The organism is Streptomyces sp. NPDC002104, assembly GCF_053593795.1.
On sequence record NZ_JBSFDF010000010.1, the window covers coordinates 112,469 to 168,708 of the forward strand.

The 56,240-nt window shown below is 73.0% G+C and carries 48 protein-coding genes and 1 pseudogene (2 of these 49 running past the window's edge); 24 read left to right on the forward strand and 25 right to left on the reverse strand.

From position 1 onward, the window contains the following. On the reverse strand, positions 1 to 389 hold the beginning of the coding sequence (locus ACWCP2_RS12015) for an SGNH/GDSL hydrolase family protein (protein WP_450908520.1). 412 nt of this gene lie to the left of the window's left edge; only the first 389 of its 801 coding nucleotides appear in the window; its start codon is at positions 387 to 389; its stop codon lies beyond the left edge, outside the window. Positions 390 to 607: 218 nt separating this feature from the next. Between ACWCP2_RS12015 and ACWCP2_RS12020 the strand changes: the two genes are divergently transcribed. After that, positions 608 to 1,708, forward strand: coding sequence for a DUF5925 domain-containing protein (locus ACWCP2_RS12020; RefSeq protein ID WP_450908455.1), 1,101 nt, complete (start codon positions 608 to 610; stop codon positions 1,706 to 1,708). 98 nt (positions 1,709 to 1,806) lie between these two features. Next, positions 1,807 to 2,349, forward strand: a complete 543-nt coding sequence (locus ACWCP2_RS12025) for an FABP family protein (protein ID WP_450908456.1) — start codon at positions 1,807 to 1,809, stop codon at positions 2,347 to 2,349. Positions 2,350 to 2,458: 109 nt separating this feature from the next. Here the strand turns inward: ACWCP2_RS12025 and ACWCP2_RS12030 are convergent, their stop codons facing one another. Further along, complete coding sequence (locus ACWCP2_RS12030; protein WP_450908457.1) at positions 2,459 to 2,851, reverse strand: GntR family transcriptional regulator; 393 nt, start codon at positions 2,849 to 2,851, stop codon at positions 2,459 to 2,461. A 71-nt stretch (positions 2,852 to 2,922) separates the two neighbouring features. Between ACWCP2_RS12030 and ACWCP2_RS12035 the strand changes: the two genes are divergently transcribed. Both ACWCP2_RS12035 and ACWCP2_RS12040 read left to right on the forward strand, forming a co-directional pair. Next, complete coding sequence (locus tag ACWCP2_RS12035) at positions 2,923 to 3,855, forward strand: N-acetyltransferase family protein (RefSeq protein WP_450908458.1); 933 nt, start codon at positions 2,923 to 2,925, stop codon at positions 3,853 to 3,855. Between the two features lie 17 nt (positions 3,856 to 3,872). Then, positions 3,873 to 4,355 (forward strand): DUF402 domain-containing protein, encoded by a 483-nt coding sequence (locus ACWCP2_RS12040; RefSeq protein ID WP_450908459.1) that lies wholly within the window; start codon positions 3,873 to 3,875, stop codon positions 4,353 to 4,355. A 31-nt stretch (positions 4,356 to 4,386) separates the two neighbouring features. Here ACWCP2_RS12040 and ACWCP2_RS12045 read toward each other — a convergent pair whose 3' ends face one another. Continuing rightward, a complete protein-coding gene (locus ACWCP2_RS12045) occupies positions 4,387 to 4,989 on the reverse strand; it encodes a hypothetical protein (RefSeq protein ID WP_450908460.1) in 603 nt (200 codons plus the stop codon). Between the two features lie 306 nt (positions 4,990 to 5,295). Between ACWCP2_RS12045 and ACWCP2_RS12050 the strand changes: the two genes are divergently transcribed. Continuing rightward, complete coding sequence (locus ACWCP2_RS12050) at positions 5,296 to 6,336, forward strand: lytic polysaccharide monooxygenase auxiliary activity family 9 protein (RefSeq protein ID WP_450908461.1); 1,041 nt, start codon at positions 5,296 to 5,298, stop codon at positions 6,334 to 6,336. A 94-nt stretch (positions 6,337 to 6,430) separates the two neighbouring features. On the opposite strand, the gene ACWCP2_RS12055 is transcribed toward ACWCP2_RS12050, so the two are convergent. Continuing rightward, positions 6,431 to 7,291 carry an esterase/lipase family protein gene (locus ACWCP2_RS12055; protein WP_450908462.1) on the reverse strand — a complete coding sequence of 287 codons (861 nt, stop codon included), beginning with the start codon at positions 7,289 to 7,291 and terminating at the stop codon, positions 6,431 to 6,433. Positions 7,292 to 7,536: 245 nt separating this feature from the next. Between ACWCP2_RS12055 and ACWCP2_RS12060 the strand changes: the two genes are divergently transcribed. From ACWCP2_RS12060 to ACWCP2_RS12070, 3 genes are all read left to right on the forward strand, one after another. Then, positions 7,537 to 8,643 (forward strand): DUF3533 domain-containing protein, encoded by a 1,107-nt coding sequence (locus tag ACWCP2_RS12060; RefSeq protein WP_450908463.1) that lies wholly within the window; start codon positions 7,537 to 7,539, stop codon positions 8,641 to 8,643. Further along, the gene (locus ACWCP2_RS12065) at positions 8,640 to 9,305 is read left to right on the forward strand and encodes an acetate uptake transporter (RefSeq protein WP_450908464.1); all 666 of its coding nucleotides are present in this window, start codon (positions 8,640 to 8,642) and stop codon (positions 9,303 to 9,305) included. Before ACWCP2_RS12060 ends, ACWCP2_RS12065 begins: the two co-directional genes overlap by 4 nt. Positions 9,306 to 9,398: 93 nt before the next feature. Further along, on the forward strand, positions 9,399 to 10,583 hold the full coding sequence (locus ACWCP2_RS12070) for an AAA family ATPase (RefSeq protein ID WP_450908465.1): 1,185 nt from the start codon (positions 9,399 to 9,401) through the stop codon (positions 10,581 to 10,583). A 33-nt stretch (positions 10,584 to 10,616) separates the two neighbouring features. Here the strand turns inward: ACWCP2_RS12070 and ACWCP2_RS12075 are convergent, their stop codons facing one another. The 5 genes from ACWCP2_RS12075 to ACWCP2_RS12095 form a co-directional block, all read right to left on the reverse strand. After that, positions 10,617 to 11,846: a vWA domain-containing protein gene (locus tag ACWCP2_RS12075; RefSeq protein WP_450908521.1), complete on the reverse strand. Its 1,230-nt coding sequence runs from the start codon at positions 11,844 to 11,846 to the stop codon at positions 10,617 to 10,619. Positions 11,847 to 11,932: 86 nt separating this feature from the next. Then, positions 11,933 to 13,210, reverse strand: a complete 1,278-nt coding sequence (locus ACWCP2_RS12080; RefSeq protein ID WP_450908466.1) for an AAA family ATPase — start codon at positions 13,208 to 13,210, stop codon at positions 11,933 to 11,935. A 53-nt stretch (positions 13,211 to 13,263) separates the two neighbouring features. After that, positions 13,264 to 14,697 (reverse strand): hypothetical protein, encoded by a 1,434-nt coding sequence (locus ACWCP2_RS12085; protein ID WP_450908467.1) that lies wholly within the window; start codon positions 14,695 to 14,697, stop codon positions 13,264 to 13,266. 66 nt (positions 14,698 to 14,763) lie between these two features. Further along, complete coding sequence (locus tag ACWCP2_RS12090; protein ID WP_450908468.1) at positions 14,764 to 16,449, reverse strand: amidohydrolase; 1,686 nt, start codon at positions 16,447 to 16,449, stop codon at positions 14,764 to 14,766. Between the two features lie 67 nt (positions 16,450 to 16,516). Next, positions 16,517 to 17,914 carry a purine-cytosine permease family protein gene (locus ACWCP2_RS12095; RefSeq protein WP_450908469.1) on the reverse strand — a complete coding sequence of 466 codons (1,398 nt, stop codon included), beginning with the start codon at positions 17,912 to 17,914 and terminating at the stop codon, positions 16,517 to 16,519. Positions 17,915 to 18,130: 216 nt separating this feature from the next. Between ACWCP2_RS12095 and ACWCP2_RS12100 the strand changes: the two genes are divergently transcribed. Then, the gene (locus tag ACWCP2_RS12100) at positions 18,131 to 18,688 is read left to right on the forward strand and encodes a TetR/AcrR family transcriptional regulator (protein WP_450908522.1); all 558 of its coding nucleotides are present in this window, start codon (positions 18,131 to 18,133) and stop codon (positions 18,686 to 18,688) included. Between the two features lie 147 nt (positions 18,689 to 18,835). Here the strand turns inward: ACWCP2_RS12100 and adhE are convergent, their stop codons facing one another. Next, the gene (adhE, locus tag ACWCP2_RS12105) at positions 18,836 to 21,472 is read right to left on the reverse strand and encodes a bifunctional acetaldehyde-CoA/alcohol dehydrogenase (RefSeq protein ID WP_450908470.1); all 2,637 of its coding nucleotides are present in this window, start codon (positions 21,470 to 21,472) and stop codon (positions 18,836 to 18,838) included. A gap of 300 nt (positions 21,473 to 21,772) precedes the next feature. On the opposite strand from adhE, the gene ACWCP2_RS12110 reads away from it, so the two are divergent. The 7 genes from ACWCP2_RS12110 (at position 21,773) to ACWCP2_RS12140 (ending at position 33,020) form a co-directional block, all read left to right on the forward strand. Continuing rightward, positions 21,773 to 22,675 (forward strand): alpha/beta fold hydrolase, encoded by a 903-nt coding sequence (locus ACWCP2_RS12110; RefSeq protein WP_450908471.1) that lies wholly within the window; start codon positions 21,773 to 21,775, stop codon positions 22,673 to 22,675. Between the two features lie 552 nt (positions 22,676 to 23,227). After that, complete coding sequence (fxsA, locus tag ACWCP2_RS12115) at positions 23,228 to 23,392, forward strand: FxSxx-COOH cyclophane-containing RiPP peptide (protein ID WP_254384685.1); 165 nt, start codon at positions 23,228 to 23,230, stop codon at positions 23,390 to 23,392. A gap of 29 nt (positions 23,393 to 23,421) precedes the next feature. Next, positions 23,422 to 25,746: a radical SAM/SPASM protein FxsBH, inactivated beta-hydroxylase extension form gene (gene fxsBH, locus ACWCP2_RS12120; RefSeq protein ID WP_450908472.1), complete on the forward strand. Its 2,325-nt coding sequence runs from the start codon at positions 23,422 to 23,424 to the stop codon at positions 25,744 to 25,746. A 62-nt stretch (positions 25,747 to 25,808) separates the two neighbouring features. Beyond that, positions 25,809 to 26,567 carry an aminoglycoside N(3)-acetyltransferase gene (locus tag ACWCP2_RS12125; RefSeq protein WP_450908473.1) on the forward strand — a complete coding sequence of 253 codons (759 nt, stop codon included), beginning with the start codon at positions 25,809 to 25,811 and terminating at the stop codon, positions 26,565 to 26,567. A 43-nt stretch (positions 26,568 to 26,610) separates the two neighbouring features. Further along, on the forward strand, positions 26,611 to 28,047 hold the full coding sequence (locus ACWCP2_RS12130) for a TIR-like protein FxsC (RefSeq protein WP_450908523.1): 1,437 nt from the start codon (positions 26,611 to 26,613) through the stop codon (positions 28,045 to 28,047). Continuing rightward, positions 28,031 to 32,032 carry an FxSxx-COOH system tetratricopeptide repeat protein gene (gene fxsT / locus ACWCP2_RS12135; protein WP_450908474.1) on the forward strand — a complete coding sequence of 1,334 codons (4,002 nt, stop codon included), beginning with the start codon at positions 28,031 to 28,033 and terminating at the stop codon, positions 32,030 to 32,032. The genes ACWCP2_RS12130 and fxsT overlap by 17 nt, the downstream gene beginning before the upstream one ends. A 91-nt stretch (positions 32,033 to 32,123) precedes the next feature. After that, complete coding sequence (locus tag ACWCP2_RS12140; protein ID WP_450908475.1) at positions 32,124 to 33,020, forward strand: DUF4231 domain-containing protein; 897 nt, start codon at positions 32,124 to 32,126, stop codon at positions 33,018 to 33,020. 21 nt (positions 33,021 to 33,041) lie between these two features. Here ACWCP2_RS12140 and ACWCP2_RS12145 read toward each other — a convergent pair whose 3' ends face one another. From ACWCP2_RS12145 to ACWCP2_RS12165, 5 genes are all read right to left on the reverse strand, one after another. Next, positions 33,042 to 33,521 (reverse strand): hypothetical protein, encoded by a 480-nt coding sequence (locus ACWCP2_RS12145; protein WP_450908476.1) that lies wholly within the window; start codon positions 33,519 to 33,521, stop codon positions 33,042 to 33,044. A gap of 116 nt (positions 33,522 to 33,637) precedes the next feature. Beyond that, the gene (locus ACWCP2_RS12150) at positions 33,638 to 34,462 is read right to left on the reverse strand and encodes a S1 family peptidase (protein ID WP_450908524.1); all 825 of its coding nucleotides are present in this window, start codon (positions 34,460 to 34,462) and stop codon (positions 33,638 to 33,640) included. A gap of 198 nt (positions 34,463 to 34,660) precedes the next feature. Then, positions 34,661 to 35,521 carry a DUF1684 domain-containing protein gene (locus tag ACWCP2_RS12155; RefSeq protein ID WP_450908477.1) on the reverse strand — a complete coding sequence of 287 codons (861 nt, stop codon included), beginning with the start codon at positions 35,519 to 35,521 and terminating at the stop codon, positions 34,661 to 34,663. 239 nt (positions 35,522 to 35,760) lie between these two features. Then, positions 35,761 to 36,645: a S1 family peptidase gene (locus ACWCP2_RS12160; RefSeq protein ID WP_450908478.1), complete on the reverse strand. Its 885-nt coding sequence runs from the start codon at positions 36,643 to 36,645 to the stop codon at positions 35,761 to 35,763. Between the two features lie 386 nt (positions 36,646 to 37,031). Then, the gene (locus ACWCP2_RS12165; protein ID WP_450908479.1) at positions 37,032 to 38,207 is read right to left on the reverse strand and encodes a DUF5685 family protein; all 1,176 of its coding nucleotides are present in this window, start codon (positions 38,205 to 38,207) and stop codon (positions 37,032 to 37,034) included. A 282-nt stretch (positions 38,208 to 38,489) separates the two neighbouring features. Between ACWCP2_RS12165 and ACWCP2_RS12170 the strand changes: the two genes are divergently transcribed. After that, positions 38,490 to 38,942, forward strand: a complete 453-nt coding sequence (locus ACWCP2_RS12170; protein WP_214947996.1) for a cell division protein SepF — start codon at positions 38,490 to 38,492, stop codon at positions 38,940 to 38,942. A gap of 68 nt (positions 38,943 to 39,010) precedes the next feature. Here the strand turns inward: ACWCP2_RS12170 and ACWCP2_RS12175 are convergent, their stop codons facing one another. Beyond that, positions 39,011 to 40,180 carry an acyl-CoA dehydrogenase family protein gene (locus ACWCP2_RS12175; RefSeq protein ID WP_450908480.1) on the reverse strand — a complete coding sequence of 390 codons (1,170 nt, stop codon included), beginning with the start codon at positions 40,178 to 40,180 and terminating at the stop codon, positions 39,011 to 39,013. 196 nt (positions 40,181 to 40,376) lie between these two features. Here ACWCP2_RS12175 and ACWCP2_RS12180 point away from each other — a divergent pair, with 196 nt between their 5' ends. Further along, positions 40,377 to 41,369: a helix-turn-helix transcriptional regulator gene (locus tag ACWCP2_RS12180; RefSeq protein ID WP_450908481.1), complete on the forward strand. Its 993-nt coding sequence runs from the start codon at positions 40,377 to 40,379 to the stop codon at positions 41,367 to 41,369. A 337-nt stretch (positions 41,370 to 41,706) separates the two neighbouring features. Here the strand turns inward: ACWCP2_RS12180 and ACWCP2_RS12185 are convergent, their stop codons facing one another. Both ACWCP2_RS12185 and ACWCP2_RS12190 read right to left on the reverse strand, forming a co-directional pair. Next, entirely contained in the window at positions 41,707 to 42,942 is a 1,236-nt protein-coding gene (locus ACWCP2_RS12185) for a phosphatase PAP2 family protein (protein ID WP_450908482.1), read from the reverse strand. Between the two features lie 273 nt (positions 42,943 to 43,215). Next, complete coding sequence (locus tag ACWCP2_RS12190; protein WP_450908483.1) at positions 43,216 to 44,340, reverse strand: hypothetical protein; 1,125 nt, start codon at positions 44,338 to 44,340, stop codon at positions 43,216 to 43,218. Between the two features lie 244 nt (positions 44,341 to 44,584). On the opposite strand from ACWCP2_RS12190, the gene ACWCP2_RS12195 reads away from it, so the two are divergent. Continuing rightward, positions 44,585 to 46,267, forward strand: coding sequence for an MFS transporter (locus ACWCP2_RS12195; protein WP_450908484.1), 1,683 nt, complete (start codon positions 44,585 to 44,587; stop codon positions 46,265 to 46,267). 525 nt (positions 46,268 to 46,792) lie between these two features. On the opposite strand, the pseudogene ACWCP2_RS12200 reads toward ACWCP2_RS12195, so the two are convergent. Next, a pseudogene (locus ACWCP2_RS12200) lies at positions 46,793 to 47,143 on the reverse strand (transglycosylase family protein); the annotation flags it as partial. A 286-nt stretch (positions 47,144 to 47,429) separates the two neighbouring features. Here ACWCP2_RS12200 and ACWCP2_RS12205 point away from each other — a divergent pair. Together ACWCP2_RS12205 and ACWCP2_RS12210 are read left to right on the forward strand one after the other, a co-directional pair. Beyond that, entirely contained in the window at positions 47,430 to 48,224 is a 795-nt protein-coding gene (locus tag ACWCP2_RS12205) for a hypothetical protein (RefSeq protein WP_327307486.1), read from the forward strand. A 252-nt stretch (positions 48,225 to 48,476) separates the two neighbouring features. Further along, entirely contained in the window at positions 48,477 to 48,923 is a 447-nt protein-coding gene (locus tag ACWCP2_RS12210; protein ID WP_450908485.1) for a hypothetical protein, read from the forward strand. 36 nt (positions 48,924 to 48,959) lie between these two features. On the opposite strand, the gene der is transcribed toward ACWCP2_RS12210, so the two are convergent. The 5 genes from der to ACWCP2_RS12235 form a co-directional block, all read right to left on the reverse strand. Then, positions 48,960 to 50,420, reverse strand: coding sequence for a ribosome biogenesis GTPase Der (der, locus tag ACWCP2_RS12215; RefSeq protein ID WP_450908486.1), 1,461 nt, complete (start codon positions 50,418 to 50,420; stop codon positions 48,960 to 48,962). A 75-nt stretch (positions 50,421 to 50,495) separates the two neighbouring features. Further along, a complete protein-coding gene (locus ACWCP2_RS12220) occupies positions 50,496 to 51,185 on the reverse strand; it encodes a lysophospholipid acyltransferase family protein (protein WP_450908487.1) in 690 nt (229 codons plus the stop codon). Continuing rightward, positions 51,140 to 51,847, reverse strand: a complete 708-nt coding sequence (gene cmk / locus ACWCP2_RS12225; protein WP_450908488.1) for a (d)CMP kinase — start codon at positions 51,845 to 51,847, stop codon at positions 51,140 to 51,142. Before cmk ends, ACWCP2_RS12220 begins: the two co-directional genes overlap by 46 nt. Positions 51,848 to 52,006: 159 nt before the next feature. After that, the gene (locus tag ACWCP2_RS12230) at positions 52,007 to 53,095 is read right to left on the reverse strand and encodes a prephenate dehydrogenase (RefSeq protein WP_450908489.1); all 1,089 of its coding nucleotides are present in this window, start codon (positions 53,093 to 53,095) and stop codon (positions 52,007 to 52,009) included. A gap of 224 nt (positions 53,096 to 53,319) precedes the next feature. After that, positions 53,320 to 53,763, reverse strand: coding sequence for a YidB family protein (locus ACWCP2_RS12235; RefSeq protein WP_450908490.1), 444 nt, complete (start codon positions 53,761 to 53,763; stop codon positions 53,320 to 53,322). Between the two features lie 136 nt (positions 53,764 to 53,899). On the opposite strand from ACWCP2_RS12235, the gene ACWCP2_RS12240 reads away from it, so the two are divergent. The 3 genes from ACWCP2_RS12240 (at position 53,900) to ACWCP2_RS12250 (ending at position 55,555) form a co-directional block, all read left to right on the forward strand. Further along, the gene (locus tag ACWCP2_RS12240) at positions 53,900 to 54,241 is read left to right on the forward strand and encodes a DUF952 domain-containing protein (protein ID WP_450908491.1); all 342 of its coding nucleotides are present in this window, start codon (positions 53,900 to 53,902) and stop codon (positions 54,239 to 54,241) included. An 83-nt stretch (positions 54,242 to 54,324) separates the two neighbouring features. Continuing rightward, the gene (locus ACWCP2_RS12245) at positions 54,325 to 54,789 is read left to right on the forward strand and encodes a Rieske (2Fe-2S) protein (RefSeq protein WP_450908492.1); all 465 of its coding nucleotides are present in this window, start codon (positions 54,325 to 54,327) and stop codon (positions 54,787 to 54,789) included. 28 nt (positions 54,790 to 54,817) lie between these two features. Then, the gene (locus tag ACWCP2_RS12250) at positions 54,818 to 55,555 is read left to right on the forward strand and encodes a nucleotidyltransferase domain-containing protein (protein ID WP_450908493.1); all 738 of its coding nucleotides are present in this window, start codon (positions 54,818 to 54,820) and stop codon (positions 55,553 to 55,555) included. On the opposite strand, the gene ACWCP2_RS12255 is transcribed toward ACWCP2_RS12250, so the two are convergent. Beyond that, positions 55,552 to 56,240, reverse strand: the 3' portion of a protein-coding gene (locus tag ACWCP2_RS12255; protein ID WP_450908525.1) for a nucleotidyltransferase domain-containing protein. Its footprint extends 52 nt past the window's final position; 689 of the gene's 741 nt are visible here — the last part of the coding sequence; its start codon lies beyond the right edge, outside the window — the gene reads right to left on this strand; it ends in the stop codon at positions 55,552 to 55,554. The genes ACWCP2_RS12250 and ACWCP2_RS12255 overlap by 4 nt on opposite strands.

The window sequence follows — 56,240 nt, forward strand, 5'->3', positions numbered from 1 at the left end:
GCTTCGGACTGGAGCACACAGGTGGTCATGACGTCGGAGAATCCGGCGTCGTTGCCGCCGATGGTGATGCTGACGAGGTCGGTGCCCGCGTTGAGCGGTGCGAGCTGGCCGCTCATCACATCACCCGTACGAGCGCCCGAGCAGGCGGCGAAGGAGAAGGTCTGGGGGGCGTGGGCGGCGGCCCAGAGGGCCGGGTAGGCGCGGGGGGTGCGCTTGCAGTTCCCGCTGGAGCTGTCGTAGTTGCCGGCGCCGACGCCGGAGGAGTAGGAGTCGCCGAGGGCGACGTAGCCGAAGTCGGCGGCGGCGGTCGCCTGGCCGGCTCCGAACAGGGCCGCGCCCGCGGCGAGTAACAGGGCCGAGGCCAAAGCGGCGAACCGGGGCATTCTCATGCTCATGTGTGCGGCTCCTCGTGGGGGGTTACTCCGGAGTTACTCCTGACTCCGTGGTACAAGCAGCCGAGGTCCGCTGGAAGTGTCCATGCCAAGAATGTTCGGGGCAGACATGCGGGGCGAATCTTCACCCGCACGGCGTTTGAAGAGGGGATCGCGCCACCCGATCCAGCGAAACACGGGTGCAGGAGGGCAGTTCGTGCCGGATCATGGGCGCCATGCCAGCCAACCCTCAGGACGCGCTGCCGATCCGGCTCAACGTCGACGACAGCGACTCCCCGTCGGACGTCGTCGACGCGCTGTTCCTCGGCCGCTTCGCGTCCGGCGAGCAGCCCCACTCGCACAGCGTGTCGATCGACCGGGTCAAGCCGGGCGCGACCCTGCTGCCGTCCGGGGCGACGGTGCTGCGCTCGGCCCGCGACAGCGACCGCAGCGCGACGCTCGCCGAGGGCGAGGGCTGGACCATGCTCGTCTCGCGCTGGAGCCGGGGCGCGGACGTGACGGTGACGGCGGTCAGCGAGGAACTCGCCGCCGGTGTGCTCGGCGAGGCCACCGAGGACGCCCAGGACGAGCCCGCACCGCAGCCCGAGAACGTCGCGATGGGGTTCTGGTACGTCTCCCCACGCCGCGGCCCCTACCGCACGACCCGGCAGATCGCGGCCGGCACCTGGGACGAGGTGCGGCCCAACTACACGGCTCCGGTGGCCGGTGCGATGGACCGGCTGATGAAGGTCACCCCGGACGACATCGCGGGCCGGCTGCTCCTGCTGCACGGCCCCCCGGGCACCGGGAAGACCTCCGCCCTGCGCACGCTCGCCCGGTCCTGGCGGGACTGGTGCCAGGTGGACTGCGTACTGGACCCGGAGCGGCTGTTCAACGACATCGGCTACCTGATGGACATCGCGATCGGCGAGGACGAGGGCACCGCGAAGAGCCGCTGGCGGCTGCTGCTGCTGGAGGACTGCGACGAGTTGATCCGCGGCGAGGCCCGGCACACCGCCGGTCAGGCGCTGTCACGGCTGCTGAACCTCACCGACGGGCTCCTCGGCCAGGGCCGCAACGTCCTGGTGGGCGTCACGACCAACGAGGACCTGGAGCGGCTCCACCCCGCGGTGGTCCGGCCCGGACGCTGCCTCGCCCGCATCGAGATCGGCCGGCTGACGCACCGTGAGGCCGTGGACTGGCTCGGCACCGACGAGGGCATCTCCCGCGAGGGGGCCACGCTGGCCGAGCTCTACGCCCTGCGCCGCGGCGCGTCGGGCCCCGCGGCCCTGCTGCCGCCGCAGGGCCAGGACACGGAGGCGGGCATGTACCTGTAGCGGTGCGGCGCGCGCACGCCGGGGACAATGGGGCCGCGGCCGAAGGCCCCCACCGGCCGTGCGCACTTCCGGGGGACCCACGAACAGGAGAACCCACCGTGCTCGAACCGGCGCAGGAGAACCCCTTCCCCGACAGCCACGTCCTCGGCGAGGGCCCCGAGCCGCACCCGCAGCTCCAGCCGGTGCTCGGCCTCATCGGACGCTGGCACGGCCGGGGCAGCGGCGAGTACCCGACCCTGGAGCACGGGTTCCGGTACGAGCAGGAGATCAGCTTCGGCCACGACGGCCGGCCCTTCCTCGTCTACGAGTCCCGCGCGTGGCTGATCGACGACTCCGGCAAGGTCGTGCGCCCCGCGGGCCGCGAGACCGGGTGGTGGCGCATCCTGCCGGACTCCTCGGTCGAGGTGACGCTCGCCCACCCGACGGGCATCGTCGAGACGTACGTCGGCCAGGTCTCCGGCACCGAGATCGAACTGGCCACCGACACCGTGGGGCTGACCCCGCGGGCCAAGGAGGTCACCGGCATGCGGCGCCGGTACGCGCTCCGGGACGGCGGGCTGACGATCGTGCAGGAGATGGCCGCGGTGGGCCAGCCCATGCAGCACCACCTCGAGGCCCGGCTCTTCCCGCGCAAGGGCTGACCCCGGCCGGCTGACCCCAACCGGCTGCCCCCGGCCGGCGGGGGTCGCCAGCAGGGCGGCCGGGCGGCCCGAGCGGGCCCGGCGCGCAAGCGGCCCCGGCCGCCGGGTGTCAGTCCGCGTACCGCGCGCGCAGCGCGTCCAGCGCCGCCGCGGTCGCCTCGTCGAAGGTCAGGCCCAGCCGCCGCGCCCGCTCCGCGTAGGCCTGGGCGGCGGTGGCCGCCTCCCGGGCGGGCCCGTCGCCGGCCGCCGCCACGAAGCTGCCCGCCCGGCCGCGCGTCTCGATCACGCCGTCCGACTCCAGCGCCCGGTAGGCCTTGGCGACCGTGTTCGCCGCCAGCCCCAGGTCTTCCGCGAGCCCGCGGACCGTCGGCAGTTTGAACCCGGCGGGCAGCCGGCCCGCCCGCGCCCCGGCGGCGATCTGGGAGCGCAGCTGCTCGTACGGGGCGGCGGCGCCCGCCGCGCCGTCGATGCGGATCTTCAGGTGCGGAGAAGTCGAGGTCACGCGGCCGATTGTCCCCCATCCGGCGGGAAATTCGCAGGCGCGGGGCCCGGCTGCCGCCTACCGTCGCAGAGGTGATCACGACCATTCGCGAGGTGCGCCCCACCGACCCGCTGGACGCGCGGTCCGTCGTACGGGTCCGCCGCGCCGCCCTCCCCTTCATGATCGCCACGCCCCTCGGCGTGGCCCACGAACTGGCCTCGGCCCACCCCGCCAAGCGCTACCGCCTCCTCGTCGCCGAGAACGCCGAAGGCCTGGTCATCGGGACCGCCCAGGTCGGCATCGCCCACGAGAGCCCCGAGCCCGGACAGGGCTTCGTCAACGCCTACGTGGACCCCGCCCACCGCGGGCGGGGCGCCGGGAGCGCACTGCTCGGCGCGGCCGAGGAGCATCTGCGGGCCGAGCGCGCACGCACCTCGTACGCCTGGGTCCTCGACGAGCCCGCGCACCGCGCGTTCGCCGGGCACCACGGCTACCGGCCCTCCCGCTCCGCGCACTTCCTGCGCCTCGACCTGGCCGCGGCCGGCCTTCCCGCGCCGCCCGGGAAACTCCCGGACGGGGTGGAACTGCGCGCCGGCTCGGCCTTCGCGGCCGATCCGCGCCCGCTCTTCGAGGCCGACGCGGCGGCGACCCGGGACGAACCGGGAGACATCCAGGTGGAGTTCGACGACTACGAGGACTGGCTGCGGGGCACCTGGGAGCACCCGTACCTCGACCGGGAACTCACCACCGTGGTCCTGGTGGACGGCGAGGTGGCGGCCTTCACCGCCGCGCACACCGACGGGGCCGGGCGCTACTCCTCCGCCATGACCGCGACCCTGCGCCCGTTCCGCGGCCGGGGACTGGCCCGGCTGGCCAAGACCGATTCGCTGCTGCGGGCCCGCGCGGCCGGCTGCACCGAGGCCTTCACCGGCAACGACACCGGCAACGCTCCGATGCTCGCCGTCAACGCCCGGTTCGGGTACGAGGTCTGCGCCACGGAGACGCGCCACACCAAGCAGCTGTGAGAACGGGAGACACCACCATGACCGAGCGATTCACCGTCACCCTCACCAAGGCGGGCCGTACGAAGATCCGCTACCCGGCCGAGCTGGTGGCCGACACCGGTACCCGGATCACCGTACGGGCCCCCTGGGCGGCCCCCGGGGTACGGGACTTCGGCTTCGTCCGCTTCGAGCCGGGCGACGTGTTCACCGAGCACTTCTGGCGCGACCGCTGGTACGCGGTCAAGGAGGTGCGCACGGGCGGGGGCGTCCTCAAGGGCTGGTACTGCGACGTGACCCGGCCCGCCACGGTACAGGACGGGGTGATCCTGGTCGAGGACCTGGACCTCGACCTGTGGGTGTCCGCCGACGGCAGCTCCGTACTGCGCCTGGACGAGGACGAGTTCGCCGGGAGCGGGCTCGCCGGCGCCGATCCCGGGGCGGCCGCCCAGGCGGTACGGGCCCTCGACGCCCTGGAGGCCCAGGCCCGCTCGGCCGCCGGCCTGGCGGCGCTCCTCACCTGAACCGGGTCTCCACGGGTCTCCCCCGGCGGCTTCAGCAGCCGGCGTCTCGATCCGCTTCGTGCCCGGCGAGCCGGCAGGTCCCGCCGTCGCGGTGCGCGGCACCGGGACGGACCGGGACGCGGTGGGCCGCGGACGAGCCGTCGGTGGGGACGGAGCCGCGCGTCGCCAGGATCTCGCCCGTGTCGGCGAACTCCCAGTGGGTCGCCTGCCTCCCGTCCTTGAACGGCCATGCGACGCGGACGACGGGGCGGCTCAACAGGCTCTCGAACCAGCCGGCGCACTGGTCCGCGAGCTCCTCAACCGTGCCGGAGGCCCGGAAGAAGCCGCGCTCGGGCGACTCGTGAAGGGTGAAGAGCTGGTCGCGGACCTTCCCGGCCCGCACGTGTGTGCCGTAGAAGTGCACGGCCCACTCGCCGAGCACCAGTCGGCGCGCCTCATCGTGAAGGCTGACATGGACGAGGAGCGACGACTCGTCCTCGGGCCGTCCGACCTGACTGGGGGCCGAAGGCACCCGCCACTCCGCGGCCCGGGCTCGCAGGACTGCCAGGAAGGCGAGTTCGGCCGCGCCGAAGTCCCAGGGCTCCTCGCCGCACTCCTCCGGGTCCTCGGCTTCGAACCAGCTGGTGACGTCCACGGGGAGACTCTAGAACCACGGGGAGGGGATGCCGCCCCTCGCCCTCCCGGCGGGGATCCCCGGGGCCTCGGGGCTCCGCGGGCCCGCTACCTGAGCCCCCGCTTTCCTCGTCCTTAACTGCGCCCTAAGGATGGGCTCCAGGGGCCCGAACCCCGTGGAAGCGGGCTTGCGGGCGGTTAGTTTGGCTGGGCCAGGGAGGGCCGGAGGCGGCGCCGCGAACCCGTGAGGGGCGGCGCCGCACAGCCCCGGTCCTCCGGCGCACCCACGACCCGCGCAGCCCTGTGCCGTGCCCAGAGGAGATCCACCATGCCCGCACGCCGCCGTACCGCCGCCCGCATCGCCGCCGGACTCGCCCCGCTCGCGGTGGCCGCGTACGCCGTCGCCCCGGCGGCCGCCCACGGTTCGATGACGGACCCGGTCAGCCGGGTGGCGGCGTGCTACGCGGAGGGCCCGGAGTCCCCGAAGTCGGCGGCCTGCAAGGCGGCGGTCGCGGCGAGCGGGGCGCAGGCGTTCTACGACTGGAACGCGGTGAACATCGCCAACGCGGCCGGGCAGAGCAGGGCGCTGATCCCGGACGGGAAACTGTGCTCGGCGGGCAACGACAAGTACCGGGGCCTGGACCTGGCCCGCGCCGACTGGCCGGCGAGCCCCATGGCCTCGGGGGCGCACACCTTCCGCTACAAGGGGACCGCCCCGCACAAGGGATCCTTCGAGCTGTACGTGACGAAGGACGGCTACGACCCGTCGAAGCCGCTCAAGTGGTCCGACCTGGAGCCGGCGCCCTTCGTGAAGGTCACCGACCCGGGGATGCGGGACGGCGACTACGTCTTCTCCGGCACCGTCCCGAAGAAGAGCGGCCGGCACCTGATCTACAGCGTCTGGCAGCGCTCGGACAGCCCGGAGGCCTTCTACACCTGCTCCGACGTGGTCTTCGGGAAGGACAACGGCGGGGGCGGGCCCACGGCCGAACCGACCCCGCGGCCCACCTCGAAGCCGACCTCGCGGCCGACCTCGCGGCCGAGCACGAGGCCGACGTCCGTGCCCTCGGGGCGGCCGTCGACGCTCCCCGCGGAGATCCCCTCGGCCCCCACCGACGAGCAGATCTCCCAGGGCGCGGGGAAGTCCACGGTGGAGCACAACGGCCACGGGGACAACGACCCGAAGACGAACGGCGGCAGCGCCCCGTCCCCGGTCCCCTCGCAGAGCGGGACCCACCTCGCGGAGACGGGCGGCAGCAGCGCCACGCCGGTGATCGCGATCGGCGGGGCCGGCGTGCTGGCCGCCGGCGCGGCCGTGCTGTTCGGGCTGGCCCGCCGCCGTGCGACCCCGGGCCGCCACGGCCGCTGACCGGGGCGGACGGACGGACCGCAGGACCGAAGCAGAGACGGACCGAAGGAGAGACGGACGGACGGCCCGCGGTGCGGGCCGTCCGCCGGCGGCGTCAGGAGAAGACCGACGCGCAGGTGGTCCGGTCGGCGTGCGCCGGGTCGAGGGCGTTGGCCGCCTCGTGCCAGGCGATCCGGTCGGTGAGCCCGATGGCCACGTGCTCCGAGAGGTCCACCCCGCACAGGTCCTGGAGCAGCACGTTGCGGACGTTCGGACCGGTCAGGAACTGGCTCCGGTACGGGGTGACCACCTCGTCGTAGCGGGTGGCGATCACCGTGTACGCGACTCCGGGGACGGTGTCCCCGCCCGCGTTCAGCTTGTTCTGGAAGGGCGATCCGGCGATCTGGTCGGCGAGGCCCGGGGTGGCCTCGGTGATCAGGTCCCCGGCCCCGGGGAAGTACGGGAGGAGCTTGGTGAGGCCGAGCAGGGTCGTCCCGTGGTTGTCGGGGGCGAGCCCGACGAGGGCGTTGACCTTGGCGGCGCCGCCGAGGAACTTCAGGTAGTAGCGCGGCATCATGCCGCCCTGGGAGTGGCCGACGATGTCCGTCTCGGCCGCTCCGGTGGAGGCGAGCACCTTGTCGACGAAGACGTCGAGCTGTCCGGCGGACTGCTCGATGGGGCCGAGCCCGTTGAAGAGGGGGACGCCGGGCAGTTGCCCGTAGTCGAGGGAGTAGACGCAGTAGCCCCGGTGGACGAGGTACGGGGCGAAGCCGAGCCAGTTGTCGACGGAGTTCCCGAAGGTTCCGTGCACCAGGACGACGGGCCGGGGGTGGGCGGCGGACGGTTTGCAGGACCAGTTGTTCCAGCCGCTGCTCGGCGCCGCGGCGGCCTGGGCCGCCTGGGTGGGGGCGACGAGCGCGGCGGCGGTCAGGGTGAGGACGGCCAGGGGGCGGAGCAGGCGTCTCCAGGGCAGCATCGTGTGATCTCCTTGCGGCTCAAGGGGAGTAACGAGGGATGGCGCGGGAAGTACGTGGGGGTGCATCCCGTGATCCGGATCACAAGGTGGTGCTGCAGCCGCTAAATTACGGGCGAGTAGCAAAACTGGGAAGTTACGCGTCGGTAAAAACTCCGCGCTCCGTCCTGGCGGACCGCTCCGACGGCCGTCATCCGTTCGGCCCTCCCCTGCTGCGCCGGGGGCCCGGTACGCCGAGCGTGTGAGACATGACCCAGCCCACCCACGCAGACCCAGGGCAGCAGTCCGGCGGGTTCCTCGCCGAGATCAAGGACGCCGTCACCACCCGGGCCGCTCTCCTGGTCCTGGGCGTACTGGCGCTCCAGCTCGCCTTCATCACCTCGTACATCGGGGCCTTCCATCACCCCAAGCCCAGCGAGATCCCGATCGCCGTGGCCGCCCCCGCGGCGCCGATCGCCGAGCAGACGTCCAAGCAGCTCTCCGCGCTGCCCGGCAAGCCGCTCGATCCCCGTGCGGTACAGGACGAGGCGACGGCGCTGCGGCAGATCCGGAACCGGGACGTGGACGGCGCGCTGATCGTCGACCCGGCCGGCACGACCGACAAGCTGCTGGTCGCGAGCGGGGCCGGGGCCTCCCTGTCGCAGGCCCTGGAGGAGGTCGTCGGCCTGGTCGAGAAGACCCAGGGACGTACCGTGCGGGTCGTGGACGTGGCCCCGGTGGCCGCCGGCGACGGACGCGGCCTGAGCGCCTTCTACCTGGTCGTGGGCTGGTGCGTGGGCGGCTACCTGTGCGCCGCGATCCTCGCGATCAGCGCGGGCGCCCGGCCCGCGAACGTGCACCGCGCCGTCATCCGGCTCGGCGCCCTGTTCGGGTACGCCGTCGCGGCCGGACTCCTGGGCGCGGTCATCGCGGACCCGGTCCTGGGTGCGCTGCCCGGCAGCGTCTGGGGCCTGTGGGGGCTCGGATCCCTCGTGGTCTTCGCCGTCGGAGCGATCACCCTGGCCTTCCAGGGCCTCGCGGGCGTGGTCGGCATCGGCCTGGCGATCCTGCTCGTGGTGGTGCTCGGCAACCCGAGTGCCGGCGGCGCCTATCCGTACCCGCTGCTGCCGCCGTTCTGGAAGGCCATCGGCCCGTGGCTGCCGCCGGGCGCGGGCACGTACGCCGCGCGCTCGATCGCGTACTTCAGGGGCAATGACATCACCGGCCCGCTGCTGGTCCTGAGCGGCTGGGCGGTGCTGGGCTCGGCGGTCACGCTGGCCTGCGCGGCGGGCCGCAGGGGCAGGGCGGGGGCGGCGGTGGGCAGCGGGCTCCCCGAGGGGCCGGACGCCCTGCCGGAGCGGGAAGCCGTGCGATGAACAATCCCATCCACGTCCGCAACCGCATGGGACCGGCCGAACAGGCCGTCTCCGTCAAGCGGATGGAGCCCAGCGCGCAGGCGCAGCTGGGGCCCCTGGGCCTGACCGGCTTCATCGTGGTCACCACGCTCGCCACCGGCATCGACGCGGGCATCTTCCCCGAGCACCTCAGCCACTCGGTGCTGCCGCTGGTCGGCTTCTTCATCGGCGGGCTGGCCCAACTGCTGGCCGGGCTCTTCCAGGCGCAGCGCGGAGACACCTGGCACGCGACGGTCTTCGGCGGCTTCGGGCTGTTCTGGATGTCGAAGGCCCTGCTGATCCAGTGGGTGCTGCCCGCCACGGATCCGGCGCTGCGCGGCGATGTGAGCGCGCTGTTCACGCTGCCCTGGGTGTTCGTGGTGTTCGTGCTGTGGATCGGCAGCTGGCGGATCCACCTGGTGCTGCTGTCGACCTTCACGTGCGTGCTGGTGGTCTTCGTGGCCATGACGGTCAGCGGGTTCACCGGCTCGGTGATCTGGAACCGGATCACCGGCTGGAGCGGCCTGCTGGCCGCGCTCGGAGCCACGTACCTGCTCGCCGGGCAGATCATGGCGAGCACCTGGGGCCGCCAGGTGCTGCCGATGGGCCGCTTCCTCGCCCCCGAGGAGCACCCGGAGGCATGACCCCGGCATGAACGCGAGCACAAACGCGACCACGAACGCGACCCCGAAGGCGACCCCGAAGGCGACCCCGAACGCGCGCCGGAAGACCACCGCATGATCACGACGCTCGCGGTGGAGAACTACCGCTCCCTGCGCAGGCTCATCGTCCCCCTCGGCCGGCTCACCGTCGTGACCGGCGCCAACGGCACGGGCAAGTCCAGCCTGTACCGGTCGCTGCGGCTGCTGGCCGACTCCGCGCGGGGCGGCGCCGTCGCGGCGCTGGCCCGGGAGGGCGGACTGCCCTCCACGCTGTGGGCCGGCCCGGAGAAGACCGGGCGGGCGGTGCGCGAGGGGCGGTACGCCGTCCAGCCGACGGTCCGCTCCGAACCGGTGAGCCTGCGGCTCGGCTTCGCCGGGGACGAGTTCGGCTACGCGGTGGACTTCGGGCATCCGCAGCCGGTCGCGGGCTCGCTCTTCGCACTGGACCCGGAGATCAAGCGGGAGTGCACCTGGGCCGGGCCGGTGCTGCGCCCCGCCGCCCTGCTCTCGGACCGCGCCGGACCCGCCGTGCGCACCCGTACCGCGGACGGCGGCTGGCACCGCACCCAGGGCGCCCTGCGCCCGTACGACTCCATGCTCAGCGAGCTCGCGGACCCGCAACTGGCCCCCGACCTGCTGGCCCTGCGCGAGCTGATCCGCTCCTGGCGGTTCTACGACCACGTCCGCACGGACGCCGACGCCCCGGCCCGCACCCCGCGCGTCGGAACCCGTACGCCGGTCCTCGCCGCGGACGGCTCCGACCTGCCGGCCGCGCTCCAGACGATCCGGGAGACCGGCGACCACGCGGCGCTCGACGCGGCCGTCGAGGCGGCCTTCCCGGGCAGCGCCGTGGCGGTCGCGGAACGCGACGGCCGCTTCGAACTGGAGCTGCACCAGCACGGGCTGCTGCGCCCGCTGGGCGCGGCGGAGCTCTCCGACGGCACGCTGCGCTACCTGCTGTGGACGGCCGCCCTGCTGACGCCGCGCCCGCCGGCCCTGATGGTGCTCAACGAGCCGGAGACCAGCCTCCACCCCGACCTGCTGGGCCCGCTCGCGGACCTGATCCTGACGGTGGCCCGCACCACCCAGACGGTGGTGGTCACCCACGCCACCCCCCTGGCCGAGGCCCTGGCGTCGGGCGTCCACCGCCACCGCGTGGACCTGCGGACCATCACCCTGTTCAAGGACTTCGGCCAGACCGAGGTCGCGGGCCGCGAGGGCCCCCTGGACGAGCCCCTCTGGTACTGGCCGAAGCGGTAGGCCACGGGCGCCCGAGGCGACCGAGGCGACGGTCTAGCCGATCTCCACCACGCGCGCCCACGCGGGAGGCGAGTCGGGGACGTAGTCGTGGTCCTCGTCCCAGGACCGCCCGCGCTCCTGCCGGCGGAACAGCCCCACCACCGTGCGGCACGGCGGTCGCGCGTCCGGCCAGGGCGTCTGCCCGTCGGTCAGGACCACGATCACGTCCGGGCGGGGCGCCGAACGCAACGCCCTGGCGAAGCCCGTCCGCAGATCCGTACCCCCGCCGCCCAGCAGGGGGATCCCCTCGGCGCGGCACAGCGGATGGGCGATCCGGGCGGACGCGTCGCACGGCACCACCGTGACCAGGTCCCGGCGGCCTCCCACCGCACGGGCGATCGCGGCGACTTCGAGGAGCGCGCCGCCCAGTTCGGCGTCGCTGACGGACCCGGAGGTGTCGATGACCACTCCGACGCGGGGCGGCCTGCGCCGCAGGCTCGGCAGGACGGCGCCCGGCAACCCGGCCGAACGCCGCGACGGCCGGCTGTACGTGTAGTCGTCGCCCGCACCGGATCCGGAGGTGGCCGACCGGACGGCGGCTCCCAGCAGCTCCCGCCACGGCTGCGGCGCGTGGAACACCTCCTCGGCCCAGCGCTTCCAGCCCCTCGACGCGCTGCCGGGCCGGCCGGTGATGCCCTGCGCGACCCGGAACCGGACCGCGTCCCGTTCCTGCTCGCTGAGGCCGTGCGCACCGTCCGCTCCGAGGTCCCACTCCCGTTCCAGTCCGTCGGCGCCGCTCCCGCAGTCCAGCCAGGCCATGTGCTGCGTGCGCTGCCCGAGCCCGAACTGCGTCAGGTACTCCTCCATGAGCTGCCCCTCCGCCAGCCCCAGGTCCGCCGGCTGGACGGCTCCCTCGGGCCGGACGAGCCCGTCGCCGTACGCGTCGTCGTTGATCTCGAAGTCGGCCGCGATGTTCATCCGCAGCCGCTCCCCCGGGCCGGTCTCCCCGCGCTCCCGGGCGGCCCGGTCCCCGCGCCCGTGGTGGTCGCGCAGCAGGTGGGACACCTCGTGCACCCAGACCGCGGCGAGTTCCTCCACGGGAGTACGGGCCACGAAGCCCGGCGAGACGTAGCACCGCCAGTGCCGGTCCACGGCCATCGTGGGCGTCCGGCGCGATTCCACGACGTGCAGGGCGAACAACGCCGTGGCCAGGTACGGCCGCACGCGGACGGCGTGCAGCCGGGCGGCATAGAGCTTGTCCAGGTCCAGAGCCACCGGGGTCACCGGGGCCACCGGGGCCACCGGGGCCACCGGGGCCACGTGTGTCACCGGCGTCACCGGGGTCACGGATGTCACCGGGGTCACGGGCCTCACCGGCCCGCCGGGACGGGTGCGCCCGAGCGGGCGGCCGCCCGGTCCGCGCGCCGGGACAGGGCCACGGCCCCGCCGAGCCGCTCGATCGTGGCCGGAACCTCCCAGTCCTCGCGGCGCAGCGCGGCGAGCGTGCTCGCGGGGACGACCACCAGGTCCGGGGCGCCGGTCTCCAGGGCCCTGGCCAGGAGCGCCCAGGCCGCGTCCCAGCGGGACTTCTCCGGGCGCCCCCGCACCGCCTCGACCACGCCGTCGAGCACGGCCTGGCGCAGGTCCCCGCGCTCGGGCAGGACGGCGCCGGCCGGGTCGGCGAGCAGGGATTCCGGGTCGGGGAGGTCCATCCGGTCCAGGCTCGCCAGGAGTTCCAGTCCGGGACCGTCTCCCACGGTTCCCCTGACCAGCAGGGAGAGCACCTCACGGGAGGAGCCGGCCGCGGTGGCGAAGGCGATCAGGCACAGCGTCATCTCCCAGCTCCGGGGGGAGGGCCACGGTCCGCCCCGGCGGGTTTCGCCCGACGGCAGCCGGTGGACGAGCCGGGGCCGGGCGGCGAGCAGCCCGCACACCGCGCGGCGGGCGAAGTCCACGGCCTCCGGGAGCCGTTCGGGGTCGAGCCGGGGCAGGGTGGCGCGGGGCCAGGTCCCGCCGAGGCCGCGCACCACCACCTCCTGGTCGTGGGTCCACTGGAGGTGGACGAAGCGGTTGGCCAGCGGCGGGCTCAGCTCCCAGCCGTCCGCCGCGGAGGACCGGGGGTTGGCGGCGGCCACGATCCGGACCTCGGGCGGCAGCTTCAGGGCGCCGATCCTCCGCTCCAGCACGAGGCGGAGCAGGGCCGCCTGCACGGCCGGGGGCGCGGTGGACAGTTCGTCGAGGAACAACAGCCCCCGGCCGGCCCGTACCAGGCGCACCGCCCAGTCCGGCGGGGCCATCGGCACTCCCTGCTCGGCGGGGTCGTCCCCGACGACCGGCAGGCCGGAGAAGTCGGACGGCTCGTGCACGCTGGCGATGACGGTGGTCAGCGGCAGGTCCAGGGACGCGGCGAGCTGGGTCAGGGCCGCGGTCTTGCCGATCCCCGGCTCACCCCACAGGAGGACGGGCAGATCGGCGGCAACGGCCAGGGTCAGCGCCTCCAGCTGGGCGTCGGGGCGCGGTTCGGTCGTCGTGTCGCGCAGCAGGACGAGCAGGCCCGCGGCGACGTCGAGTTGGGCGGCGCCGGACGGGTCGGTCTGGGCTGTCTGGGTGGTCTGGGCGCTCTGGGCTGTCTGGGCAGAGGAATGCATGCGGAATCACCTTTTGTGTGGAGCGGGAAGGGGGGCGGTGCGGGAGCGCCGGGTCAGCGGCGGTTCGCGTGCCGCGGACGCGAGCGTCCGGTCCGGCCGGGGCGGGGAGAGAGGTAGCCGGCGTGGGCCGGGCCTGTGGCCGGGGTCGCCAGGCCCGCCCGGAACAGCCCGTAGGTGAACCGCCGGAGCGCGGCCGCCTCCAGTTCGTCCCGCAACGGCCCGTCGCGCAGCAGCGCCCCGGGACCGAGCAGGCGCTCCACGACGGCGAGGGCGCCCGCGGTGTCACCGTGGTCGAGCCGCTCCCGGACACCGGAGAGGGAGTCCGGACGGCGGTGCGCCTCGTCGATGGCCCGCAGGCAGGGCAGCGGCGTGCCGGTCAGCGCGACCAGCAGCTCCTCGCGGCGGATCTCGGCCGGATCGTGGTCCAGCGGGGCCAGGACCCCGCCGACCAGGCCGATCCGGTGCCGGGCGCCCCGGCAGTCCACCAGCCGCGCTCCCCCCTCCCGGTCCGCGGCTCCGGCGGGCGGCAGGGGCGACCAGTCCGGTACGAGGGCCCGGCCGACCAGCGGGTGCAGCCGGGCGGCGTCGATCGCCCCGGTACGGAGCAGTTCGAGGTCGGGCAGGACCCAGGTCGCCGCGTCGGGCAGCACCGGCGGGGCGGGAGCGCCCGTACCGCCCTCCCCGTCCGCGGCTGCGCAGACGTGCCCGTCGGCGTCGCCGCGCAGGTGCACGTACAGCCGGTGCCGGGCCCCGAGCCGCACGGTGACCGTACCGCCGGAGCGTCCCTCGGCACGGAGCACGATCCGGGCTTCGGCCACCCACCGGTCGGCGGCGCAGCCGGGCAGCGGGAGCGGCGGCCCCGCCGGGGCGGGATCCGGCGCCGTGCCCGTACCGCCGGGTGGCAGGGCGGCCCCGGACCGGGAGCGGAGCTCGTCGCTGCGGCGGGCGTCCCACAGGTGGCGGTGCAGATCGAGGCGGTACCTCGGATGGGGTCGCGGGTGGGGATGCGGATGGGGATGCGGACCGGGCCCCGGACGGCGGCCGCCGGCGTCCCCGGAGCGGTCCGCGTCCCACAGGGCGAGGCTGATCCGCTGCCCGTACTCCGCCCAGGCGGGTGGCGTACGGGCCACGAGGTGGACCGGCCGCGCACCCCCGGGCCCCGCGTCGCCGTACCGGGCCAGTGCGATGGTCAGCCCGGGGCGCAGCAGTCCGTCCGGGGCGATCCTCGGCAGGTGCCAGCGCAGCAGGTCCGGAGCCAGGTGACGCAGATCGGCCCGGATCCGGGCCGCGAGGTCACGGCCGTGGGTGCGCGCCAGGACGCGCAGGTCGAAGTCCACGTCGACGCCGGCCGCGGCGCACGCCCCCGCCCAGTCACCGGCGGAGCGGCGGGCGGTGGCGGTCTCGATCATGGAGGGCGGCACGGCGAACTCGCGCACGCGCGGCCAGAAGGAAGGGCGGGACGTCTCGTTCGCGGTCTCGGTGAGCATCAGCACTCACCTTGCGCGGACGGGACCCCCGATCTGTGTGTACGGAAAGTCGTCATCGCGGCGAGACTAACGCCCCTCCCCGCGCCCCGCCACGCAATTCGCGGCCCGGTGGACCACCTCGCCCGCGACCACGACCGTTTCGGCCACCGTTCCGGGGATCTGCTCCGGGGCCACCGCGAGGATGTCGCGGGACAGGATCACGAAGTCGGCCGCCTTGCCGACCGTCAGCGAACCCCGGTCCTGGTCGAGGAAGTTGGCGTAGGCGGAGCCCATCGTGTAGCCGTACACCGCTGCCCGGGCGTCCACCGTCTCCTGCTCCTGCCACGGGTCGCCGCCGCCCAGGGGGCGCCGGGTCAGGGCCGTGTAGATGCCGATCATCGGGTCCATCTCGGCGACGTTCCAGTCGCTGGAGAAGGCCAGGACCGCTCCCGCCTCGGCGAGGCTGCGCATCGGCCACGCCTTGTGCCAGCGGCCCTCCCCCACGTTCTCCGCCCAGTCCTGGCCCGGACCGGCGATCTCCGGCGCGCAGTGCCGGGGCTGCATGCAGGCCACCACGCCGAGCTGCGCGAAGCGCGGTACGTCCTCGGGGTCCAGGCATTCCACGTGCACCACCTGGTGGCGGGCGTCGCGCGGGCCGTTCACCGCCCGCGCGTGCTCGACGGCGTCGAGGACGGTGCGGATGCCCCGGTCGCCCGTGGCGTGGACGAAGCACTGGAATCCGCGCGCGTCCAGCCGGGCGAGCAGCTCCGCGAACTCCTCCGCCGGGTAGAAGGTCTCGCCCCGGTGCGCCCCGCAGCCGGTGTACGGCTCCAGCAGCGCGGCCGTGCGCGGCTCGACCACGTCGTCGATGTAGAGCTTGAGGGGGCCGACCCGGAAGCGGTCGCCCGCGTACACCTTGGCCGCCGCCTCGAAGAGGTCGAGGTCCTCCTCGGTGGTGCCGCGCGGGTGGAACAGCGCGGCGACGATCCGCGAGCGCAGCCGGCCCTCGGCGCGCGCCCGGTCGTACAGTTCCAGGTCGTCGAGGGAGTTCTGCGGCTCGACGACCGTGGTGATGCCGAAGCCGATCGCGTCGTCGAGGCTCTTGGCGAGGCGCCCGTACTGGCGGTCCGGGGAGGCCCACGGCACGCCCAGGTCGCGCAGGGCGCGGTGGCCGTCGCGCGAGAGCCCCTTGATGGCGAAGTCCTTGACGAAGCCGGTGGGCTCGCCGGTCTCCGGGTCCACGGCGGCCGTGCCGAAGGGCAGGTCGGTACGGTCCTTCGCGACGCCGAGCCGGCGCATGGCGGCCGTGTTCAGCCAGGCCGTGTGGACGTCGTACGAGAGCACGATCGCGGGGGTGTCCCCGGTGACGGGGTCCAGGTCGGCGGCGGTGGGCATGCGGCCGCCGGGGATCGCGGAGTAGTCGAAGGCCTCGGCCTCGATCCACCCGGCGTCCGGGTTGGCCTCCCGCCAGGCGCCGATCCGGTCGAGGATCCCTTCGAGCGTCCGGACCCCGGCGAGCTGTACGCACGCGTCGTCGGAGCCGAGCCGGACGTGATTGTGGGCGTCGATGAATCCCGGCAGCACGAGCCGGCCGCCCGCGTCGATCCGCTCGGTGCCGGGGCCCGCCCAGCCGGCGGCCTCCGCGTCCGGGCCCACCCAGACGATGCGCCCGTCGCGCACCGCGAGGGCTTCGGCCTCGGGGAGCTCGGGGTCGACGGTGTGGATGCGGGCTCCGGTGAGGAGCAGATCGGCGGGGGCGGCGGAGTGCGGCATGGGGTGGTGCTCCTGTGCAGAGGACGTACGGGGAGGGAGGGGACAGGTGTCGGGTGGCTCGGGGGTCTCAGGCGGCCGGGGCGTACGCGGGCACGCGCCGGGCGAGGGCCCAGTACGTGAGCCCGGAGACCAACGAGCCGAGCAGGGTGAGGTCGGCGCCGCCGAGCGGGGCCACGAGCGGGCCGGTCCACAGCTCGGAGTCGCAGGTCAGGGCCGCGAAGGCCATGCCGGCGAGCAGGGCGGTCATACCGGCCGGGTGGTAGCCGGAGCGGTACCAGTAGGCGCCGTCGCTCCCGGCGTGCAGCGCGTCGGAGTCGTAGCGGCAGCGGCGCAGCAGCATGTCGGCGAGGAAGACGCCGCCCCAGGGGGCGAACACGATGATCAGGAGGGAGAGGAAGGACAGCAGGGAGGTGGTGAAGTCGGTGAGGAAGAGCGCGGCGAGCGATCCGGCGGCGGTCACGGCGGCGCTGATCACGATGGCGCGGGCCCGGCTCCACGGGATGCCGAGGACCTGGAGGTTCAGGCTGGAGGAGTAGAGCGTGATGATCGAGTTGGTCACGGAGCCGCCCAGGACCAGGGCCAGGAACAGCGGCTGGAACCAGCCGGGGAGCAGGCTCTCGGCCCCGGCGACGGCGTCGGTCATGTCGGTCTGGGTGGCGGCGGCCACGCCGGCGATCCCGAGGGCGACGGAGGAGACGAACCCGCCGAGCGCGCCCATCCAGGTGATCGACTTCAGCGAGGTGGTGCGGGGCAGGTAGCGGGTGTAGTCGGCGGGCATCGGCAGGTACGAGAAGGGCCCGGCGAGCATCACGACGAAGGCCAGGCTCCAGCCGGACAGGCCCGGGGCCAGGGCGTCGGCCGGGGCGGTGGTCTCGGTACCCGGCAGGACGAAGACCAGCAGGGCGCCGAAGCCGACGGCCAGGACGTAGGCCATCCAGCGCTCGGCGAACTGCACGGTGGCATGGCCCCACATGGCGACGGCGAAGGTGAGCGCGAGGGTGATGCCGAGCGCGAGGGCCCGGATCAGGGTGCCTCCGCCGAGGCCGACCTCGGCGAGGAAGACCTCCAGCGCCAGGGTCCCGACGACGGTGTTGACGATGGTGTAGCCGATGCTCACCACCCAGTTGAGGACGCCCGCCGGCCAGTTGCCCCGTACCCCGAAGGCGGCCCGGGAGATCACCAGGGTGGCGGTGCCGGTGCGGATGCCGCTCAGGCCGGCGGCGCTCACCGCGAAGAAGGACAGGCCACTGATCACGACCACGGCGGTGGCCTGCCAGAAGCTGAGGCCGAAGGCGACGGCGAGGGCTCCGTTGATCACGTAGGTGAAGGTCAGGTTCGACCCGAACCAGAGCCAGAAGAGGTCCTTGGCCCCGCCGTGGCGCTCGGCGTCGGGGATCGGGTCGATGCCGTGCGTCTCGACTCTGAAGACCTCGTCGACGTCGGCCGTCGTCTCCTGCTGTGCCATGCGCCTGCCCCTGACCTTCGTACCGGTGACCTGTAGAACCGCCGCAGCTACCTTGAACGCCGTTCTAAGTTCTTGAATGGCATTCAAGATGCGCTGCCGACCGGGACCCCGTCAAGACCCTGTCCGGGATAAGGTCGGCCCACGAAGATCGGGAAGGCGGCACAGGTGGCAGCGGGAGCGGCACGGCGGCGCGACGGGCAGATCGCCCAGGAGCGGATGCTGGACGAGGCCATGACGGCGATCGCCGAGGACGGGCTGGCGGCGCTCACCATGTCCGCGCTCGCCGAACGGCTCGGCACCAGCGGCGGCCACATCCTGTACTACTTCGGCAGCAAGGACCGGCTGCTGCTGGCCGCCCTGAACTGGAGCGAGCGCCAACTGGCGGCAGAGCGCGCCGAATTGCTCGGCCGCCGGGTCACCGCACACCGCAAGCTCGCGCTCTTCCTGGAGCTCTACCTGCCCCGCGGCCCCCGCGATCCGCGCTGGACGCTGTGGATCGAGCTGTGGGCCCGCATTCCCTCGAACGAGCCGCTGCGCGCCGCCCAGCAGGAGATCGACGACGGCTGGCAGCGGGACCTGGAGGCGCTCCTCGCCAAGGGCGTGGAGCAGGGCCGCTTCGCTGCCGGCCTGGACGTCGCCGCCCGGGCCTCGGAGCTGCTCGCCCTACTCGACGGGCTGAGCACCCGGGTGGTCCTGGGCGAGCGCGCGGCCGACCGGGCCACCTCCCTGGAGCGCGCCCGCTCGGCGGCGGCCCTACTGATCCCGCACCTGTAGCCGGTCCCGTATCCGGTCCCGTATCCGGTCCCGTAGCCGGTCCCGCACGCGGACATGTGGAAAGCCCGCCCGGGCCTTAGCGCCCCGGACGGGCTTTTCCGCTCCTTAGCGGAGGTTCTCGGGAGGAAGAGCTCGCTCCTCCTCGGGCTACTTCTTCTTGGCGGCGGCCTTCTTGGCCGGGGCGCCCTCGGCGTTGCCGTAGTAGGCCTGGCGCATCAGCTGCTTCAGGTCGTCGATCATCGGCATCCGCGGGTTGGCGGGGGCGCACTGGTCGGCGTAGGCGTTCATGGCCTGGGTCGGCAGGGCCTCGATGAAGGCCTGCTCGTCCACGCCCTCCTCGGCGAAGGAGGAGGTGATCCCGCACTTGCCGCGCAGCTCCTCGACGGCCTTGGCGTAGGACTCGACGCCCTCGGCGGCCGTGGCGGCCGGCAGGCCCAGCATCTTCGCGATCTCCTGGAAGCGCTCCGGCGCCCGGTAGACCTCGGCCTTGGGCCACGGGGTGGCCTTGTGGGTGACCGTGCCGTTGTGGCGGATCACGTGCGGCAGGAGCAGCGCGTTGGTGCGGCCGTGGGCGACGTGGAAGGTGTTGCCCAGGGTGTGCGCCATGGCGTGGACCATGCCCAGGAAGGCGTTGGCGAAGGCCATGCCCGCGACCGTGGAGGCGTTGTGCATCTTCTCGCGGGCCTCGGGGTCGTTCGGACCGTCGACCACGCAGCGCTGCAGGTTTTCGAAGATGAGCTTGATGGCCTGGAGGCACAGACCGTCGGTGTAGTCGTTCGAGTACGCGGAGACGTAGGCCTCGGTGGCGTGCGTCAGGGCGTCGAAGCCGGAGTCGGCGGTCACCTTGGGCGGGAGGCCCATCGGCAGCATCGGGTCGACGATGGCGACGTTCGGGGTCAGCGCGTAGTCGGCGAGCGGGTACTTCTGGGCCGCGGCCGGGTCGGAGATGACGGCGAACGGGGTGACCTCGGAGCCGGTGCCCGAGGTGGTCGGGATGGCGACCATCTTGGCCTTCTCGCCCAGCGAGGGGAACTTGTAGGCGCGCTTGCGGACGTCGAAGAACTTCTCCTTCGTGTCGGCGAACTCCACCTCCGGGCGCTCGTACATCAGCCACATGATCTTCGCGGCGTCCATCGGCGAGCCGCCGCCGAGGCCGATGATCGTGTCGGGCTTGAAGTCGCGCATCATCGCGGCGCCGGCCTGGACGGTGGAGAGCTCCGGGTTGGGCTCGACGTTGTCGATGATCTGGATCGACACCGCGCCCTCGCGGGCCTGCAGGATGTCGACGACCTTCTGCACGAAGCCGATGGAGACCATCGTCTTGTCGGTGACGATCGAGACGCGGCTGATGCCGTCCATCTCACCGAGGTACCGGATGGAGTTGCGCTCGAAGTAGATCTTCGGCGGGACCTTGAACCACTGCATGTTGGTGTTGCGCCGTCCGATCCGCTTGACGTTGATCAGGTTGACCGCGGTGACGTTGTTCGACACCGAGTTGTGTCCGTACGAGCCGCAGCCCAGGGTGAGCGAGGGGAGGAAGGCGTTGTAGACGTCGCCGATGCCGCCGAAGGTGGAGGGCGAGTTGGCGATGACGCGGATCGCCTTGACCTTCCTGCCGAACTCCTCGACGAGCTCCTCGTCCTCGGCGTGGATCGCGGCGCTGTGGCCCAGACCGTGGAACTCGACCATCGCGGCGGCCAGTTCGAGGCCGTGGTCGGTGTCCGAGGCCTTCAGGGCGGCCAGGATCGGGGACAGCTTCTCGCGGGTCAGCGGCTCGTTCTCGCCGACCTCGTTGCACTCCGCGAGGAGGATCGAGGCCTCGGCGGGGACGGTGAAGCCGGCCTGCTCGGCGATCCACTGCGGGGACTTGCCGACGACGTTCGGGTTCAGCTTGGCGCCGTTGGCGTCGGCCGCGTAGGCGGTGGTGCCGAAGACGAACTGCTCCAGCTTGGTCTTCTCGGCGGCGGAGACCACGTGGGCGCCGAGCCGCTTGAACTCGGCGAGGCCCGCTTCGTAGATCTCGGTGTCGAGGATGACGGCCTGCTCGGAGGCGCAGATCATGCCGTTGTCGAAGGCCTTGGAGAGCACGATGTCGTGGATCGCGCGGCCGAGCTTGGCGCTCTTGTGCACGTACGCGGGGACGTTGCCCGCGCCGACGCCCAGGGCCGGCTTGCCGCACGAGTAGGCGGCCTTGACCATGGCGTTTCCGCCGGTCGCGAGGATGGTGGAGACGCCCGGGTGGTTCATGAGGGCGCCGGTGGCCTCCATGGAGGGGGCGGTGACCCACTGGACGCAGTTCTCCGGGGCGCCCGCGGCGACGGCGGCGTCCCGGACGATGCGGGCGGCCTCGGCCGAGCAGTTCTGCGCGGAGGGGTGGAAGGCGAAGATGATCGGGTTGCGGGTCTTCAGGGCGATCAGCGCCTTGAAGATCGTGGTGGAGGTCGGGTTGGTGACCGGGGTCATCGCGCAGACGACGCCGACCGGCTCGGCGATCTCCGTGATGCCGTTCAGCTCGTCGCGGCGGATGACGCCGGCGGTCTTGAGCCCGCGCATCGAGTTCACGACGTGCTCGCAGGCGAAGAGGTTCTTGACGGCCTTGTCCTCGAAGAGGCCGCGACCGGTCTCCTCGACGGCCAGCTGGGCGAGCTCGCCGTGCTGGCTCAGAGCGGCCAGCGAGGCCTTCTTGACGATGTGGTCGACCTGCTCCTGGTTGAACGACGAGAACTGGTCGAGCGCCTTGAGCGCCCCCTGGACCAGTCCATCCACCATCTCGTTCGCCTGCATGGCAGGAACTCCTTCATTTCGACTCAACCTGAACCGCTTTCCTGATGACTCAATTCGACACCCAAAAGCGGAAGCCGCGCCGCCGAAAAAGCCCTTATCCGCCGGGCCGAAGGGCCGTTCACACCTGTTCACCTCCCCTCTATCACCCCTCTGACCTGCACATACACCCCGGGACCTAAGACCCGTGTGCGCTTGTGAAAACTTTCACAAGAATTTCGCGCGAAGTGCGCCCTACCGCGCTCCTCCCCCAGCGCGCACAATCACGGTGACGAGTCGCGTCGACCGTGAGGGAGGGAGCGCGTGCGCGTTCAGGTGCGCGTCGCGGACGGACGGAATCTGACGGTGGAGCGCTGGGGCGACCCGCACGGCAAACCCGTTTTCCTGCTCCACGGCATGCCCGGCAGCAGACTGGGCCCCGCCCCCCGGGGCATGGTCCTGTACCAGCGCCGGATGCAGCTCATCGCCTACGACCGCCCCGGCTACGGAGGCTCCGACCGCCATCCGGGCCGCACCGTCGCCGACGTGGCCACGGAGGTGGCCGCGATCGCCGACTCCCTGGGCCTGGACACCTTCGCCGTGGCCGGCCGCTCCGGCGGCGCCCCCGGCGCGCTGGCCTGCGCCGCCCTGCTCCCCCACCGGGTCACCCGGACCGCCGCCCTGGTCTCCCTGGCCCCCCGGGACGCGGAGAACCTCGACTGGTTCGAGGGCATGTCCCCCTCGAACATCCGGGAGCACTCCACCGCCGGCCGGGACCCCGAGGAGCTCGCCGCCCGGCTGATCCCGCGCGCCGCCGGGATCGCCGAGGACCCCGGCCGGCTGCTGGACGAGCTGCGCCGCGAGCTCACCGACAGCGACCGGATGATCGTCGCCGACGCGGGGCTGCGGGCGATGCTGCTGCGCAATTACCGCGAGGGGGTCCGCACCTCCGCCTACGGCTGGATCGACGACGCGATCTCCTTCAGCAGCCCCTGGGGCTTCGACCCGGCGGACATCCGCTGCCCGGTGCTGATCTGGCACGGGGAGCTCGACGTGTTCTCCCCCGTGGGCCACTCCCGCTGGCTGGCCGGCCGCATCCCGGGGGCCACCACGAACATCGACCCGGCCGCCGCGCACTTCGCGGCGCTGCGCGCCCTGCCCGACGTACTGACCTGGCTGCTCAGGGAGGTGCCCGCGCCTCCCGTCAACGAGCAGCAGCCGGCGTAGGAGGGGTCCGGCCCCCGCAGGACCCGCCGGCCGAGCCGGCCCGCCCCGCCCGCCTGGCGCGCACGCGCGGAGCACCGGCCCAACCGCTGCGAAACCAAGGGCAGTTCGGCATGCCGGTCCGCACACAAGGCGCTAGAGCCCCCCGCCCTCGGCCGGCCGGCGCTCCAAGCGCCCGGCGGTCCGCTCCGCCGATGGACCGAAGCGATGTGACCGGAGGGGAGCGGAGTCGTCCGGAGAGGTCGCGGGCCCGGAACCCGCCGCGGCATCGGGACGCCGTCACCGCCGTTCCGCGGTGACGGCCGGCCGCCGCGGCGGGCCTGCGAATGGAATGGATCTTTCCGTGAGGCAAACGGGCGAATACCCGGCCGGGGCACATTCGATCATGTTTGCCACAGCCGCCCGATCGGCCCTGAACAGGACATCATTCTGTAACAAGGACCTGCGCAGTTCGGCACGCCGATCACCGGCCGGGAAGGTAAAGTCCGCGCCAGACAGTGGCTTATCGCCCGTGTCAACCCCTCCATTCCCCATGACCTCCCCGAGGACGGCGTCATGAACACCTCCGCAACCCACCCGGCCAGCACCGTCACGGCCACCCGCGTCCCGCTCGACCGGATCGACGTCCGCGGTGCGCGCGCGGCCGCGACCCTGGGTCGCGTCCTCCCGACGGAATCCGGCCGAAAGGTTCAGACGCCCATCTTCAACTCTGCACTCTGACGAACAAGTCAGCGCTCTAGACTGGTGGAATGACCGGCCTGATCGCTTTTCGCGAGATCGTCCTGAAAGTTCACAGCAGATGCGATCTTGCTTGTGATCATTGCTATGTCTACGAACACGCAGATCAGAGCTGGCGCGCCCGGCCCAAGGTGATCTCCCCCGAGGTGATCGCACGGACCGCGGAACGTCTCGCCGAACACGCAAGGGCACACGCACTCCCCTCCGTCACGGTCATCCTTCACGGAGGGGAACCGCTTCTCGCGGGCACCGCCCGCCTCCGGCTCGTGTGCGAGGAGTTCACCCGCGCCCTCGACGGCGTCGCCGCCCTCGACCTGCGCATGCACACCAACGGCCTGCAGCTCAGCCGCCGTTACCTGGACCTCTTCGCGGAGTTCGGCGTCAGCGTCAGCGTCTCCCTCGACGGGGACCGCGCCGCCAACGACCGCCACCGGCGCTTCGCCGACGGACGCACCAGCCACCCCCTGGTCCTGGCCGCCGTGGACCTCCTGCGCACCGAGCCCTACCGCCACCTCTACCAGGGCCTGCTCTGCACCATCGACGTGGCCAACGATCCCGTGGCCGTCCTCGACGCCCTCGTCGAACTGGCGCCGCCGCGCGTGGACTTCCTGCTCCCGCACGCGACCTGGCAGACGCCCCCGGTCCGCCCCGACGAGGCCCCCGACGCCTACGCGCGCTGGCTGCTGCGGGTCTTCGACCACTGGGAGCGCCTCGGGCGCCCGGTCCCCGTACGGCTCTTCGACTCGCTGTTCTCCACCCTGGCCGGCGGGCCCAGCCTCACCGAGTCCCTCGGCCTCGCGCCCACCGATCTCGTCGTGGTGGAGACCGACGGGAACCTGGAGCAGGTCGACTCCCTGAAGAGCGCCTTCGAGGGGGCCGCCGCCACCGGGTTCAACGTCTTCGACCACGCCTTCGACCTGGTCGCGGCCCATCCCGGGGTCCGTGCCCGGCAATTGGGCCTGGCCGGTGTCAGCGACACGTGCCGCCGGTGCCCCGTCGTACGTTCGTGCGGCGGCGGGCTCTACACGCACCGCTACAAGGCCGCTCCGGGCCCGGCCGGGGACGTCTCCGGGAACGCCGCGGGGGACGCCGCGGGCGACGCCGCCGGGGACTTCGCGGGGGACTTCGACAACCCCTCGGTCTACTGCACCGACCTGCGCGAACTCGTCGACGGCGTCGAGGGCCGTACGAGCGCCCGCGCGAGCGCGCCGGAACTGTCCGACCCCGCCGAGCTGGCCGCCTCCCAGGAGCAGCTCACCCGGGACCTGCTCGCCCTCTTGAACGACCGCCGCACGGGTGATTCCGACTGGGAGCGGGCCTGGCAGGTGCTGGGCGCCGTGGAGCGGGCCGGGCGGGCGGGCGCGGACGCGCTGGACGCCGTACTGGCCCACCCCTTCACCCGGACCTGGGTCATGGCCTGCCTGGACCCCGCCCAGGAGGGCCCCCACGCCCCGCACGCCGCCCGCAGGCTGACCGCACTGGCCGCCGCCGCCGTACTGCGCGGCGGGCTCGACCTGCCCGCCGAGGTGGCCTACCGGGACGGTGAGGTGTACCTGCCGACGCTGGGCCTGCTGCGCCTGGGCGAGCCCGGCACCGAGGGGCGGGCCACGCTGCACGCCGCCGACGGGGGCTACGCCGTCCGGGAGGAGGGCCGGCGCGAGCACCGCTTCGGGCCCGCGACGGGTGACGCGCGCTGGCAGCCCGTACGCACCTGGTCGCCGGGGCCGGACGCGGCCCCGGTGGCGCTGGAGGACCTGGACCCGCACCGCAACTGCTTCGCCCGCCCGCCCCGGCTGCGGCTCGGCGCCGGGGAGGCCGAGGAGTGGCGGGGGCGCCTCGACGCGGCGTGGGCGCTGCTGCACGCCTCGGTGCCCGGGTTCGCGCGGGCGGCCGCCACCGGGCTGACCACGCTGACCCCGCTCGCGGGCGGCCCGCGCACCGCCGACTGGGGCGAGGCCGGACGCCACGGCCCGGGCGCGCTCGGAGTGCCGTACGCGGCGGGGGTGGCGGAGACCGCGCTCGCGCTGCTGACCGGACGGCGGCGGGCCGGGCTCCAGGCGCTGACCGAGGTGGCCGACCTGTACGCGCTGGACGGGGAGTGGCAGCACCCCTCGCCGTGGCGGGAGCGCCCGGTCCCGGTGTCGCGGCTGCTGGCCGACGTCCACGAGCGGGTGGCCGTGGAGGCCTACCGGCGGGCCACCGCCGCCGCCGAGCCGGGCGGACTGGACCGGATCAACCGGGCACTGGACCGGCTGTCGGGCGCGGCGGAGCTGACGAGCACCGGCAAGCGGCTCGTGGAGCAGCTGCGCTGGGAACTGAAGGCGGTCGACGCGTGACGGGGGGCCGGCCCGCGGGCGGCCTCGCCGGCCCCCTCCACGCGCTCGGCGTCCGCCCCGGCATGCGCCTGCTGGTGCACGCCTCGCTCCGCGGCACCGGCCTGCGCGCCGAGGAGCTGCGGGGCGCCCTGCTCGCCGCCGTGGGGCCGGGCGGCACCCTCGCGGCGCCGGCCTTCACCCCGCAGAACTCCAAGACCTCCACCGCGCACCTGGCGCGCATCGCGGGCCTCTCCGAGGAGGGGGTACGGGCCTTCCGCGCGGCGATGCCCGCCTTCGACCCGGAGCACACGCCGAGCCACGGCATGGGGGTCCTCGCCGAGGCGGTGCGCACCGCCCCGGGGGCGGCCCGCAGCGGGCATCCGCAGACCTCGTTCGCCGCGGTCGGCGCGGGGGCCCGGGAACTGTGCGCGGGGCATCCGCTGACCAGCCATTTGGGCGAGGAATCACCCCTGGGAAAGATGTTCTGGGAGGGGTGGAAGGTACTCATGATCAATGTGGGATTTTCCGTCTGTACCGCTTTCCATCTCGCGGAGTATCGAATTCCGAAGCCCCCCTTGCGCATGTACGAGTGTGTGGTGAAGGTGAACCTTCCGGGCTCTTCAGGGGGGCAGCCCTGTCACGGCAAAGAGGCGCCGAAGCGGGAAGGGTGGACCGCGTACGAGGACATCGCGCTGGATGACAGCGATTTCGCCGAGATCGGCAGGGCGTTCCCGGAAGACCGGATGCGCCGGGGGTGGATCGGGGGAGCATCGACCATGCTCTTCGCCCTTCCGCATGCCGTCGATCACGCGCTTGAATGGATGACTGAAAACAGACGCTGATTGACTGAACGATGAGGGGATGTGGCGGAGCAGCTCCGGAATGATGTTTCTTCGCTCGCATCTTCGGGACGGGGGTCGTGTGCCCGCATCAGTGCAGCCGTACTTTTTTCTCAGTTATGCGCATACACCGAGGTTCGGGGCGGGAGGACCGGACCCGGACATGTGGGTGGAGCGGCTTTTCCGCGATCTCTGCAGCCATGTCATGGCACTGACGAATCTGCCCGCGGGAGCCGAGGCCGGCTTCATGGACCGGGAGATACGCAGCGGTGAGGGCTGGTCGGAACGGCTCGGGGCGGCGCTCGCCACCTGCCGGGTCTTCGTCCCCCTGTTCTCGCCGCGCTACTTCGCCAGCGAAATGTGCGGCAAGGAATGGTTCGCCTTCGCGCAGCGCACCATCCACCACGTGGCGCTCAGCAATCAGCCGGCCGAGGCCATCGTGCCCGCGTTATGGGTTCCGGTACCGCCTTCCCAACTACCGCTTCCCGCCGAGCGGTTGCAGTTCAACCACAACACCTTCGGCGAGCGGTACGTCACCGACGGGCTCTACGGCCTGATCAAACTGCGGGGCTACGCCGAGCAGTACGAGAGCGCCGTCTACGAACTCGCCAAACGGATCGTCCGGGTCGCCGAGACCGTCCGGCTCGATCCGATCCGGCCGCTCGACTACCGCCTCGTGCCCAGCGCCTTCGGCTCGCCGGCCAGCACCCCCGGCAGCACCGCCCGCACCCTGCACGTCACCGTGGCCGCCTCCTCCCGGCACGATCTGCCCGAGGGCCGCAGCCCCGAGTACTACGGGGACAGCGCGCTGGACTGGAACCCGTACCACCCGGTCTCCCAGCGGCCCATCGCCTACGTGGCCGAGGACCTGGTCCGCAACCTCAACTACCAGACGACGATGGGCTCCTTCGACGACGAGGCCGGGCACTTCGACTCCAAGCAGCCGCCGACCCGGCCCGAGATCCTCATCGTGGACCGGTGGGCGGTGGAGGACGAGCAGCGCCGCCAGCGCCTGGCCGCCTTCGACCAGGAGTCCCGGCCCTGGATCAACGTGGTCGTGCCGTGGAACCGGTACGACCACCAGAGCCGCGCGAAGGAGAGCGAGCTGGCCACCCGGCTCGAGGACACCATGCCCGTCAAGATGAGCCAGGGCCGGGCCGCCTGCCGGGCCGCCGCCAACGGCGTGGCCAACATGGAGACGCTCGGGCAGATCCTGCCGCAGGTGGTGGAGGCCGCCGCCCAGCAGTTCCTCAGACACGCCCAGGTCTATCCACCGGCCGGCAGCCCCGCGGCCGGAACCGAACGGCCCCGGCTGCTCGGTCCGATGGGGATGAACGGGCCTCCGGCCCCACCGCCGGCCCCCTTCCCGCCCACCGCGGGCGACAACGCCGGGCCGGGCGGGCCCGGAGGGTCCGGCAGGTCCGGAAGGCCCGAAACCACTACCGACAACGACCGGGGGGACGCGGATGACATCGAGTCGTGACAGCCAGCACAGCGCCAGTGACGAGCACCGCGAGGGGCGCATCGTCACCTTCTACTCGTACAAGGGCGGCACCGGCCGCACCATGGCGCTGGCCAACACCGCCTGGATCCTCGCCGCCAACGGCAAGCGGGTCCTCGCCGTGGACTGGGACCTGGAGGCCCCGGGTCTGCACCGCTTCTTCCACCCCTTCCTGGACCCCTCCACCCTCGGCGCCACCACCGGGGTCATCGACCTGATCAGCGAGTACGCCTGGGCGGCCACCAGCCCGGTGCAGCGCGCCGACGACTGGCACAAGGACTACGCGCGGATCCAGCCGCACGCCGTCTCGCTCACCCCCGAGACCCTCGGCTGGGAGTTCCCCGACGGCGGGACCCTCGACTTCGTCTCGGCGGGCCGGCAGAACCGCGAGTACTCCGCGACCGTCTCCACCTTCGACTGGGACAACTTCTACGACCGCCTCGGCGGCGGGCTGTTCTTCGACGCCTTACGGGCGGACATGAAGCGCAACTACGACTACGTCCTCATCGACAGCCGCACCGGCCTCTCCGACATAGCCGACATCTGCACGGTCCACCTGCCCGACGTCCTGGTCGACTGCTTCACCCTCTCCGACCAGTCCATCGACGGCGCGGCCTCCGTGGCCCGGCAGATCGACGAGCGGTTCAACGACCGCGGCATCAAGATCTACCCGGTGCCGATGCGCATCGACGAGGGCGAGAAGGAGAAGGCCGACGCCGGCCGCGCCCTGGCCCGGATCAAGTTCGACCGCTTCCCCAACGGCCTGATCGGGGACGACCTCACCTCCTACTGGGGCGCGGTGGAGATCCCGTACCGCCCCTACTACGCCTACGAGGAGACCCTGGCCACCTTCGGCGACGAGGCCGGGCTCACCAACTCCCTGCTCTCCGCCTTCGAACGGCTCACCGCCGTCGTGACCGAGGGCGACGTCACCTCCATGCCGGCCATCGGCGAGGAGGTGCGGCTGCGCATCCGCGACGCCTTCACCCGGCGCCGTCCCGCCCTGCCCGCCGACCTCTTCCTCTCCTACGTCGCCGAGAACCGCATGTGGGCCGACTGGATCGAATCGGTGCTCACCCGGGCCGGCTTCCGGGTCGTCCCCCGGGACGTCTCCGCCGAACGGGCCCCGGCCACCGCCGGCGGGGACACCCTGGGCGGCACCGGGATCAGCGTGGACACGGCCGCGCGGACCGTGGTGCTGCTCTCCAGCGCCTACCTCAAGTCCGCCCGCGCGGTGGACGTGTGGGAGCGGGCCGCCGCCGAGGACCCGACCGGGGGCCGGCGCCAGCTGGTGCCGCTGCGGGTGGGCGACGTACGCCTGTCGACCCCGTACATCGACCGCAATCCGGTGGACCTGTTCCGCCTTGACGAGGTGCACGCCACGACCGCGCTGCTGCGCGCCGTGGAGCGCCCGATGGCCCTGCCCGACACCGTCGCCAGCGCCTCCGCGCCCGGCCCCCGCTTCCCGGGGACGGTCCCGAAGATCTGGAACGCGCCGCCCCGCAACCCCGGTTTCACCGGCCGCTCCATCGTGCTGGAGCGGATGCGCGACCAGCTCGGCGGCGGCATATCCGTGGTGCTGCCGCAGCCGCAGACCCTGTTCGGGCTCGGCGGCGTGGGCAAGACGCAGGTGGCGCTGGAGTACGTGCACCGGTTCATGGCCGACTACGACCTGGTGTGGTGGATCTCCGCCGAGCAGACCGACGACGTGGTCGCCGCCCTCGCGGAACTGGCCGTACGGCTCGGCGCGCAGACCGGCGAGGACATGTCGGCCGCCTCCCAGGAGGCCATCGACCTGCTGCGGCGCGGGGTGCCCTCCTCGCGCTGGCTGCTCGTCTTCGACAACGCCGACGATCCCGAGACGCTCAAGCGGTACTTCCCGCCGGGCGGCCCGGGGCACGTGCTGGTCACCTCCCGCAACCAGTCCTGGTCCCAGTACGGCGACGCCCTCCCGGTGGACGTGTTCCTGCGCGAGGAGTCCATCGAGCACCTCCAGCGCCGGGCCCCCGGGCTCAGCAAGGAGGACGCCGAGCAGGTGGCCATCGCCGTCGGCGACCTGCCGCTGGCCGTCGAGCAGGCGGGCGCCTGGATCGCGGAGACCGCGACCCCGGTGTCCGCGTACATCGAGCAGCTGGCCCAGCAGGCCGCCCGCGTGCTGGCGCTGAACCAGCCGCCCGGCTACCCGGAGCCGGTGGCCGCCACCTGGAACGTCTCCATAGAACGGCTCCAGTCCCGCTCCCCCGCGGCCGTACGCCTGCTCCAGCTGTGCGCCTTCTTCGCTCCCGAGCCGATCTCGGCGAACCTCCTCTACAGCAAGGAGATGATCGACGCCCTCAAGCCGTACGACTCCTCCCTCCAGGAGAAGCTCGTGCTGGGCCGCGTCATCCGGGAGATCGGCCGGTTCGCCCTCGCCAAGGTCGACCAGGTCAGCAACAGCATCCAGGTGCACCGCCTGGTGCAGGCCGTGATCCGGGCGCAGCTCTCCGAGGAGGAGCAGCGCGAGGCCCGGCACGCGGTGCACCGGATCCTGGCGGGCGCCCGGCCCGACGACGACGAGCCGATAGACAACCCGGAGACCTGGCCGCGGTTCAACACCATCTGGCCGCACCTGACCCCCTCCGAGGCCCGGTTCTGCAAGGAGCCCGAGACCCGCCGGCTGCTGATCGACCGCGTCCGCTACCTCTGGAAGCGCGGCGACTTCAAGGCCGCGTACGCACTGGGCGAGGAGCTGCGCGAGACCTGGCGCGAGACCCTGGGCGGCGACGACCTCCAGTACCTGTACCTGCGCTTCCACCTCTCCAACATCCTGCGCTCGCAGGGCCGGTTCGTGGAGGCGATGGAACTGGACGAGGGCACGCTGGAGCGCCAGCAGGCGGCGCTGGGCGTCTCGCACCCGCACACGTACATGACCACCAGCGGCCTGGCCATGGACCTGGGCGCGCTCGGCCGCTACGGCGAGGCGATGGAGCTGGCCAACGCCGCGCACGAGGGGTTCGGGCAGATCTTCCACGAGGCCCACCCGCGCACCCTGGCCGCCGCGAACAATCTGGCGCTGAACCTGCGCATGATCGGGCAGTACGCGCGGGCCAGGGAGATCGACCAGGAGGTCTTCGACCGGCGCACCGAGGTGCTGGGCACGGACCATCCGTACACCCTGTCCTCGGCGCAGAACCTGGCCCGCGACCTGCGCGAGGTGGGCCGCTACGACGACTCGGTGCAGTTGCTGAGCCGGACGTACGAGATCTACAAGCGGACCCTGGGCCGGGCCTTCCCCGGCACCCTGTCGGCGGCCAAGAACCTCGCGGTCTCGCTGCGCAGGGCGGGCGACGTGGAGGACGCGCTGCGGCTGACGACGGCGACCCGCAACCGGTACCGGGCCAAGTACACCTCGGTCAACCCGGACCTGCTGGCCTGCGAACTGAACCTGGCCGCCGACCTGTTCGCGACGGGGGACCCGGGCGGGGCGCGGGACCTGGCCCAGGAGGTGGTGGACGAGTACATCAAGGTGCCGGGCGAGCGGCACCCGTACACCCTGGCCGCGGTCAACAACCTCGCGGTGTTCCACTGGGGCACGGGGGCGGCGGAGACCGCCGAGCCGATGCTGCGCCAGACCATCCGGCACATGCGCGAGGTGCTGGGCGACAACCATCCGCACACCATCTTCGCCAACCTCAACCTGGCCAACGCCCGGGCCGACCTGGGCGATCCGGAAGGCGCCCTGGAGCTGGAGCGGATCTCGGTGATGCGGCTGCGCGAGGCGCTGGGCGTGCACCACCCGGAAACCCTGGCGAGCTCCTCCAACATGGCGGTCAGCCTGGACATGATGGGCCGCAAGGAGGAGGCGAACCGGGTACGGGCCGAGGCGGTGGCCGAGCTGACCCGGCTGCTCGGCGAGGACCACGGGCTGACCCGGTACGCGCGCGACGAGCGCCGGGTCCACCGGGACCTGGAGCCGCTGGCGGTGTGATCCGCGGGGGCGGCTCCCGCCGGGCGCCGCCCCCGCACCTCCCCTATAGACGCAGGAACAGCAGACTGGGGGGTTCGCTGTGAGTGACAGCATGACCTTTCGCAACGAGGACCTGCCGGCCCTCTTCCACCACACCGACCAGGCGGCGATCTCCCGGCAGCGGGAATCCACCCAGGCCACGCGCGCCCAGCTGATGCTGCTCGTCGTGGCCGCCGCCGTCGCCGCCCTGCCCGAGGGGCCGAAGCTCGGCTCCGCGTACCTGTCCGGGCTCGTGAGCGTCCTCGCGTACGCGGGGGTGCTGGGGGTGGGCGTACGGGCCACCCGGCGCCGGGCGCGCCCGCAGTGGCAGCTCAACCGCAGCGCCGCGGAGTTCATCAAATCGCTGGCCTGGCGGTACGCCGTCCACGGCGCCCCCTTCGGCAGCGAGGTCCCGGGCGTCGAGGAGACGTACCGGACCCGGCTGGAGGCGGGACTGAACGAGCTGCGGAAGATGGGCTGGGAGGATCCGCGGACCGCCGGGCTGGTGCCGGAGGGCGGGGAGATCACCGGGGCGATGTTCCGGCTGCGGGGGCTGGACTACCAGGTCCGCAGGGAGACGTACGTCCGCGACCGGCTGATCGAGCAGCGCAACTGGTACCAGCGCAAGACGGAGGTGTCCCGGCGGGCCACGGCCCTGTGGTCGTGGTCGATCGTGCTGCTGACCCTGCTGGCGCTGCTGTTCGCCCTCTTCGGGGCGTTCGGTACGGGTCCGGGGCCGGCGCTGACCGGGCTGCTGAGCGCGGCGGCGACGGCGGGCATCGCCTGGAACGAGGTGCGGCGCCACCATCCGCTGATCGAGGCGCACACCCTGATCGAGCAGGACCTCTCCGCGATGATGGTCGTGATGCAGACGACGATCACGGAGACGCAGTGGCCGGGCGCGGTCTACGAGACCGAGCGGTACGTGTCCCCGCAGCACACGGACTGGCTTGCCCGGCACAGCAGTTGAGCGGCCGGGCGGGCGTGGCCCTCAGTCCCGGGTCACGCCCTCCCGCCAGATCACGGTGACGGGTTTCCCGAGCGCGCGGGCGTAGGCGACGATCTCGGCGGTGCCGCCGTGCCCGCGGGCGGGCAGGCCGTCCCAGACGGCGACGAGGCGGTCGCAGGAGTCGGCGATGTAGGTGCCGGCCGCGTAGTAGGCCTCGTCGGTGGAGCGGGCGAAGTCCATCCGGACCTCCTGCGCGGCCCGGTGCTTGAGCCCGAGGTAGCGCTCCAGCGCGCCGGTGTCCTCGAACCCCTCCTCGTAGTCCCCGCTGGGGATGACCACGGTGAGGTCCGCGCCGTACTCCAGGGCGATGGCGGCGAACAGCTGGTCGGCTCCCTCGGCGAGGCTGGAGAGGGCCTCCAACGGCCCTTCGTGGCCGCCCAGTACGGCCCGCAGGCCGTCCTCCACATGGCCGAGCAGCTCGTCCGGGATCGACCGGTGGCCGGTCACGCCGATTCGCTTCATGCGGAAACCCGCTCCCCCCGTGGACACGAACGCCCTGGACATCCTCCCAGAAGGCGGGAGGACGTCCAGGGGTGCGGCGGGGGCGCACGGGTCCGTGATGCGGCCCCGGGCGGGGGCTAGTAGACGCTCACGCCGTACGCGTTGAGCGCCTCGACGACGGGCTGGAAGAACGTGGTGCCGCCCGAGGTGCAGTTGCCGCTGCCGCCGGAGGTGAGGCCGACGGCGCGGGTGCCGGAGTAGAGCGGGCCGCCGCTGTCGCCGGGCTCGGCGCAGACGTTGGTCCGGATCATCCCGTAGACGACGTCGCCGCCGCCGTAGTTGACGGTGGCGTTGAGCCCGGTCACGGTGCCGCTGTGGATGCCGGTGGTGGAGCCGCGACGGGTGACGGCCAGGCCGTTGGTGGCGTTGATGGCGCTGGTGATGTCGACGCTGCCCACGGTCCCGGGGTGGGCGACCGCAGCGTTGTCGTAGCGGATGAGTCCGTAGTCGTTGTTCGGGAAGCTGGAGCCCACGGTGGCGCCGATGACGGTGGTGTGGGCGGAGTTGGTCCACCAGGTGCCCGCGCCGTCGGTGCAGTGGCCGGCGGTCAGGATGTAGTAGGTGCTGCCGCTGCGCACGTTGAAGCCGGCCGAACAGCGCCAGCCGGAGGCGTAGATGGCGTCGCCGCCGGAGATCAGCTTCCTGATCTTGCCGGGGGTGCGCTCGATGCGCAGGGCGGCCGCGTTGGTTCCGGCCTCGCTGCGGATCCGGGCGATGTCGGCGGCCGAGACGGTGGAGTCGGCGGTGACCACGAGGGTGCCGGTGGCGGGGTCGGTGTGCCAGGCGGTGCCGGCCACGTCGGCGCGCAGGACCGAGGCGCCGGCGGAGGCGAGCCGGTCTGCGCTGAAGCCGCCGTCGGCGTGCGCGGACGTGGGAGCCGCGAGGGCTGCCACCGCGGCCATGCCGGTGGCCACGGCGAAGAGCCGGGAACGGATGATGCTCTTGATCGTCACTTGTCGTCCTCCCGAGTGGGGTTCGGAGGCCCGGCGGGGTGGGGTGGTGCCGGAGCCCGTGGAGGGCGGCCGGGGGCGCGGCGGACGGGATAGCGTTCGACGTGCCCCTGACAAGCCCCGAGAGACGCTGACGGGAGTCTCCTGGTGTCAGATACCGCTTACAAGGGCGCCTTTCAGCCGCCTCTCGCCCGCCTCGATCCCGAAGGGCAGGGTGTTGCCCGGCGGAGGGAAGGGGCACACGAAGTGGTCCGCGAAGGCGCACGGCGGGAGCTGGACCCGGTTGAGGTCCACGGTCACCGAGCCGTCCGCGGCGGGCGCGGCGGGCTTGAGGAAGCGGAACCGGTAGCTGGACCGGCCCGCGGTGGCATCGCCGAGGACCGCCCAGAGGGTGCCGTCCTCCTCGTCCACCGCGACCCGCAGCGTGTGCCGGGAGCCCGCGAATGCGAAGCTCAGCTCACCGCCCAGACCGAGCCCGCGCGCGCGGCCGTCCACGTTCTCGACCTGGACCGTCCGGTCCTCCCCGTACGGAGCGAAGTGCCCCGGCACCGCGTACGCCGGGTCGTACGGGGTGGCCTCGATCCCGGCGAAGGCCGCGCGGCCCGGCGCCGCCGGGTCGAACACCCGTACCGCCCAGTCCCCTTCGCGCCGGATCACCACGAGCCGCACCTCCCCGGCCGCGAGCCGGGAGTGCGAGGGCGGGGCCCCGTCGGCGGCCAGGACGGCGGGGCCGGTGAGGGGCTCGCCGTCCAGGGTGATCCCGTCCCCGGGACCGGCGGTCAGGGTCACGCCTCCGGCGCCGGCCCGCCAGGAGCCCGGAACGGCCGGAATTCGACCTTCCGGGTAGTCGGTGAGCCAGTGCGTGCCGGTCAGCGCGAGCGGCCCGTACGGGGCGGACACGGTGGCCACCCGGTGCTCGTGCCACTGTTTCCAGGCCGCGGCCGGATCTTCTGTTCCCCCGGCGGCACCGGGTGGATCGGTTTCGCCGGTCTCGGCTGCGTCAGCGCTCATGCCGCTCAACCCTTCCACACGGGCCGGGCCGGAAACCGGGCCGTACGCCGTCCGGGCCTGTGCCCGTCCGCACCCGCACGCGTCCGGACCACGCGCCGGACCGCGCGCCGGTGCACGTCCGGAACGCACGGACGCCCCGGACACCCTCCCCGCGAGGGGGAGGACGTCCGGGGCGCTGCCGTGCTCACGCGCGTCCGGCGGACCTGGCGCCCGGACCCTGGGGCCCGGGCACCTGGGGCCTAGAAGACGCTGACGTTGTACCGGGAGAGGGCTTCCTTCACGGGCTGGAAGTAGGTGGTTCCGCCCGAGGTGCAGTTGCCGTTGCCGCCGGAGGTGAGGCCGACCGCGTGGGTGCCGGAGTACAGCGGGCCGCCGCTGTCGCCGGGCTCGGCGCAGACGTTGGTCCGGATGAGGCCGTAGACGATCTCACCGTTGCCGTAGTTCACGGTGTAGTTCAGACCGGTCACCTTGCCACCGTGGATACCGGTGGTGTTGCCGCGCCGCTTGACCGACAGGCCGACCTTGGCGCTGATGGCGTCCTTGATGTCCTGGCTGCCGACGGCACCCGTGTGCGACAGGGACTTGTTGTCGTAGCGCACGATCCCGTAGTCGTTCGTCGGGAAGCTGCTGCCCGCGGTCGCACCGATCTTGGTGGAACCGGAGGAGTTCGCGTACCAGGTGCCCGCACCGTCGGTGCAGTGACCCGCGGTCAGGAGGTAGTACGTGCTGCCACGGCGCACGTTGAAGCCGAGGGAGCAGCGCCACTGCGTGGTCCAGATGCCGCTGCCGCCGGTGATCAGCTTCGACAGCTTGCCGTGGGTCCGCTCGATGCGCACGGCCGAGCCGTTCGCACCGGCTTCCTTCTTGATCTTCTCTATGTTCGCGTCCGAGACGGTGGAGTCCGCGGTGACCACGACGGCCCCCGTGGCGGGGTCCGTGCCCCAGGCGGTGCCGGCGACGTCGGCACGCAGGAGCGAAGCCTCCACCGCGGCGAGGCGCTCGGCGTTGACGCTGCCGCCGCTCGGGGCCTCGGACGCCGACGCGGGAACCGCGAGGGTGGCCACGGCGGTCAGCCCGGCGGCCACGGCGAGGAGCCGGGAACGGAAGTTGCGCTTGATCGTCACTTATTGTCCTCCCGAAGGGAATCGAAGCCCGGGGGCAGGTGCAGTGCCCGGGCTCGTGCGGGCAGCAGGGACCACGACCGGCATATCGCCGTTCGCCGTGCCCCTGACAAACCCCGTAAATGCTATCGAAGAATTTCTGCCGTCAGGCCCGCCCGGCAAGAGCCGATTTCAGCCACTGTCCGCTGACGGTCGAGCGACCCGACCGGCATACTCCCTTGCCGCAGACCAGGCCACGCCACCACCCCTCCCCCTCCGTCTCCCGGAACGGCCGGAAATCGCCCTACTGAATCACCGATGCGAGGGGCCGGGCCACGCCCGTGCCAAACCGGAACCAAGCCGTCACCAAGCCGGAGCCGAAAGGGGCCCGAAGCGGAGGCGGAACGTCCTCAGCAGCCGTCGCAGGGACAGCAGCAGCAGTCCCCGCAGCCGCAGTCGCAGTCACCACAGCAGTCGCAGCCGTCGCAGCAGTCACTGGCATCGCACCAGGGGTCCTTCTTCTCCCGGGACCACGGGCCCTCGTGCTCCGCACAGCACAGCTGGCAGGTGCAGAACAGCCCCAGGGCCACCGCGCAGCCCGGCAGCAGGTCCCGGCGGGGCTTGCGCGGGGGCGCCGGCGGTGGACCGAAGTCCACCGGGGGCGGGCCGAAGGAGCCCGCGGGCGCCCCGTCCGTCCCCGCGCGGGCGGTATGCGCGGTATGCGCGCAGCCCGCGGTCCCGAAGGCCCGGTCCACGGAGGTGCGCAGCTCGTGCACGAGCAGCCGGTGGGCGAGCCCCGCGTCGGCGAACTCCACCTCCCGCAGCGCCAGCCTGATGCCGCGCAGCGCGTCGTCGCACAGCCTGCGCGCCTCGGCGCGGGGGGTCCCGGTGGCGGTGAGCGGGTTCCAGGCACCCGCCGCCGCGTCCGCCGCCTGGTCCTCGACGGCGTCCAGCAGGTGTGCGAGCCGCCCGAAGTACCGCCCGGCCTCGGCGAGCGCGGGGGCGTTGCCTGGCCGTCCGGCGAGGGTCGCGGTATGGGCGAAGGCGGCGGCCGTGGCGGTCTCGGTCGGCTCGGTCACCACGAGCACCGGCGTGCCGGCTCCGGCCAGGGTCTCGATGCCCGCCTGCCGGTCCACGGCGTCGACGAGCACGGCCGTGTCGAAGCCGAGCGAGGCGCCGGTACGGGCGCCCGCCCGGTCCCAGCCACGGGCCACCCGGCGCGCCGCGAGGGCGATCGGGGCGCGCGCCAACAGGCCGTCCCGGTCCGCCACGTGGTCGCGGACCTTCGCGGAGGCCAGGACCAGCGAGACGGCGGCGGCGAGCCGTGCGCCCTCGCCGTTGGCCACGGCCGCGGTGCGCATCCCGCGCAGTGGACAGGGGCCCGCGGTGCGCCGGGAGCCGGGGGCGGGACCTGACTGAGCCTCCGTCAGAACGGAGACGAGCAGCCCGTCGTAGTTGGTCACGATCCTCGCGAACTGACCGTGGTCCCCCCGAAGTGCCAGGCACAGACCGCAGAGATGGGCCATCCACTCCGTCTTGAACCGTTCCCCGAGACGATGCGTGCAGGGTCTGACGATGCCGAACAAAACGATTCCCCCGTGTGTCATACGCGTGCTGACGGGCATGGTAGCGAGACCGGCCGTCACCCGTACGCCCCCGTCAGTCACCCGTACGGCGGCGCCGGTCGTATTTTCACTCAGTCAGCAGCGGTAGCCGCCCGGATCCTTGACGGTGCAACGGATGTTCTGCACCAGTACCGTCACGAAACCCCTGCGCGGCGCCTATCCACTTGGCGCGTTGTCAGCATCATGGACGACGATAGGAACGCGGAAGAGAAGACAGACTGACCGCGATGAAAGGAGGCGTCCATGGGTTCGGTGCGCAAGGCGAGTGCCTGGCTGGGTCTCGTAGAGGACAGCGACGACGAGCGTTACTACGACGACGACTACGCGGAGGCCCCGCAGGGGGGTTCGGTGGTCGGCCCCGGCGAGCAGTGGGTCACTGACCCGCGCGTCAAGGTGGCGTCGGAGTCCGCCGTCGAGCAGGGCCGCCGCATCGCGACGGTCACCCCGGACGGCTTCCGCGACGCCCGCGGCATCGGCGAGCTGTTCCGCGACGGTGTCCCGGTCATCGTGAACCTGTCCTCGATGGACCCGGGCGACGCGAAGCGCGTGGTCGACTTCGCGGCCGGTCTGACCTTCGGTCTGCGCGGTTCGATCGAGCGGGTGGCGACCAGGGTCTTCCTGCTGACCCCGGCCGACACCCAGATCGTGAGCGGCGAGTCCGGCGGCCGCTCGCGCGACTTCTTCAACCAGAGCTGAGCAAGGCCCTCACCGGCCGCCTCCGGTTCCTTCCGGCCCTCCCGGCCTCCAGCGGGCCCCACCCGGCCCTAGCGGAAGGCGTCGAGCCCGGTGAGCGCCTTGCCCAGCACGAGCTGGTGCATCTCGACGGTGCCCTCGTAGGTGAGGACCGATTCGAGGTTGGTGGCGTGCCGCATGACGGGGTATTCGAGGGAGATCCCGTTGGCGCCCAGGATGGTCCGCGCGGTGCGGCAGATTTCGATGGCCTCGCGGACGTTGTTGAGCTTGCCGAAGCTGATCTGCTCCGGGCGCAGGGTACCCGCGTCCATCCGCCGCCCCAGGTGGTGGGCGAGCAGGATCCCCTTGTGGAGTTCCAGCGCCATGTCCGCGAGCTTGGCCTGGGTGAGCTGGAAGCCGCCGATGGGCCTGCCGAACTGCTCGCGCGTCTTCGCGTAGCCGAGCGCCGACTCGAAGCTGGCGCGCGCCGCGCCCATGGACCCCCAGACGATCCCGTACCGCGCGTGGCTGAGGCAGCCGAGCGGCCCCTTGAGTCCGGTGACGCCCGGGAGCACCGCGTCGGCGGGCAGCCGTACGTCGTCCATGACCAGCTCGCTGGTCACCGAGGCGCGCAGGGACCACTTGTGCTTGATCTCGGGGGCGGAGAAGCCGGCGCTGTCCGTGGGGACGGCGAACCCGCGGATCCCCTCCTCGGTCTGCGCCCAGACGACGGCCACCGCGGCCACCGAGCCGTTGGTGATCCACATCTTGCGGCCGTTCAGCACCCAGTCCGAGCCGTCCCGCTTGGCATGGGTGCGCATCGCGCCGGGATCCGAACCGACGTCCGGCTCGGTCAGGCCGAAGCAGCCGATGAGCTCGCCGGCGGCCATGCCGGGCAGCCACCGCTGCTTCTGCTCCTCGGAGCCGTACTTCCAGATCGCGTACATCGCGAGCGAGCCCTGTACGGAGACCAGCGAGCGGATCCCGGAGTCGGCGGCCTCCAGTTCCAGGCAGGCGAGCCCGTACTGGACGGCGCTCGCGCCCGCGCAGCCGTACCCCTCGAGCGACATCCCGAGGGCTCCGAGGGCGCCGAGCTCCTTGGCGATCTCCCGGATCCCGGGCAGCTCGCCGTTCTCGTACCACTCGGCGATGTGCGGCAGGACCCGGTCGGCGGCCCAGCCGCGGACGGTGTCCCGGATGGCGAGGTCCTCGGGCGTGAGGAGTTCGTCGAGCCCGAGCGGGTCGGTGGGAACGAAGGACACTGCGCCTCCTGGCAGGCCGGATCACAAAACCTAGCGCTGCAAGTTTGTCGGTCCACCGGCCCGCGGTCCACCCGCTTCCGGTGTGACGCCGGTCCTGTGGCCCGGGCCGGCGGCGCCGGTCCGGGCGTGCCGGTCCCGCGGCCCCGGTCCTGCGCCAGCGGTCCGGCGCCCCCGGTCCTGCGGGCAGACTTCGGACATGCTCGATACCTCCGCGCGACTGCTGCGCCTGTTGTCCCTGTTGCAGGCCCACCGGGAATGGACCGGGGCCGATCTCGCCGGCCGGCTCGGCGTGACGCCGCGGACCGTGCGCCGGGACGTGGACCGGCTGCGGGAGCTCGGCTACCCGGTGAACGCCAGCCCGGGCACCGGCGGCGGGTACCAGCTGGGGGCCGGGGCCGAGCTGCCGCCGCTGCTGCTCGACGACGACGAGGCCGTCGCCGTGGCGGTCGGGCTGCGGACCGCCGCCGGGAACGGCGTGGAGGGCATCGGCGAGGCCTCCGTACGGGCGCTGGCGAAGCTGGAGCAGGTGCTGCCCTCACGGCTGCGGTCCCGGGTGTCCGCGCTGAACCGGTTCACCGTGCCGATGCTCCGCGGGGCGGGCGCCTCCGCAGTCGACCCCTCGGTACTGACCGAGCTGGCCGGCGTGTGCCGCGACACCGAGAGGCTGCGCTTCGGCTACCGGGACCACGGGGGCACGGTCACCCGCAGGACCGTCGAACCGCACCGGCTGGTGTGCAGCGAGCGCCGCTGGTACCTCGTCGCCTGGGACCTGGACCGGGAGGACTGGCGGACCTTCCGGGTGGACCGGATCGAGCCCAGGCCGCCGCACGGACCGCGCTTCACCCCGCGCCCGCCGCCCGCCGAGGACCTGGCCGCGTACGTCTCCCAGGGCATCTCCCAGCGGGTGTACGCGGCCCGCGCGGTCATCCTGCTGCGGGTGCCCCAGGAGGAGGCCGCGCGGATCGTCGGGCCGGCCGACGGGACCCTGGAGCCGCTCGACGAACGGAGCTGCATCCTGCGCACCGGGGCGGTCAGCCTCGATGTCCTGGTGATTCACATCATGCTGATCGGGTGTGAGTTCGAGGTCGTCGAACCGGCCGAGCTGACGGACCGGATCCGGGCCGCGCGAGATCGGCTCGGCAGGTCTCTGGAACCGCGCGAAGCGGCCGGAGAAGTGAAGGAGTTGTAAGGAAGCGGAGGGGGCGGAGGGGACCCGGAGTGCGCGCCGCCCACAATTCCGGGGAGTTCCGGAGGAATTCGAAACAGAATTCATCCCGGGCGTGTCGCGGGACGGCAAATAAAAGGTCCGGACGAACTGCGCCGTGGGAGACTGTCGACAATCCGTGACCCAAGCGTGACCCGGTATGGAGGAACGTCCGGGCGCGGCGCTGACGTTCCGGCCCTTTCGCGTCCGGGGCCGGCCGCGAAAGGCACGTCGCCAGCCCCGGACGCACCACGGCGGGCCCCGGTCCGAGGACCGGGGCCCGCCGTGGGCGTGCGAGCGGAGGGGGTGCGTACCGTCCGGCTCAGCCGCCGGTCGCCGGGCGGGGCGTCGCGCCGCGCGCCGGGGCGCGCTCCGCGTGGGCCGGGCGGCGGCTGCCGGCCGGGGTGAGCGGGGTCCGCTCGGAACGGATCAGGTGCGGACGGGCGGAGAGGTGCGCGGCGGGCCGGGCCGCCGGCTGGTGCCCCCCGGCCGGTGCGGAAGCGGGCGCGGCGGCCGCGCCGCCGGCCGGTGCCGCGGCCGGAACCTGGACGACCGGCTCGGCCGGCTCCGGCTGCCGCAGCACGACAGGCTGAACGGCCTGCACGGCCTGCACGGCCTGCACGGACGCCGCGGGCAGCTGCGCCGCGGGCTGCGCGGACACCGCCACGGGCTGCCGCTCGGGCTGGGCCGGCTGCCGCTCGGAGGGCTGCTCCCCGGGCCGCCGGAGCTTCCACTTGCCGCCGGCCGAGAGCAGCGGGACGAGCACCCCGGTGAGGGCCTCGGGCACCTGCCCGGCCTCCACGAGGCTGCGCAGCCGCGCGCGCACGTCGAAGACGTAGGCCTCGACCCGGGCGATGAACGGCTCGAACCACGGCAGTGCCAGCAGCACCAGGAGGCCGGCGAGCCAGCCGAGCAGGACGTCGCTGACCCAGTGGGTGCCCAGGTAGACGGTGGTGGCGCCGACGCTCAGGGAGACCACGGCGGAGACCAGGGAGAGCACCCGCCGGGTGACCCCCGTGGAGGCCAGATAGGCCAGGATCCCCCAGGTCACCACGGCGTTGGCGGTGTGGCCGGAAGGAAATATATCGCCGCCCGCGAAGAGCTCGGCCGAGCCGACCTCGGTGGCGTAGTGCGGACCGAGCCGGCCCAGGCCGAGCTTGACGGCGCCCACGGTGATGTTGAGCAGCAGCAGCGCCACGCCGAGGGTGATCAGCGGGCGGAGGGTGTGCTGCCGCCAGGACCGCCAGCCGAGCCACGCGGCGACCATGACCGCGGTGGGGCCGCGCTGGCCCAGGACGACGAGGTAGTCGAGGAAGGCGTGGAGCTGCGGCCACTGCTCGTACGGCCGGAAGAACATGATCTGCCAGTCGAGGCGGACGAGCCAGGAAGTGGTCAGGACCGCGACGACGATGGCGAGGTAGATGCCGAAGGTCGCCCCGAGGAGCACGACGCGGTGCCGGCTCATCCGCGGTGTTTGCAGATGAGCCGGTCGCTCTGGTTCCCGGTCCAGCCGGGCGAACACCCGCTCCAGTCTGGGCAGGATTTGGTCGGTACGCACTCAATCGACGTTACCGCGCGCCGATGGGCGGCCCGGTCGAATCGCGGGCTTTGTGATGACCATGTGATGTGGAGTTGCTCTCACACGGGACTTAATTCCCTGCATTCTGCCTTTGGTTGGAGCGGGGAAGGTCCTTCCCCGCGTCTTTTCCTCGCACACTTAGCCCGCGTTTATCACTGCTGGTCAAATTGTTTTGCCCAAACATGGAGCGGAACGATCCATTCCGTGAACGTGGAGCGCCGGGCCCCTCGCCGGGCCCGTACCCGGCGAGGCCTACGGGGGCCCCGACCCGTTCAGCCAGAAGGCCCCGTACGCGGCCGAGGCGGCGGCCGCCGCGCCCAGCACCGCGGCCGCCCGGCCCGTCCGCCACCGGGCCAGCGCGAGCGCCGGCGGGAACACCAGCGGGAAGGCGGGCAGCAGCAGCCGGGGCTTGGAGCCGAAGTACCCGGAGGCGCACAGGGCCAGCGCCACCACGATCCCCGCGTACACCAGCAGCGGCGCCGGCAGGCGGCGCCGCACGCAGAGCGCGTACAGCCACAGCACCAGTGCGACCCCGGCGATCAGCCCGATCCCGGCGAGCGGGCCGGCGAGGCCCGGGGAGGCGAACCGCGCCCCGATGAACCGGGCGAACGCCAGGCCGCCGTCGAAGCCGTTGCCCCAGCCGCCCTGCACGTCGAGGTAGCCGGCCGGGCCGCCGCCGGTGCGCGCGCCCACCCACAGGACGTACGCCGCCGCGCCGAGCGGGGCCAGCAGGGCCCCCGCCACCGGCCGCCACGAGCGCTCTCCGCCGCGCAGGGCCAGGGCGGCGGCCGCCCACACCGCCGCGACCACGGCGGCGCCGACCGGCCGGGTCAGCCCGGCACCGGCCGCGAGCAGCCCGGCGGTGAGCCAGTGCCCGCGCAGGACGGCGTAGAGGCTCCAGGCGGCCAGCGCGGTGAACAGCGACTCGCTGTACGCCATCGACTGCACGATCCCGACGGGCAGCGCGGCCCAGACCCCCACGGCGAACACCCCGGCCCTGCGGCCGTGGACGGACTCGGCGACCGCGAAGATGCCCCAGGCCGCGGCGAGCCCGGCGAGCGCCGACACCACCAGGCCGGCCGATCCGTACCCGAACCCGGTGACGGCCGAGACGATCCGCTCCAGCCAGGGCAGCAGCGGGAAGAAGGCCAGGTTGGAGTGGACATCGCCGTTCGGGAGCGCCACCTCGTACCCGTACCCCTCGGCCGCGATGCGGGCGTACCAGAGGGAGTCCCAGCGGGCCGAGAGCAGGGTGTGCGGGCTGCTGCCGGCCACCGCCCCCCACACCGCGAGCACGGTCAGCCCGAGCAGCCGGACCGTCACGAACACGGCCAGAGCGGGCGCGGCCCGGCGAAATCCAAGATCCTTCACGGGCATGATTATCGAGGTCCGGGGCGGTCGCGCCCGGGCAGGGAGGGCCGAGGTGGAACGAGTGGCGCACACCACAGCGCAGCCGGCGGCGGGATGAGAGCTTGACCACGTGTCGGACAGCCGAACTCGCGTACGCTGACTCTTCACTCGCGTGTCGACGCCGGACCCCGTAGGACGCCACCCTCCCCACCCGTGGCTCCGATAAGACGCTGGTCCGCCGAGTGCGAGGGATCACCTGGGAGGTACATGCATGTCGGGGACGAACGTGACCGGCGACAGGAACCCTTCCCCCTGGCAGCGACTGCGGCGACTCGGCGCGGCCTCCGGCGGGGCCAACCGCTGGGCCGTGCTGGCGGTCCTCTGCGTGAGCCTGGTGCTCGTGGCGCTCGACGCGACGATCCTGCACGTGGCCGTCCCCTCCGTCACCGAGGACCTGCGTCCCGGCCCGATGGAACTCCTCTGGATCGTCGACGCCTACCCGCTGGTGTGCGCCGCCCTCCTCATCCTCTTCGGCACCCTCGGTGACCGCGTCGGCCGCCGCCGCGTGCTGCTCCTCGGCTACGGGCTCTTCGGCGCGGCCTCGGCCCTGGCCGCCCTCGCCGACAACGCCCAGGTCCTGATCGCCGCCCGCGCGCTGCTGGGCGTCGGCGGCGCGATGATCATGCCGGCCACCCTGTCGATCCTGCGCCAGGTCTTCCCCGACCGGCGCGAGCGGGCCCTGGCCATCGGCATCTGGACGGCCGTGGCCGCCGTCGGCGCCGCCAGTGGCCCCGTCCTCGGCGGCTTCCTGGTCCAGCACTTCTGGTGGGGCTCGGTCTTCCTCATCAACATCCCGCTCATGATCATGATCCTGCCGCTGGGCCGGTGGCTGCTCCCCGAGTCCAAGGGCACCTGCGACGGCCCCTGGGACGTGCTCGGCGCGCTCATGGCGGCCGGCGGCGTGCTCGGCGCGGTCCTCGGGGTCAAGCGGCTCGGCGCGGAGCGCCACCTCGCCGACCCCCAGGCCCTGGTCCCCCTCGTGCTCGGAGCGGCACTGCTGGTCCTCTTCGTCCGGCGCCAGAAGCGCCGCGCGCACCCGCTGATCGACATGCGGATGTTCTCCCGGCCGGCCTTCACCACCTCCGTCGGCTGCATCGTGCTGGCGATGCTGGCGCTGGTCGGCCTGGAGCTGATCGCCGTCCAGTACCTCCAGCTCGTGCTGCACCTGAGCCCCCTGGAGACCGGGCTGCGCCTGCTCCCGCTCACCTTCGCCGCGATGGCGGCGGGCGCGACCGGCTCGTACACCCTGGCCCGGACCGGCCCGCGCAGGATGGTCTCCCTCGGCTTCGTCCTGACGGCCGGCGCGGTCCTGCTCCTGACCCTCATGGGCCAGCACGACCGTCCCGTCCTCCTGATGGTGGGCTTCGTCCTGCTCGGCTTCGGCCTCCAGACCACCCTCTTCGCGGCCTACGAATCCATGCTGAGCGAGGCCCCGGCCGCGACGGCCGGCGGCGCGGCCTCGATCGGGGAGACCTCCTACCAGCTCGGCGCGGGCATGGGCATCGCCCTGCTGGGCAGCGTGATGAACGCGGCCTACGCACCGGGCCTCGCGTCGGTCCCGGGCGTCTCGCAAGCCGACTCCACCGGCGCGTCCCACTCCCTGGGCGAGGCCTACCAGATCGCGGCGCGGCTCGGCGGACCGGCGGGCGAGTCGTTGTTCTCGGCCGCCCGGCACTCCTTTGTGCACGGCCTGCACGTGACCCTGGTCGTCAGCGCGGCGCTGCTCCTGGCGGGCGCCCTGATGGCCCTGAAGCTGCCCCGCACGATGGAATGCGCGGACACGGAACCGGTCCGCCTCCCCACCCAGCAGACCCCCGAACCCCCGTCCGCCACCCCCCGCATCCCACCCCAGCCCCACCCGGACCACGACCCAGCCCTGGGCCACCCGGCCTGACGGGGGCCTGGGGCGCAGCCCCAGAGGCCCGGGCGCAGCCCGGCACCCTCCCCAGCCCCGCCGGCGTCTGAGGCGCGGGGTCCGGGCGGAGCCCGGGGAACGGGCGAAGGGCGGGTAGGGGACCCGGCCCCGCAGGGCAGCCCACCCGCACCGGCCCGCTACACCCGCGCCCGCATCACCCCTGGGCTCCCGGCCGGCTCGGCCCCGCCGACGCCCCGGGGGGGGCGGCACAGCGGGAGCCGACGGGCCCGGGGCAGGCGCAGCCGGGGCCGGGGCCGGCGACGCCGAGGGCGCCACAGGCGCAGGCGCAGGCGCCGGCGCCTCCGCCCGCCCGGGCGGCAGCACCAGCAGCATCCCGATCCGCAGCGCCCCGGGCCGCGGCCCGACCACCCCCCGGTTCGCCGCGTAGAGCGCCTGCCACCCACCCCGCACCCGATGCCTCCGCGCGATCCCCACCAGCGTGTCCCCGCCCCGCACCACGTGCATCCGCCCCGCCAGCCCGTACCGCTTCGCGCACACGGGCCACGCCTCCCAGCCCTGGCTGCCCAGCAGCTCCTCCCCGACCCGGATCTGCTGCTCCCGGGTGGCGAGGTCCGCCCTCGGCGCGAAGGCCAGCCCCCCGTGCTCCTCCCAGGTCGGCTGCCAGAACTGCAGTCCGCCGTAGAAGCCGTTCCCGGTGTTCACCGCCCAGCGGCCCCCGCTCTCGCAGTCGGCCACGCAGTCCCAGGGCCACTGCCCGCCGGGCCCGCAGTCCACCGCCCGGCCGGGGGCCCCCGGCCGGGGCGGGGGCGGTGCCGCGACCGCTGCCGCCGATGCGAGCAGGAGGAGGGTGAGCGCCACCGCGCCCACCCCACCCGGAACCCCGAAGTTGCGCATCGCGCCACGCTACGCAGCCCCGTACCACCCCCCGCGCTCGCCACACCGCGCCCCGTGCGCCCCCACCCGCTCGGCCCACCGCCGAAACGGCCAGCACCGGCCAGCAACTGCGCACAACCAAAAAAGAGTTGGCACCAAAAAAACGGTCCCGTAGGACCGTTCACTCCTTCGGGGGTCCGGTTCGATTCCGTTCCCTCAAACGGCGTGACCCCGGCCGCCACTCCCCCGTTGAGCCCGGCGAGCCGGAACCCCCCGGCCCCGCACGCCTAGTCCGAGGAGCCACCCCGTGCCGCGCATGCTCGAAGTCAGTGATGAGGTACGTGCCGAGATCGGCGACGAGGAGGCCGAGCGGCTGCTCGCAGGTGACGGATCCCCGGGCAGTTACGACTGCACTTCCTGCCGCACCCCCGGCGATTCCGAGCGCGAGCAGACCAGCACCGTGCTGTTCGTCGGCGACGAGACGGCCGTCCTGGCCTTCGCCCACGCCGGCTGCATCCCCTCGCAGGTCGTCTCCGTGCCCGAGGCCGACCTCCAGGGCGCCGTCCGCTCCATCACGGGCGACAGCCCCGCCCCGGCGGCCCCCGCCGGCGACGTACCGCAGTCCGTGCCCGGCGGCCAGGCCGTCCTCGGCATCACCAGCGGCCTGATCCTGATCAACGGTGAGCTGCACCCCGCCCTCGTGGTGGAGCCGACGGCGCCCATCGCGCGCCCCGGCACCACCGGCCCCGGCGACGACTTCCTCCCGCTCCTCATCGAGCAGGGATTCATCCCGATGACCGACACCGAAGAGGTCCCGCAGGCCCTGAGCGGCTGGTCGATCCTGCTCGCCGCCGGTCAGCTGCACTCGGTGCTCCAGCCCGGTCAGATCGCCTGGTGGCAGGCGCACCGGCCGCTGTCGGTCACCGACGGCTGGCGGGCCGCCGTCAACAAGACGCAGCGCGTCCTGGTGTACGCCGCTCCCGTCGGCACCATCGGCCAGCAGCCCCGCGAGGACCTGCTGCGCGACGCCCTGGACAAGGCCGCCCGCAACGGCAAGCTGGTCGCCGCCTCCATGCCGCTGGCGGGCACTCCGGGCGCCTGAGGTCCGGTCTCCCGGGACCCCCCGGGCTCCCGCTCCCCGCTCTGTTCTTCCGTCCCCGAATCGGCCGTCCGACCCCCGTCACCGGGGGCCGGGCGGCGTGCGCCGGGGGTGCGCGGTCCGTCCCGCGCACCCCCGGCGATCTGCGTTTTCCGCCCCGTGAGCCCGCATCCGCGGGGCGCCGGTTTCGTTGGCTGATACGTGCATTCCTACGATGTCTCCCGCGCCCCGTCCTATCCGAGCAGCGTCCCCCCGATGCGCCCCGTACGGGAGCTGGGGAGCTCTCCGACCGCCTCGCACACCCCGATCGCCTCGCACACCCCGATCTACGACACGCTGTACTCGGAGTACCTGCGCGCCTTCCGTGCCCTGCCCGGCGACCGTACGGGCGAGGAGGACCTCGGCTTCACGGCGTTCTCGTACGGGGGCCCGTACAGCGGCGCGTACGGCAGCGGCGCGGGCGCGTACGGCAGCGGATCCGCCACGGGCTCCGCGAGCGCCTACGGGAGCGGCTGGAACGGTTCCTCATGGCAGTCGCCGGGCCAGCACGCGGGGCAGCCGGCGGACGTCTGGCAGCCCTCCCCCGCCCCGCAGCCGCAGTACTCGTACGCCGGAGCCGGATACACGGGCGGGCGGCAGCACCAGACCGGGATGCAGCACATCCCGGCGGCCCTGCCGCCCGCTCCGCGCCGGGGCTACTAGCCCGGGCGCGGCCCTGCCGGTCCTGCCGGACCGCCGCTACATCTTGCGCTTGTGCTGCGCACCGCGCTTCTCGCGGACGCGGACCGAGATGTGGATCGGGGTCCCCTCGAAGCCGAACTCCTCGCGCAGGCGGCGCTCGATGAAGCGGCGGTAGCCGTGCTCCAGGAAGCCCGAGGCGAAGAGGACGAACCGCGGCGGCTTGCTGCCCGCCTGCGTACCGAACAGGATGCGCGGCTGCTTGCCGCCGCGGACCGGGTGCGGGTGGGCGGCGACGACCTCGCCGAGGAAGGCGTTCAGACGGCCGGTCGGGATGCGCGTCTCCCAGCCGGCGAGCGCGGTCTCGATGGCCGGGACCAGCTTCTCCATGTGGCGGCCGGTGAGCGCCGAGACGTTCACCCGGGGCGCCCAGGCGACCTGCTGCATCTCGGTCTCGATCTCGCGCTCGAGGTAGTAGCGGCGCTCCTCGTCGAGGTTGTCCCACTTGTTGTACGCGATCACGATCGCGCGGCCGGCCTCGACGGCCATGGTGATGATGCGCTGGTCCTGGACGGAGATCTGCTCGGTCGTGTCGATCAGGATGACCGCGACCTCCGCCTTCTCCACCGCGGCGGCCGTACGCAGCGAGGCGTAGTAGTCGGCGCCCTGCTGGAGGTGGACCTTCTTGCGGATGCCCGCGGTGTCGATGAACTTCCAGGTCACTCCGCCGAGCTGGATCAGCTCGTCGACCGGGTCGCGGGTGGTGCCGGCCATCTCGTTGACGACGACGCGGTCCTCCTTGGCGACCTTGTTCAGGAGGGAGGACTTGCCGACGTTCGGGCGGCCGATGAGCGCGATCCGGCGCGGACCGCCGACGGCGGTGCCGAAGGTCTGCGAGGGGGCCTCGGGCAGGGCCTCCAGGACGGCGTCGAGCATGTCGCCGGTGCCGCGGCCGTGCAGGGAGGAGACCGGGTGCGGGTAGCCGAGGCCCAGCGACCACAGGGAGGCCGCGTCGGACTCGCCGCTCTGGCCGTCGACCTTGTTGGCGCACAGGACGACGGGCTTGCCGGCCTTGCGCAGCAGACGCACGACGGCCTCGTCGGTGTCGGTGGCGCCGACCTTGGCGTCCACGACGAAGACGACCGCGTCGCAGGCCTCGATGGCGTACTCGGCCTGGGCGGCGACGGAGGCGTCGATGCCGAGGACGTCCTGCTCCCAGCCGCCGGTGTCGACGACCTTGAAGCGGCGCCCGGCCCACTCGGCCTCGTAGGTGACGCGGTCGCGGGTGACGCCGGGCTTGTCCTCGACGACCGCCTCGCGGCGGCCGATGATCCGGTTCACCAGGGTCGACTTGCCGACGTTCGGGCGGCCGACGACGGCGAGGACCGGGAGCGGGCCGTGGCCGGCTTCCTGGAGAGCGCCCTCGACGTCCTCGATGTCGAAGCCCTCTTCCGCGGCGAGCTCCATGAACTCCGCGTACTCGGCATCGCCAAGTGCTCCGTGGTCTTGCTGGTCGTTCATGAAGTCCGTTCCTCGTCGTTCGTGGTGATCGGTGGGGCCCGCGCAGCGCGGTTCCACTACTAGGTCAAGTCTCGCTCAGCGCCCGGTGAGGCGCTTGGCGTCGGCCAGGTGGGCGGTCAGCCGGTCCTGGATGCGTACGGTGGCCTGGTCCAGCGCGGTACGGGTACGGCGGCCACTGCCGTCCCCGGCGTCGAAGGCATCGCCGAAGACGATGTCGACCCTGCTCCTCAGCCGCGGCAGCGCCTTGACGACGCGGCCCGCCCGCTCGGTGCTGCCCAGGACGGCGACCGGCACTATGGGGGCGCCGGAGCGGACCGCGAAGTACGCGAGCCCCGCCCGCAGCGAGGCGAAGTCGCCCTCGCCCCGGGTGCCCTCGGGGAAGATCCCCAGGGCTCCGCCGGCCTCCAGGACGCCCAGCGCGCTGCTGATGGCGCCCCGGTCGGCGCCGGAGCGGTCCACCTTCACCTGCCCGATCCGGTCGAGGAAGGGGCCGAGCGGGCCGACGTACGCCTCCTTCTTGATCAGGAAGTGCAGCGGCCGCGGGGCGGTGCCCATGACCATGGGGCCGTCGATGTTGTGGGAGTGGTTCACGGCCAGGATCACGGGGCCGGTTGCGGGGACCTTCCAGGCCCCCAGCACGCGCGGCTTCCAGAGGCCGTACATGAGCCCGATGCCGATCCGCCGGCCGGCCGCCGCACCCTTGAGGGAGGGCGTATCGCTCACGGGCGGCCCGCCCGCTTCTCTTCCACGAGGGTGACCACGCACTCGATGACCCGGTCGAGCGTGAGCTCGGTGGTGTCCACCTCGACCGCGTCGCCGGCCTTGGCCAGCGGGGAGGTCTTGCGGCCGGAGTCGGCGGCGTCGCGCTTGATCAGCGCCTCCTTGGTGGCCGCGAGGTCCGCGGCCTCCTTGCCGCGGAGCTCGCCGCTGCGGCGGGCCGCGCGGGCCTCGGCGGAAGCGGTGAGGAAGATCTTCAGGTCGGCGTCGGGCAGCACCGTGGTGCCGATGTCCCGGCCCTCGACGACGATGCCCTCGGCCTCGTCGGCCGCCTCGGCGGCGATGGAGCGCTGGAGCTCGGTGATCAGGGTGCGCACCTCGGGGACGGCGCTCACGGCGCTGACCTTGGAGGTGACCTCCTGGGTCCGGATCGGGCCGGAGGCGTCCTGGCCGTCGACGGTGATCGTGGGGGCGGACGGGTCGGTGCCGGACACGATGACGGGCTTGCCGGCCGCGAGGGCGATGGCCTGCGGGTCGTCGGTGTCGATGCCGTTGGTGATCATCCACCAGGTGATGGCCCGGTACTGGGCACCGGTGTCCAGGTAGCGCAGCCCGAGCTTGGCGGCCACGGCCTTGGAAGTGCTGGACTTGCCCGTGCCGGAGGGACCGTCGATGGCGACGATCACGGCGGTCGGAGCTGCGGTTTCCACGGTGCGGGCACCTTCCTGGTTGCGCGTACGTGTCCGGGCGCGCCAATAGCGCCCCTCCTCCAGGTTACCGGGCTTTTCGCCGCCGCCCGCCGGGCCGTCGGCGGGCGGCCGCGGACGGGCCCAGGAGGGGCGCAGTCGGGGCGGGATCGGGGCGGGGTCCTACGGTTGGCGCAGGGCCCAGCCGCGCGCGCGCAGCTCGGCCTGGAGGCCGGGCACGGCCCGGGGTTCGACCATGAGCTGGACCAGGCCGGCCTGCTGTCCGGTCGCGTGCTCGATCCGTACATCCTCGACGTTGACCCCGGCCCGGCCGGCGTCGGCGAAGATCCGGGCGAGCTCGCCCGGCTGGTCGGAGATGAGGACGGCCACCGTCTCGTAGACCGTGGGAGCGGCCCCGTGCTTGCCGGGGACCCGGACCCGCCCCGCGTTGCCGCGGCGCAGTACGTCCTCGATGCCGGCCGCCCCGTCCCGGCGCTTGGCCTCGTCGGCCGACTGCAGGCCCCGCAGGGCTTCCACGGTCTCGTCCAGGTCCGCGGCGATCCCGGCGAGCACGTCCGCCACGGGTCCCGGGTTGGCCGAGAGGATCTCCACCCACATCCGCGGGTCGGAGGCGGCGATCCGGGTCACGTCGCGGATGCCCTGTCCGCACAGCCGCACCGCGGTCTCGTCGGCCTCCTCCAGCCGGGCCGCGACCATGCTGGAGACGAGCTGCGGGGTGTGGGAGACCAGCGCGACGGCCCGGTCGTGCGCGTCCGCGTCCATGACGACCGGGACGGCCCGGCACAGCGCCACCAGCTCCAGCGCCAGGTTCAGCACCTCGTGGTCGGTCTCGCGGGTCGGCGTGAGCACCCAGGGCCGGCCCTCGAAGAGGTCGGCGGAGGCGGCGAGCGGTCCGGACTGCTCCTTGCCCGCCATCGGGTGGGTACCGATGTACGCCCGGGTGTCCACGCCGAGCGCGTCCAGCTCCCGGCGCGGTCCGCCCTTGACGCTGGCCACGTCGACGTAGGCGCGGGCCAGGTCCCGCCCTATGGCGTCGGCGAGGGCGGCGGCCACGTGCGCGGGCGGTACGGCGATGACCGCGAGGTCGGCCCTGCCCGCGTGGGGCTCCTCCGTGCCGGCGCCCAGGGCGGCGGCCGTACGGGCCTGCCCCTGGTCGCGGTCGGAGAGGTGGACGGCGATGCCGCGGGCGGCGAGGGCGAGCGCCGCGGAGGTGCCGATCAGTCCGGTTCCGATGACGACGGCGGTTCTCACGGGGTGCTCTCCAGGTGTACGGGGGTGCGGGTCTGCGGTGCCTGCCTCAGGGTAGCCAGCGGGAACGGCGGAAGGGCCCGGCGTCCCGTCCGCTGGGACGGGACGCCGGGCCCGGCGAGGTGCGTTCAGAGCTCCGCCCGGAGCTCGCTCGGAGCTCGGAGGGTCGCTCGGAGCTCGGAGGTTCGCCCGGAGCTCGGAGGTTCACCCGGAGCTCGGAGGTTCGCTCAGAGGTTCTGCTGCTTGATGATGTCCTCCAGCGAGCCGCTCGGGACCGAGCCCTCGGGGGTCAGCTTGTCCACGGCCTGCGGGAGCGCCTGCGCGATCTGGTCGGCGGCGGCCTGCGGGGTGACGCCCGCCTGCTCGGCGACCTTGGCCAGGGTGTCGTCCGGCAGGGCCTTGGCGATCTCCTCGCCGCTGACCGGCTGGTTCTCTCCGGTGCCGACCCAGGACTGCGCCTGGTCGGTCAGACCCGACTTGGTCAGCATGTCCAGCAGCCCGCCGAGCGGGTTGTTCCCCGCGCCTCCGGCCGCCTGGGCGCCGCCGGCGCCACCGCCGCCGCCCATCAGGGCGCCGAGGAGGGAGCCGAGGATGTTGCCGCCGCCCTGTCCGCCGCTGCCGCCGCCGCCGAGGAGGCCGCCGAGGAGGGAGCCGAGGTCGTTGCCCGCCATGGTGTTGCCTTTCGAAGAGGGACCGGGCACGCGGAAATCGGCGTACCCGGCGTCGAGATACGGACAATGTCACCTAATCCGGGCGCGTCTGCCACTTGGCGCAGAGCCGCGCACCGACTGCGGTAGAACGATCGGCATGATCTTCCACCTCGTACCGCTCGCCGACTGGACCACCGATCCTGAGCTCCCGTACGCCCCGGCCTCCCTCGACTCGGAGGGTTTCGTGCACTGTTCGGCGGATCGCGGGACGGTGCTCGCGATCGCCGCCGCGCACTACGCGGGCGTACGGGGGACCCTGCTCGCCGTGGAACTCGACGAGCGCGCCCTGACCTCCGAGGTCCGCCGTGAGGGTGAGGCGGGCCCGCGCTATCCGCACGTCCACGGACCCTTGAACCGGGACGCCGTGGTGCGCGTGTGGGAGGTGGTACGTGCCCCCGGTGCGCCCGCGGAACTCGTTCCGTGGCCGTCCGAGGGCTGAGTCAAGGCGTGGCGGGGTGTTCCTGAGGCCCGTCACGCGCCAGGATGCCTCTCGCCATCCCGGCGATCACCCGAGGAGAAGTCATGAGCGACCCGACCCGCGCCGCCCGGCGCACGGTACTGGCGGCCGGCGCGAGCGTCCTGGCAGGCGGCGTGCTGACCGCCTGCGGCGGAGCCGACGAGGTCAAGCCTTCGTCCGAGGGCGGCAGCGCCCCCACGGCACAGAACTCCGAGTCCGCCTCGGCTCCGGCCGGGGACGCCAAGGCCCTGATCAAGGCCTCGGAGGTGCCGGTCGGCGGCGGCACGGTCCTCAAGGCCGAGAAGCTGGTCGTCACCCAGCCCACCGCGGGCTCCTTCCGCTGCTTCACGGCGGTGTGCACGCACTCGGGCTGCCTGGTGAACAAGGTGGAGGCCGGCACCATCGACTGCCCGTGCCACGGCAGCAAGTTCAAGGACACGGACGGCGCGGTGGCCAAGGGCCCGGCCACCAGGCCCCTCGCCGAGAAGAAGATCACCGTCTCCCCGGCGGGCGAAATCTCGCTCGCCTAGCCCGGCGGAGCGGCACTAGCCTCGCGGAATGAACGAGGCAAGCCCGCACGAACCGACGCCCGAGCCGCTCGAACTCACCCTGGTCCGCGACCACACGGTGTACGCGTGCGTGATGGGTTCGAGGGCGTTCGGCCTGGCGACGGAGGCGAGCGACACCGACCGGCGCGGTGTCTACCTCGCCCCGACGCCGCTGTTCTGGCGCTTCGAGAAGCCGCCGGCGCACGTGGAGGGGCCCCGGGACGAGGAGTTCTCGTGGGAGCTGGAGCGCTTCTGCGAGCTCGCGCTGCGCGCCAACCCGAACATCCTGGAGGTCCTCCACTCCCCTCTCGTGGAGGACCTCACCCCGGTCGGTGAGGAACTGCTCTCGCTCCGCGGCGCGTTCCTCTCCCGCCGGGCCCACACCACCTTCAGCCGGTACGCCGTCTCCCAGCGCGGCAAACTCCTCGGCGACCTCCGCAACCACGGCGCCCCGCGCTGGAAGCACGCCATGCACCTGCTGCGCCTGCTCCTGTCCTGCCGCGACCTGCTGCGCACGGGCCGCCTGGTGATCGACGCGGTCCCCTACCGCGACCGCCTCCTCGCGGTCCGCCGCGGCGAGCTCACCTGGGAGGAGGTCGACGCCTGGATGACCCTCCTCCAGGAGCAGACCGAAGCCGCCCTCCCCACCAGCCCGCTCCCCGAGTCCCCGGACCTCCCCCGCGTGGAGGACTTCCTCCTCCGCACCCGCCACGTGTCGGCGACGGGTACGGGTACGGGTACGGCCTAGCGCACCCGCCGCCGTACGACGAACTCGTCGAGCGCCTCGAAGGCGTCCGCGTGCTCCGGCAACCGCGAAGCGGCCTGCGCCGCCTCCAGGACCCCGTGCAGGGCCTCGAAGTCCCGTTCCACCCGGCCGGCGTCGATGCCCGCGGCCGCCCCGTGCTCGGCCTCGGCCTTGGCCTCGATCAGCCCGGCCAGATAGCCCGGGGCCTCCGGCACCTCCTCCAGCAGCGTGGGCAGGTGCGCCTGCACCCGTGCCGAGCGCATCAGGTGGACGCCCGTGAGCAGCGCCCGGAAGGTGTAGAGCAGCGGCTTGAGCTCGGCCGTCTTCCCGAAGAGCCGCCACTGCGTGTTCGCGAAGCCCCGGTAGTGGTGGGCGTGGTGCGAGGTCAGGACACCGGGGGCCAGGGACACCAGCTCCTCGTGCGCCGGCGTCGTGTGCACCACCAGGGGCGACAGCAGCTGCTCCAGGACGTAGCCGTTGCGGTTCAGCATGAGCCGGACGAACTTGCGCAGGTCATGGGTGACCAGGTCCATCTCGGTGCCGTCCCGGAACCACATCCGGCTGCGCGTCTCCTGCGGATCGCGGAGCGAGACCAGCTCCGCCGCCCGCAGCAGGTGGGCGCCGCGCAGGTCGATGTCGGAGTCCTTGGAGGGGAATCCGTACAGGTGGGCGCCGGAGACCGTCGCGA

What these genes read in the sequence shown, in the direction of transcription:
- ACWCP2_RS12020 (WP_450908455.1), top strand. Translation starts at nt 608, where the DNA reads ATGCCAGCCAACCCTCAGGACGCGCTGCCGATCCGGCTCAACGTCGAC.
- ACWCP2_RS12040 (WP_450908459.1), top strand. Translation starts at nt 3,873, where the DNA reads ATGACCGAGCGATTCACCGTCACCCTCACCAAGGCGGGCCGTACGAAG.
- ACWCP2_RS12050 (WP_450908461.1), top strand. Translation starts at nt 5,296, where the DNA reads ATGCCCGCACGCCGCCGTACCGCCGCCCGCATCGCCGCCGGACTCGCC.
- ACWCP2_RS12055 (WP_450908462.1), bottom strand. Translation starts at nt 7,291, where the DNA reads ATGCTGCCCTGGAGACGCCTGCTCCGCCCCCTGGCCGTCCTCACCCTG.
- ACWCP2_RS12060 (WP_450908463.1), top strand. Translation starts at nt 7,537, where the DNA reads ATGACCCAGCCCACCCACGCAGACCCAGGGCAGCAGTCCGGCGGGTTC.
- ACWCP2_RS12065 (WP_450908464.1), top strand. Translation starts at nt 8,640, where the DNA reads ATGAACAATCCCATCCACGTCCGCAACCGCATGGGACCGGCCGAACAG.
- ACWCP2_RS12070 (WP_450908465.1), top strand. Translation starts at nt 9,399, where the DNA reads ATGATCACGACGCTCGCGGTGGAGAACTACCGCTCCCTGCGCAGGCTC.
- ACWCP2_RS12080 (WP_450908466.1), bottom strand. Translation starts at nt 13,210, where the DNA reads ATGCATTCCTCTGCCCAGACAGCCCAGAGCGCCCAGACCACCCAGACA.
- ACWCP2_RS12085 (WP_450908467.1), bottom strand. Translation starts at nt 14,697, where the DNA reads ATGCTCACCGAGACCGCGAACGAGACGTCCCGCCCTTCCTTCTGGCCG.
- ACWCP2_RS12090 (WP_450908468.1), bottom strand. Translation starts at nt 16,449, where the DNA reads ATGCCGCACTCCGCCGCCCCCGCCGATCTGCTCCTCACCGGAGCCCGC.
- ACWCP2_RS12095 (WP_450908469.1), bottom strand. Translation starts at nt 17,914, where the DNA reads ATGGCACAGCAGGAGACGACGGCCGACGTCGACGAGGTCTTCAGAGTC.
- ACWCP2_RS12100 (WP_450908522.1), top strand. Translation starts at nt 18,131, where the DNA reads ATGCTGGACGAGGCCATGACGGCGATCGCCGAGGACGGGCTGGCGGCG.
- adhE (WP_450908470.1), bottom strand. Translation starts at nt 21,472, where the DNA reads ATGCAGGCGAACGAGATGGTGGATGGACTGGTCCAGGGGGCGCTCAAG.
- fxsA (WP_254384685.1), top strand. Translation starts at nt 23,228, where the DNA reads ATGAACACCTCCGCAACCCACCCGGCCAGCACCGTCACGGCCACCCGC.
- fxsBH (WP_450908472.1), top strand. Translation starts at nt 23,422, where the DNA reads ATGACCGGCCTGATCGCTTTTCGCGAGATCGTCCTGAAAGTTCACAGC.
- ACWCP2_RS12125 (WP_450908473.1), top strand. Translation starts at nt 25,809, where the DNA reads ATGCGCCTGCTGGTGCACGCCTCGCTCCGCGGCACCGGCCTGCGCGCC.
- ACWCP2_RS12130 (WP_450908523.1), top strand. Translation starts at nt 26,611, where the DNA reads ATGTTTCTTCGCTCGCATCTTCGGGACGGGGGTCGTGTGCCCGCATCA.
- fxsT (WP_450908474.1), top strand. Translation starts at nt 28,031, where the DNA reads ATGACATCGAGTCGTGACAGCCAGCACAGCGCCAGTGACGAGCACCGC.
- ACWCP2_RS12140 (WP_450908475.1), top strand. Translation starts at nt 32,124, where the DNA reads ATGACCTTTCGCAACGAGGACCTGCCGGCCCTCTTCCACCACACCGAC.
- ACWCP2_RS12145 (WP_450908476.1), bottom strand. Translation starts at nt 33,521, where the DNA reads ATGAAGCGAATCGGCGTGACCGGCCACCGGTCGATCCCGGACGAGCTG.
- ACWCP2_RS12150 (WP_450908524.1), bottom strand. Translation starts at nt 34,462, where the DNA reads ATGGCCGCGGTGGCAGCCCTCGCGGCTCCCACGTCCGCGCACGCCGAC.
- ACWCP2_RS12155 (WP_450908477.1), bottom strand. Translation starts at nt 35,521, where the DNA reads ATGAGCGCTGACGCAGCCGAGACCGGCGAAACCGATCCACCCGGTGCC.
- ACWCP2_RS12170 (WP_214947996.1), top strand. Translation starts at nt 38,490, where the DNA reads ATGGGTTCGGTGCGCAAGGCGAGTGCCTGGCTGGGTCTCGTAGAGGAC.
- ACWCP2_RS12180 (WP_450908481.1), top strand. Translation starts at nt 40,377, where the DNA reads ATGCTCGATACCTCCGCGCGACTGCTGCGCCTGTTGTCCCTGTTGCAG.
- ACWCP2_RS12190 (WP_450908483.1), bottom strand. Translation starts at nt 44,340, where the DNA reads ATGCCCGTGAAGGATCTTGGATTTCGCCGGGCCGCGCCCGCTCTGGCC.
- ACWCP2_RS12195 (WP_450908484.1), top strand. Translation starts at nt 44,585, where the DNA reads ATGTCGGGGACGAACGTGACCGGCGACAGGAACCCTTCCCCCTGGCAG.
- ACWCP2_RS12210 (WP_450908485.1), top strand. Translation starts at nt 48,477, where the DNA reads ATGCGCCCCGTACGGGAGCTGGGGAGCTCTCCGACCGCCTCGCACACC.
- der (WP_450908486.1), bottom strand. Translation starts at nt 50,420, where the DNA reads ATGAACGACCAGCAAGACCACGGAGCACTTGGCGATGCCGAGTACGCG.
- ACWCP2_RS12235 (WP_450908490.1), bottom strand. Translation starts at nt 53,763, where the DNA reads ATGGCGGGCAACGACCTCGGCTCCCTCCTCGGCGGCCTCCTCGGCGGC.
- ACWCP2_RS12240 (WP_450908491.1), top strand. Translation starts at nt 53,900, where the DNA reads ATGATCTTCCACCTCGTACCGCTCGCCGACTGGACCACCGATCCTGAG.
- ACWCP2_RS12245 (WP_450908492.1), top strand. Translation starts at nt 54,325, where the DNA reads ATGAGCGACCCGACCCGCGCCGCCCGGCGCACGGTACTGGCGGCCGGC.
- ACWCP2_RS12250 (WP_450908493.1), top strand. Translation starts at nt 54,818, where the DNA reads ATGAACGAGGCAAGCCCGCACGAACCGACGCCCGAGCCGCTCGAACTC.